Here is a 56,833-nt window from a genome sequence, read left to right on the forward strand (position 1 = left end):
GGCCCCCTTGAAGGCATCCGCGCCAGCGGGCACATTGCCCGCTCCAGCAAAAGCGTGGGTGGAGCATGAGCACGTTCGAACACATCATCATCGAAAGCAAAGGCGCAGTCGGCATCATCAAGCTGAACCGGCCGAAGATGCTCAACGCGCTCTCCTTCGGCGTCTTCCGCGAGATCGCCGCAGCCGTCGACGATCTCGAAGCCGATGACGCCATCGGCTGCATCGTCGTGACCGGCAGCGAGAAGGCCTTTGCCGCCGGCGCCGACATCAAGGAGATGCAGCCGAAGGGCTTCATCGACATGTTCTCCGAGGACTTCGCCACGATCGGCGGCGATCGCATCGCGCGCTGCCGCAAGCCGACCATTGCCGCTGTCGCAGGTTATGCGCTGGGCGGCGGCTGCGAGCTTGCGATGATGTGCGATTTCATTATCGCCGCCGACACCGCCAGGTTCGGCCAGCCCGAGATCACGCTCGGCACGATCCCCGGCATCGGCGGCACGCAGCGCCTCACCCGTGCGATCGGCAAGTCCAAGGCCATGGATCTCTGCCTCACCGGCCGCATGATGGATGCGGCTGAGGCCGAGCGCAGCGGCCTCGTCAGCCGCATTGTGCCCGCCGACAAGCTGATGGACGAGGCGATTGCGGCGGCGGAGAAGATCGCATCGATGTCGCGCCCTGCCGTTGCGATGGCCAAGGAAGCGGTCAACCGCGCCTTCGAGACCACGCTCGCGGAAGGCATGAGCGTCGAGCGCAATCTGTTCCACTCGACCTTCGCACTCGAAGACCGTTCCGAAGGCATGTCGGCTTTCATCGAGAAGCGCAAGCCGGTGAACAAGAACCGGTGAACCTGGCCGACGGTAAGGCTGGTGTAAGATTACATCCCGTTTTCCGCAATCCCTGTGACGCACCTGCAACAAGCACGGATTTCGTGGGGGTTTCCCCCGCGGCAGTTTGCCTGCGAGACCCGCGCTGGGTAAACAGTTAAGAGAGCCGCCGTCGGCGGGGGCGGACAGCCGGGGTTTTGCGGGATTACATGATTGGGCGTGCCGCCAGAGCTGGCCGCGTGATGACGCGGCAACGATCGGGCGTGGGTCCTGTCCTGGCGGCATGGGCCACGCTGGGGCTGTGTTATGCCCTGCCCGCCGCGGCCTCCGCAGAGGCGCTGCCGGAGGCGCTGGTCAAGGCCTACCAGACCAATCCGCAGCTCAACGCCGAGCGCGCAAGGCAGCGCGCCACCGACGAGAACGTGCCGCAGGCACTGGTCGGCTATCGGCCGCAGATCGTGGCCAGCCTCAGCGCCGGCCTGCAAGCGGTGCGCAACCTGCTTCCTGACAACACCATCCAGACCGCGACGCTGAAACCCTGGACCATCGGGGTCACGGTGTCGCAGACCCTGTTCAACGGCTTCCGCACCGCCAACAGCGTGCGGGTGGCGGAACTCCAGGTGCAATCGGGTCGCGAGGCGCTACGCAATGTCGGCCAGGGCGTGCTGCTTGACGCGGTCACCGCCTACACCAACGTGCTGGCGAACCAGTCGCTGGTGGAGGCGCAGCGCTCGAACGTCGCCTTCCTGCGCGAGACGCTCTCCATCACCCAGCGCCGCCTTAACGCCGGCGACGTCACCCCGACCGACACCGCCCAGGCCGAGGCGCGTCTCAATCGCGGCCTTGCCGATCTCAATGCCGCCGACGTTGCGCTCGCGGTGAGCCAGGCGACCTATGCGCAGGTGATCGGCAATGCGCCCTCCGCGCTTCGTCCCGCCGAGGTGGTCGATCGCTATTTGCCGAAGACCCGCGAGGATTCGATCGCGATGGCGATCCGCGAGCACCCGGCGGTCATGGCCGCAAGCTTCGACGTAGACGTCGCCTCGACCAATATCCGCGTCGCCGAAGGCGCGCTGCTGCCCAGCGCCACCCTCCAGGGCAGCGTCAGCCGCAGCCGCGACAGCGACCAGACGCTCGGCACCTTCGGCACCGATCAGGCCTCGATCGTCGCCAACGTCACCGCGCCGATCTATGACGGCGGCCAGGCAGCGTCGCAGACGAGGCAGGCCAAGGAAGTGACGGCGCAGAGCCGGCTGGTGCTCGACCAGGTCCGCAATCAGGCGCGCACGGCGGCGGTCAGCGCCTGGGTCGCCAATGAGGGCGCCAAGATCGCGGTCTCGGCCTCGGAGTCCGAAGTGAAGGCGGCAACCGTCGCGCTCCAGGGCGTGCAGCGCGAGGCCGCCGGCGGACAGCGCACGACGGTCGATGTGCTGAACTCGCAGGCCGATCTGATCCAGGCGAGAGCCCGGCTGATCGGCGCGCTGCGCGACCGCGTCATCGCCTCCTACACCCTGCTCAGCGCCGTCGGCCATCTCGACGTCAAGACGCTGAGCCTGAACACGCCGGACTATCTGCCCGAGGTGCATTACCACCAGGTCCGCGACGCCTGGCACGGACTGCGCACGCCGTCGGGACAGTAAGCTCAATCCTTCGGGTCGACACCCATGCAGAGCCGCCGCATCCATCTGATCGGAGCTTCGGGCTCCGGCGTGACGACGCTTGGCCGCGCGCTGGCGGGCCGGCTGGCGCTGCCGCATCACGACAGCGACGATTATTTCTGGCTGCCGACGGTGCCGCCCTACCGGACGACGCGCCCAGCCACAGACCGGCTGCGCCTGATGCGCGAGATGTTCGTGCCGCGTCTCGATTGGGTGCTGAGCGGATCCGTCACCGGATGGGGCGACGAGCTCGTGCCGTTGTTCGATCTTGTGGTCTATGTGACCACACCGCGTGAGCTTCGCTTGCAGCGCCTGCGTGCCCGGGAAGCTGCGCATTTCGGCACTGAAGCCGTCGCGCAGGGCGGCTGGCGTCATGAGGAGACGGAGTCGTTCGTCGATTGGGCCTCGCATTACGAAGCCGGTGATCGCGAGGGCCGCAGTCTCGCAAAACATGAGGCCTGGCTCGCGCGCCTGCCCTGCCCGATCGTCCGCGTCGACGGTTCGCGGGCCGTTGCGGAGCTGGTCGAGCAGCTATGCAGCCACGTGGCGGAACTGCCCGGTTGATGTGATATCGTGCGGCGCCTCTATCGCGACGCCGGAGCAGCCATGACCGACAAGATCTACGCGCGAGCCGCGCAACCCGCGACGCCGATCAATTTCGACGTGCCGGCGCATGCCTGCGATTGCCACACCCACATCCATGGCGACGTCGAAAAGTTTCCGTTCTTCGCGGGGCGCGTCTATACGCCGGGACCTGCTAGCCCGGAAGAGATGGCGGCGCTGCACCAGGCGCTGCACATCGAGCGCGTGGTGATCGTCACGCCGAGCGTCTACGGCCCCGACAATTCCTCCAGCCTGTTCGGGATGAAGGCGCGCGGCGACACCGCGCGCGGCGTGGCCGTGATCGACGACAACACCACTGAAGCTCAACTGGACGCGATGCATGCGGACGGTTTTCGCGGCATCCGCATTAACCTCGCAACCGACGGCGTCAACAATCCCGATGTCGGCCGTGCTCGCTTCACGGCTGCCGCCGAGCGCATGACGACACGCGGCTGGCATGTGCAGCTCTACACCACGCTGGCGATGATCTCCGCCATCAAGGATCTCGTGCTGGCCTCGCCGGTGCCTGCGGTTTTCGACCATTTCGGTGGGCTCGAGGCCTCGCTCGGGTTGGAGCAGCCCGGCTTTGCCGACCTCGTCGCACTGGTCAAGTCAGGCAAAGCCTACGTGAAAATCTCGGGCGCCTATCGCTCGTCGAACCTGGCGCCCGATTATCAGGACATCGCGCCGTATGCGCGTGCGCTGATCGCTGCGAACCCGGATCGCATCGTCTGGGGCACCGACTGGCCGCACCCGGATTCGGCGCAACTGGCGGGGCGCAAGGCCACCGACATCGCACCGTTCCACCAGATCGACGACGGCCGGCTGCTCAACCAGCTTCCAGTGTGGGCACCGGATGCGGAGGTTCGCAGGAAGATCCTGGTCGACAATCCCGCGCGGCTTTACGGCTTTTGAGATCAGCGCGCCCGGCGCGAGAAGAACGAGATCAGCACCGGCAGCGTCACCAGGATCACGACGGGCGCCAGCATCATGCCGGTGACGACCACGACCGCGAGCGGCTTCTGCACCTGCGAGCCGATGCCTTCGGACAACGCGGCCGGGAGCAGGCCGACGCCGGCAACGACGCATGTCATCAGCACCGGCCGAAGCTGCAATTCGCCGGTGCGGACCACCGCGCTCATGCGGTCCATGCCCTCTTCGATCAGCTGGTTGAACTGCGAGAGGATGATGATCCCGTCCATCACGGCGATGCCGAACAGCGCGATGAAGCCGATCGCCGCCGAGACGCTGAAGGCGGTGCCGGAGATGAACAGCCCCAGCACGCCACCGAAGATCGCCATCGGGATCACGCTCATGGCGAGCAAGGTGTCGGTCATCGAGCCGAAATTGAACCAGAGCAGGATGCCGATCAGCGCCAGCGAGATCGGCACCACGACCGACAGGCGCCGGATCGCGTCCTGGAGATTGCCGAACTCGCCAACCCATTCCATGTGCGAACCGGGCGGCAATTGCACCTGGTCGGTGATCTTCTGCTGCGCTTCGCGGATGGCGCTGCCGAGGTCGCGCTCACGCACCGAGAACTTGATCGGCAGATAGCGCTCCTGCTGCTCGCGATAGATGTAGGCTGCGCCCGAGACGAGGCTGATATTGGCGACCTCGCTCAGTGGAATCTGGGTGATGGAGCCGTTCGGTCCGGGCGCGCCGATCCTGATATTCTGGATCGCCTCGGCGCTGCGGCGGTACTCCGGCGCAAGGCGAACGATGATCGGGAAGTGGCGATCGCTGCCCGGCTCGTAGAGATCGCCCGCGGTGTCGCCGCCGATCGCGACCTTGATAGTGGCATTGATGTCGCCGGGCGCCAGGCCATAGCGCGCGGCCTTGGCGCGGTCGATGTCGATCAGCACGGTCGGCTGCCCCAGCGAGGTGAAGACGGCGAGGTCGGTGACACCTTGCACCGTCGACAGCACCTGTTTGATCTTGTTGGCGGTATCGGTCAGCGCCTGGAGATCGTTGCCGAACAGCTTTATCGAGTTCTCGCCCTTCACGCCGGAGACGGCTTCGGAGACGTTGTCCTGGAGATATTGCGAGAAGTTGAACTCGACGCCGGGGAAGCGATCGTCGAGTTGCTTGAGCAGCTCCGCGGTCAGCTCCTCCTTGTCATGCGTGCCGGGCCATTGGCTCGCGGGCTTCAGCGGCGCGAAGAACTCGGCGTTGAAGAAACCGGCGGCGTCGGTACCGTCGTCGGGACGGCCGTGCTGCGACACCACGGATTCGACCTCGGGCCGGGCGCGGATCAGCTTGCGCATCTCGTTGACGTAGGTGTTGCCTTCCTGCAGCGAGATGGTCGGCGGCAGCGTGGCGCGGATCCAGAGATTGCCCTCTTCGAGCTTGGGCAGGAATTCGAGGCCGAGCAGCCGGCCGAGGGTGACCGTCATCATCACGAGGCCGACCGCGCCGCCGAGGACGATGGCGCGGTTGGCGACGGCCCAGTTCAGCACCGGCATGTAGAGCCGGTGCAGGACCTGCATCACGCGGGTCTCGGTCTCCTCGACATGGGCGGGCAGAATGATCGCGGACAGCGCGGGCGTGACGGTGAAGGTCGCCAGCAGGCCGCCGGCGAGCGCGTAGGCATAGGTGCGCGCCATGGGTCCGAAGATGTTGCCCTCGACGCCCGACAGCGTGAACAGCGGCAGGAAGGCCGCGATGATGATGGCGGCGGCAAAGAAGATCGAGCGCGAGACGTCGGCGGCGGCGCTGAGGATGGCGTGGCTCTTCATGCCGAACAGCGTCTCTGGCGACATCTGCTCGGATTCCGACGGCGGCGTGGTCTGTGTCAGGCGGCGGAAGATCGCCTCCACCATGATGACGGTGGCATCCACGATCAGGCCGAAATCGATGGCACCGACCGAGAGCAGGTTGGCCGATTCTCCGCGCAGCACCAGGATGATCACGGCGAAGAACAGCGCGAACGGTATCGTGGCGCCGACGATCAGCGCGCTTCTGAGATCGCCGAGAAAGATCCACTGCAGCAGCACGATCAGCAGGATGCCCACCACCATATTGTGCAGCACGGTGTGCGTGGTGAGGTCGATCAGGTCCTTGCGGTCGTAGATGCGCTCGATGCGCACGCCCGGCGGCAGGATGGTCGAACCGTTGATCTGATTGACGAGCTGCTCGACGCGGTTGATGGTCGGCGTGCTCTGCTCGCCGCGCCGCATCAGCACGATGCCCTGCACGATGTCGTCGGAATCGTCGAGGCCGGCGATGCCGAGCCGCGGCTTCTGGCCGACGGTGACGGTGGCGACGTCCTTCACCAGCACCGGATTGCCGTTGGTCTGGGCCACCATGGTGTTGGCGAGATCGTCGATCGACTTGATCAGGCCGACACCGCGCACCACGGCCGATTGCTGGCCGATATTGACGGTGTTGCCGCCGACATTGACGTTGGAGTTGCTGACCGCCTGGAGCAGCTGCGGCAGCGTCAGGCCATTGGCGACCAGCTTGTTGTTGTCGACCTCGAGCTCATAGGTCTTGCTCTTGCCGCCCCAGCCGGTGACGTCGATCACGCCGGGCACGGCGCGGAAGCGGCGCTGCAGGATCCAGTCCTGGATGGTCTTGAGGTCGAGCACGCTGTAGTTCGGCGGGCCGACCAGCCGATAGCGGAAGATTTCGCCGATCGGACTCAGCGGCGAGATCTGCGGCTGCACGTTGCCCGGCAGCGGCGCCAGCTGCGCCAGGCGATTCAAGACCTGCTGCAGCGCCTCTTCATAAGTGTACGCGAAGGAGAACTGCAGTTTGATGTCGGAAAGGCCGTACAGCGAGATGGTGCGGATCGTCGTCAGGTTCTTCAGGCCCGCGACCTGGGTCTCGATCGGGATCGTGATATAGCGCTCGATCTCCTCCGCCGACAGGCCGGGGCTCTGGGTGACGATGTCGACCATCGGCGGGGTCGGATCGGGATAAGCCTCGATGTTGAGCTGGTTGAACGCAATCAGGCCGCCGATGAGCACGGCGACGAACATGCCGACCATCAGGAAGCGCCGGTTGACGGCAAGGGCGACGAGACGGTCCATTCAGGTTTTTCGCAGTTTCGTGGGGCTCGCCGATCAGCTACCGGACGCCGCGCGGTCGATGAACAAGCTGCCTTTGACGACGATCTGTTCGCCGGGCTTCAGGTTGCTGGTCACCTCGACGAGGTTGCCATTGATGAGCCCGACTCTGATCTGGCGGAGCTCGACCGACTTGTCTTCACGCGCGACCCAGATGCGGACCTGGTCGCCTTCGTAGATCAGCGCCTGCTTCGGCACCGCCGGCGCCGCGCGGTCGCCGGCCGAATAGATCGTGACGTTTGCGAACATTTCCGGCTTGAGCAGGCCGTCCTTGTTGTCGATGGTGGCGCGCACCAGCAGACGGCGCGTGTTGGGGTCGATCGCGGCGGCGACATAGTTGATCTTGGCGGTCAAGGGGCGGCCCGGCAGCGCCATCACGTTGACGGAGATGTCCTGTCCGACGCTGACTTGAGCTGCATCGCTCTCGCGCACGAAGGCGGTGAGCCAGACCGTGGAGAGATCGCCGATCACGAAGACCGGATCGCTGGCGCCGGCGCTGACATATTGCCCGGGGCCGATCTTGCGCTGCACGACCGTGCCCGAGAGCGGCGCATAGATCGTGATCTCAGGGTTGATGGTGCCCTTGTTCTGGAACGTCTTGATCGTCTCGTCGGTGAAGCCGAGGATGCGCAGCTTGTTGGTCGCAGCTTCCAGCGCCGTCACTGCGGAGCGCATGTCGTTCTGCGCCTGGACCTGGGTCGCTTCCGCCTGCTGATAATCCTTGAGCGGAATGGCGCGGCCCTCGTAGAGATCCTTGGCGCGCTTGTACTGGATGTCGGCAAGCTCCAGCGCAGACCTTGCCTTGTTCTGCGACGTCATCGCCGCGATGAAATCGTTCTGGGCCTGCACGGTATCGGCGGCCTCGATCGTGAACAGCGGTTGACCCTGGGTCACGCTCTCGCCCGGCTTGGCAAGCAGCTTGGTCACCCGGCCTGCATAGGGCGAGAACACCGGCGTCGAGCGGTCCTCGTCGACCGCGACCTTGCCCTCGGTGACGTACTCGGCACGGAAGGTTTTGGCGTTGACGGGCTCGATCGTCAGCGTCGCCCATTCGGACGGTGTCGGCGTGAAATTCTGCGCGTTCTTGCGCGACTGGCTGGAGACTTCGGAGTGCTTCTTGTCCTTGGCGCCGGCAAACAGGAGGCCGTAGGCGCCAGCCCCGGCAAGCGCCAGTAAAACTACGGATGTGATCACCCGTCGTTTTGTAAGCACCTGCAATCGCTTGGTCTTTTCAGCTACCATGGAGCCCGGTCATGTCTGCGACGATCTCGGCAGACGACTGCCTTATCGGTCGCGCTAATAGTGCCGATATGGGATTTCAAACAACCTAAAAAACGCTGGCCGTCCTTCGGTTTGCGTTAAAAAATTGCAACACGTCAGCTTCACGTCAGCTTCAGCACGGCCATTGCTGCGAATGGCTGCCGAGCGGCATCGCCGGGCGGCTCCAATGCGCCGGCGTCCGCGACAGCACGGCCGAGTGGCGCACCGCCTGCAATGTGCCGAAGCCAGATGACACCTTTTCCATGAACGCTGCATGTACGGCCTCGCCCGTAAGATCCGGGGTATTGAGACCGCTTTCGAGCCGGCCGAGATTCCACAGCCAGCGACCGGTCTGTGCCAGCGACACGCGCACATGCCAGCTGCCGCCCTCACGGGCCTGGCGCGCCTTCGCCATCATTGCGCCGAACGCCATCAGATAGCCGGTGGCGTGGTCGAGCATCTGGGCCGGCAATTCCTTCGGACCGTCGACGCCCGCGGCCTTGCCTTCCGCATGGTTGAAGCCGGTCGTGGTCTGCACCAGCGAATCGAAGCCGCGTCGTCCGTCCCAAGGGCCGGCATGGCCGTAAGCCGATAGCGTGACGTAGACGATACCAGGGTTGATCTCCGCGGCCGCTTCCGGCGAGAAGCCGAGGCTGGCGAGCGCGCGCGGGCGATAGCCTTGCGAGAAGATGTCGGCGTCTTTGAGCAATTGGCGCAGCTGCGCCCGGCCCGCCTCGCTCTTCAGCTCGATGAAGGTGGTGAGCTTGCCGCGGCCGGTGTCGATGGTGAGCCAGGGAATCGCCGGCAGCTCCGGCCCCGACACCAAGAGCACATCCGCTCCGTGTCCCGCGAGCGTGCGGCCGGCGACGGGCCCTGCGATGACGCGGGAGAGATCGAGCACGCGCAGACCCGCGAGCGGGCGATCACCTTTCGGCCATTGCTTCGGCCGGGCATCGCCGATCTTCTCGATCGAGATCAGCGGCAATTGCGCAAGTGCGCGCGCCTGCGGCAGCGCCGACCATTCGTCGTAAGAGCGCATCAGCGCGACGACGCCGCCAGCGGCATAGACTGCGGTCTCAAAGTCCTCGCCTTTCCATTGCAGCAGCGCGGCCTGCACCTTGTCACGCTCGGGGGTACAGCCAAGCACCTTGCAAACGGCGTCGCGGTGATGCGGAAAATTGGTGTGGCAGCGGACGAAGCTGTTGTCGCCGGTCCTGTAGACGCCGGCGATGGCGTCCCAGGCCGGCGGAGGCGGTTTGTCGTCGAGCCGCAGATAACGCTCGGAGCGGCATTCGACGACGGCATGGCGCATGTCGACGCTGACCTCCTGCACCTCGCCGCTGCGCAGCCGCCAGATCTCGGCGGCGGCAAGACCGGCGGCCGCGATTGTCGTTTGGCCGGCGACAGCGACACGGAACGAGGACGGAATCTGCGGCTCCTCGCCGGTCAGATGCATATGTTCGAGCGCGGCAGGCTCTCCGCCGGTGGAAGTCCAGATGTCTTTGAGAATGTCGGCGGGGCTTTGCATGGCCGCTTCTCTCCCGTAATTTTTATCACCACCCATTAGCACAAAGGGAATGCAATGGCCGCCATCGATCCCCTCACCGCAGGCGCCGTGTTCGTCGCAACGGCGGCCACCGACGCGGTCTATGTGATGTTTACCTCAGCCGTCGTCGCCCGCAAGCGCGTGCCGGCCGCGAGCTGGAGCGCGATCTGGTACCTACTCTCCTCCTATGCCGTGATCAGCTACACCGAAAACGCCGTCTATGTGGCCTTCGCTGCGATCGGTTCCTGGGTCGGCGCCTTTGCGTCGCTGACCTTCCTGCACCGTCCGCCCGGCGGCCCACCGGTGGGGGCCGCGCCGGAGTGAGGGGAGCGCTGTTCCGGCTCGCACGGTGTCATCATCCGCGAAAGCGGATGATCCAGTATTCCAGAGGCGGTTGTGATTGAACCGCGAGGCCGCGGCGTACTGGATACCCCGCTTTCGCGGGGTATGACACCGAGAACCAATTCGACATCCTAGCTCAAACAACTAAGCTCCCTACGATCAACAAAAAAGGAATCCCAAACCATGGATCTCGGTCTCAAGGGAAAAAACGCCATCGTGCTCGGCGGCACGCGTGGCATCGGGCGGGCGATTGCGGCAACGCTGGCCGGTGAAGGCAGCAATGTCGCGGTGTGCGCGCGCAATGCTGAGCAGGTCGCGGCCACCGTTACTGAATTAAAGGCGAGCGGCATCAACGCCACCGGCGGCACGGTTGACGTCACCGATGGCGCCGCGCTGAAGGCGTGGATCGAGGGCGCGGCAAAAGAGCTTGGCGGCATCGACCTGCTGTTCGCCAATGCGGGTGCGATGGCGCAAGGCCATGATCCCGCATCATGGGAGCAGAATTTCCGGCTCGACGTGCTCGGCGCCGTGCATGCATTCGACGCGGCACGGCCGTTCCTCGAGGCCAGCGGCGAGAGAAGCGGTGATGCTGCCTTCGTCATCATCTCCTCGATCTCGGCGGCGCAGGCCGATCTCGCCAGCTCCTACGGCCCGATCAAGGCGGCGCTGATCCACATGGCGAAAGGTCTGGCGCGGCAATACGCCAAGAAGAAGATCCGCGTGAATGTCGTCTCGCCCGGCACGGTCTATTTCAAGGGCGGCGTCTGGGAGATGATCGAGAAGAACATGCCCGAGCGTTACAACGACGCGATGAAGCGCAATCCGACCGGGCGCATGGCAACGCCGCAGGAGATCGCGAGCGCAGCGGTGTTTCTGGCAAGCCCGGTATCGGGATTCACGACGGGGTCGAACCTCGTCGTGGATGGCGCGATCTCGAACCGGGTGAATTTTTAGGGAAGCGCGGCATCAAACAAGTTGTAGGGTGGGCAAAGCGAAGCGTGCCCACCACTTTCCACGAAAACGAAGAACGGTGGGCACGGCGCTTTCGCGCCTTTGCCCACCCTACGGCAGCTGAGCGTGAGGCAGCACCGCGCCCCACCTCAATGGAAATCCCGCGACGGCGGCAGGATGCGGACGTTGCGGGGGTGGCGGATTTTTTGCGCCGCCATATCGGCGTGGTCGCGCCGGTCGTCGTTGAGCGGCTCGACCACAGTCGCGCCTGATGGCGCCGGATGCTTGCGGCTCAGCGCATCGTTGGCGAGGCCGACCAGATCGTGCGAGCGGTCGATCATGCGCTGCGCGATCAGATGCGTCACCTTTTCGGGGCTGCTCTGGATGTAGCCCTGAACCTCGATGAGGCGCGCGCCCATCACCTCCTTGCGATACTGCTCCATGACCTTGGGCCAGACCACGACATTGGCGATGCCGGTTTCGTCCTCCAGCGTCATGAACACGACGCCGCTGGCGCTGCCCGGCCGCTGCCGCACCAGCACCACGCCGGCACAGCGAACGCGCCGCCGTTCGTTCTCGTGGCTGATCTCCTTGCAGGCGACAATGCGCTCGCGCGAAAACATCTCGCGCAGGAATTCCATCGGGTGGCCTTTGAGTGACAGCCGGATGGTCTGATAGTCGGCAACGACCTGTTCGGGACGCGGCATCACGGGGAGCGGTTTTGCGTGCTCGTCCGGCTGCTCGCGCGCGGTGGCTGCTTCGAACAGCGGCAGCGCCACGTCGTCAGGCAGGCGTCGCACCTGCCACAGCGCCTCGCGGCGGTCGAGCCCGAGCGAGCGGAACGCGTCGGCATCGGCGAGCAGGATCAGCGCGCGCTTGGGCAGACCCGTGTCGCGGGCAAAGTCTTCGAGCGAGGTGAAGGGACGGCGGTTGCGCGCCTTGATGATGCGGTCGGCCCAGTCTTCTTTTTTGTCATTCCGGGGCGAAGCGCCAGCGTCGAACTCTGGTGCGCACATGCGCACCTGAGAATCTCGAGATTCCGGGTTCACGCTTCGCGTGCCCCGGAATGACAGCTGCAAGCGTTTCAGCCTCTCTTCATCCTCATCCAGCCAATGAAAGCCGTCGATCTGGCGAAAGCCGAGACGCACCGCGCAATATCTGCCGTCAGTATTCTCCAGCGTGTTCTGCGCAAAGCTGTAGGACACATCGATCTCACGGACCTCGACGCCGTTCTTGCGGGCATCGCCGACGATCTGCGCAGGCGCGTAAAAGCCCATCGGCTGCGAGTTCAACAGGCCGCAGCAGAATGCGTCGGGATGATGATATTTCAGCCACGAGGAGATGTAGACGAGCTGCGCAAAGCTCGCGGCATGGCTCTCCGGAAAACCGTAGGAGCCAAAACCCTTGATCTGGTCAAAGCAGCTTCTGGCGAAGTTGGCATCATAGCCGCGCGCGACCATGTTGCCGATCAGCTTCTCCTCGTATTGGCCGATGGTGCCGACATTGCGGAAAGTCGCCATCGAGCGGCGCAGGCCATTGGCTTCCTCGGGGGTGAATTTCGCCGCCTCGATCGCGATGCGCATCGCCTGTTCCTGGAACAGGGGCACGCCCTTGGTCTTGTGCAGTACCTTGTAGAGCTCGTCCGCGGGACCGTGCTCGGGTGATGGCGAGGGATACGTCACCTTCTCCAGATTGTTCCGACGCCGCAAATAGGGATGCACCATGTCGCCCTGGATCGGCCCCGGGCGCACGATCGCGACTTCGATGACGAGATCGTAGAAGGTCCGCGGCTTCAGGCGCGGCAGCATGTTCATCTGGGCGCGGCTCTCGACCTGGAACACGCCGAGCGACTCGCCGGCACACAGCATGTCGTAAACCTTGGGGTCATCCTGCGGAACGGTCGCAAGGACCCAACGTTTGCCCTTGTGCTGGTCGATCAGATCGAAACATTTCCTGATGCAGGTCAGCATGCCCAGCGCGAGCACGTCGACCTTCATCATATTGAGTGCATCGACGTCGTCCTTGTCCCATTCGATGAAGGTGCGATCGTCCATCGCCGCATTGCCGATCGGCACATAGGTGTCGAGCCGGTCCTGGGTCAGCACATAGCCGCCGACATGCTGGGACAGATGGCGCGGGAATTCGATCAGCTCGGTCGCAAGTTCGACCGCAAGGTTGATCATGGGATTTTGTGGATCGAGCCCGGCCTGCCGGACCTGCATGTCGTTGAGGCCCTTGCCCCAGCTGCCCCAGACGGTGTCGGCGAGCGCAGCGGTAACGTCCTCGGTCAAGCCGAGCGCCTTGCCGACGTCGCGGATGGCGCTGCGCGGGCGGTAGTGGATGACGGTGGCGATGATCGCGGCGCGGTGGCGGCCATAGCGGCGATAGACATATTGCATCACCTCCTCACGCCGCGAATGCTCGAAATCGACGTCGATATCGGGCGGCTCCAGCCGCTCCTTGGAGATGAAACGCTCGAACAACAGATCGACCTTGGTCGGATCGACCGAGGTAATGCCGAGCACGTAGCAGACGGCCGAATTCGCCGCCGATCCCCGCCCCTGGCACAGAATGTTCTGGCTGCGCGCGTAATGGACGATGTCGTGCACGGTGAGGAAGTAATGCGCGTATTTCAGCTCTGATATCAGCGCGAGCTCTTTCTTGAGCGTTGCACGCAGCTTGTCGTCGATCTTGCCGCCAAAATATTTGTCGACGCCTGCCCAGGTCAGATCCTCCAGATGTCCCTGCGCGGTCTTGCCCGGCGGCACCGGCTCATCAGGGTATTGGTATCTGAGCTGGTCGAGCGAGAACTCGATCCTGTCCGCAAAACGCATGGTCTCCGAGATCGCCTCTGGGACATCACGGAACAGCCGCGCCATTTCGCGGGGCGTCTTCAGAAAGCGCTCGGCATTGGCTTCCAGCTTGCGTCCGACCGCCTCGATCGTGGTCTTTTCCCGGATACAGGTGAGCACGTCCTGGAGGGGACGCCGGCCGGGATCGTGATAAAGCACCTCGTTGGTCGCGAGCAGCGGCACTTTTGCTTTGGCGGCGAGATCGTCGAGCCGCGCCAGGCGGCGGCGATCGTCGCCGCGATAGATCAGGCTCGCCGCCAGCCACACGCCCTCGGCGCGGCTTGCTTTCAGCTTTGCAAGCACATCCAGCGCTTGCGCATCATCGAACCGGTGCGACAGCGTCAGGATCAGGAGCTGGCCTTCCGCAAACTCCAAGAGATCAGCGAAGCCGAGATGGCACTCGCCCTTCTCGATCCGGGTGATGTCGTCGCCGCGCTTGCCGCGGGTCAGGAGCTGGCAGAGCCGGCCATAGGCGGCGCGATCGCGCGGATAGACGAAAATGTCGGGTGTGCCGTCGATGAAGACGATGCGCGCACCGATCAGCAGCTTTGGCTTGTGCAGCACCTTGTCATTGCCGAGCTCGTTCCAGGCCCGCACCACGCCGGCGAGCGTGTTGTGGTCGGCAATGCCGATCGCGGGAATGCCGAGCTTGCTGGCCTGATGCACATAGGCGCGCGGATCCGATCCGCCGCGCAGGAAGGAGAAATTGGTGGTGATGCCGATCTCGGCATAGGCAGGAATGTTCATGCGAAGAGACCGTGCACATACCAGCGAGGCGGAGCGGGCTCGCCGTCGGCGTCGACCACCTCCCCTTCATAAAGACCGTCGCGGAAAATCCAGAAGCGCAGGCCTTCGGCGTCCTCGATGCGGAAATAATCCCGCGTCAGCTGCTTGCCGTCCTGCCGCCACCATTCCATCGCGATGCGTTCGGGTCCTTCCACCCGCACCACCGCATGTTTCGCGCGCCGCCAGGTGAATTGATGCGGCGGGCCATCGGGCACGGTCGCGAACGGCACGCTGACCGGCTCCGGCTGGTCGAACAGCCTGAGGGGGCGCAGCGGCGGCTCGCCCTCGGCACGATCTGGCCATTCGGCCTGCATGGCGGCAGCGAGATGATGCTGGGCTGGCGCGGCCAGCACCGCCTGCTCGGGGATATGGGTATCCTGCGGCAGATGCACGACGACGCGCTTTCCGCCGATCCGCGCGGCAATGCGGTCGATCAGCGCGGCGAGCTCGTCATTGTCATGGACATGGGCATCGAGATCGCGCTGCTCCTGCACCACGATCTCGGTGCGGCTCGCCGACAGCCGCACCATGTCGAAGCCGAAGCCGGGATCGAGCGGATCGGCGAGCGCATCGAGCCGTTCGCGGAACAGCCGGTCAATGACGGCGCTTCGCGTCACCGGACGCCCGGTCTCGACCATGATCGCGCGCACCACGCCGTCGGTGCGGAAGAACGCAGCTTCCAGCCGCCGCGCGCCCTTGCCCTGCTTCTCCATGGACGCGATCAACGTGTCAGCGAGCCGCGACAGCGTCATCGCGATCATGGTGTCGGTCGCGATCGGCTCGGCAAAGCGTTTTTCCACGATGTAATCGGGCAGCGGCTTGCGCGGGCTGATCGGCGCATCGCCCTGCCCCAGCGCATGCGCGAGCAGCGTGGAAAACCGCGCGCCGAACCGCGCCGTGATTTCGGAGGCGTTGCGCGATGCGACATCGCCGATGGTTTTCAGGCCGGCGCGGCGCAGGCCGGTGGTGATCGCTTCGTCCGCACCGAGCGCGGACACCGGAAACCGGTCGATCGCCGCCGCCTCTTCGCCATCGGCAACGATGCTGCCCGTGGCCTGCCGCGTCAGCGTGCGCGCGCAGACCGACGTGCCGGCGATGGCCGCACTGACGGCAAAGCCTTGTCGACCGAGCGCCCGGACCAGCGTCTGCAACAAGGCAGCCTCGCCGCCGAACAGATGCGCGCAGCCGGTGATATCAAGGAACAGCCCATGCGGCGGATCGAGCGCCACCAGCGGGGTGAAGCGGTCGCACCAATCGGCGATGTCGCTGAGCGTCTTCGCATCAGCCACGACATCGGCGTCGAACACTTTCAAATCTGGGCACATCGCCCTCGCATTGGCCAGCGGTTGGCCGATATACAGGCCGAGGCGCTCTGCGGCCTCGTCCAGCGCATGGATTACCAATGCATTGACGTCCTTGATGACGACAATGTTCGGCTCATTGTTATTCTTACCCAGCCCGGCGCTGCTGAAGAAGCGCTGGATCCGGTCGATGGGCAGGCGCGGCAGCCACAGGCTGAGGATACGCCGACGGTTCACTGAACTGGCGCTCATCACATTTCCATTCCATGATCCACCGGCCACACGGGCCATGACGATTGCGCAACAGCTCGACATCGAAGCGCGGCGCGCCCCAGACATCCCAAACCGATCCTGGCGGTGAATGCGCCGCGCGCAGCATCCAGCGCGTCTCCGCGGTTGACGGCAGCGGCTGCGCCGCCATCCGCAGCAACAGGCCAGTGACGCCTGAGCCTTGCGCAGCCAGCGTCAGCTTGCGGCTCGCCACCAGGTCGAACTGTCTGATCTCGCCCCAGAGCTCGAGCACGACGGCGCCGAGCGCATCGCAGGCGAGCGCATCGGCCGAGGTGCGCAGCGCGCTCTCCACGTCAGCCGCACGCACCATCACCACGCGGCGCGGATCGAGGCCGAGCTCGGCGAGCCCGCTCATCGACAGCGCGCCGGTCTCGATCTCCGAGAAATCCTGCCGCACCCATAGCAGCGGCCGCTGCGTCGTGACGCGGCCCGCAAGCCCGGTGACAAAGCCCGTTGCGGCCGCGCCCTGGCGCCCTTCGCAAAACACCTCGTGGATCGCCGCGCGCGCGAGCCCGCCTTTCAGCGCGCGGTCTACTTCGCCGTGACCGAGCGCGACGCGGTCGTGGTGATGCGTCTCGATCCGTTCGATCTGGCTGCGCAAGGTCGCAAGCGCGCTCATGCGTGCGCCGCTCATGCTCGCCGCTCCTCAAAGATTGATGCCGTGGCTTTCAAAAGAAGAACCAACGGCTGGCTCATTTGTTCATGATATGTTCTAATATAAAGCTAACGGCAGCCGAAGAGTCAATCGAATTGGCGCGCCAAAGATTCATGAGCGGAATCAAAGAGATTCAAACATGGACATACAACGCAAGCTGGAAATTCTCGCGGATGCCGCCAAGTACGATGCCTCCTGCGCCTCCAGCGGCACCGAGAAGCGGGATTCCAGCGACGGCAAGGGCATGGGCTCGACTGCGCCGGCCATGGGCATCTGCCATTCCTACGCGCCGGACGGACGCTGCATCTCGCTGCTCAAGGTGCTGCTCACCAACGCCTGCAATTACGATTGCCTCTATTGCGTCAACCGCGCCTCCTCCAACGTGCCGCGCGCCCGCTTCACCATCGACGAGGTGGTCAAGCTGACGCTGGACTTCTACCGGCGCAATTACATCGAGGGACTGTTTCTCTCCTCCGGCATCATCCGCAGCCCCGACTACACGATGGAGCAAGTGGTGAGCGTCGCGCGAAAGCTGCGCGAGGAGCATCACTTCCGCGGCTACATCCATCTCAAGACAATTCCGGAAGCTGACGATGCGCTGATCGCGGAGGCCGGCAAATATGCCGACCGTCTCTCCATCAACATCGAGATGCCTGAAGCCGCGAGCCTGCAGCAATTCGCGCCCGAGAAAGACGTGCGCGCGATCCGCCGCACCATGGGCCGGCTGCGGCTGAAGCTCGACGAGGCCGAGGAAGGCCGTAACGAAAAAACAAAGGCAAGACCGCAGCGTTTCGCGCCGGCCGGCCAAAGCACGCAGATGATCGTCGGCGCCGACAGTGCGAACGATCACACCATCCTCCACACCAGCGCCAATCTCTACGGCTCCTACCGGCTGCGGCGCGTCTACTACTCCGCCTTCAGCCCGATCCCCGATGCCAGCCGCGCCTTGCCGCTGGTGCAGCCGCCTTTGCTGCGCGAGCACCGGCTCTACCAGGCCGACTGGCTGATGCGTTTCTACGGCTTTGACGTCGGCGAGATCGTCGACGACAGCGCCATGCTGTCGCTCGATATCGATCCGAAGCTTGCCTGGGCGCTGCGCCATCGCGACCGCTTCCCGCTCGACGTCAACCGCGCCAGCCGCGAGGAGCTGCTGCGGGTGCCGGGCTTCGGCACCAAGGCGGTCGAGCGCATCATCGCGACGCGGCGCACCACCACGATCCGCCTCTCCGACCTGGCGCGGCTGCACGTGCCCAGGCACAAGGCGCTGCCGTTCATCATTCTCAGCGATCACCGCCCTTCGCCGCATCGTCTCGATGCTGCCGGACTGATCGAACGATTCAAGCCGAAAGCAACGCAATTGGGGTTTGGATTCTGATGCAGTACATGACCCTCGACAGCGAAACCGATTTCGACGGCTGGCGCAAAGCCGCCCGCAGCCTCGTGCTTCATCATGTGCGGCCCACTGACGTCACCTGGGCCGTGCAAGGCGGCGAAGCGGAGTTGTTTGCGCCGCCCGCACCGTCGCCGATCCTCGAAGTGAATGACGGCACGTTCAATGTATCAGGCAAATTCGTCGATCTCGCAAAATCGGCAATCCTGCATCGCGATCGCGAGCGCTTTGCGATCCTCTATCGGCTGCTCTGGCGGCTGAAGGACAATCACGATCTGCTCGAGGTCGCGACCGATCCTGATGTTGCGCTGGTCACGGCGATGGCACGCGCGGTCCATCGCGACGAGCACAAGATGCACGCCTTCGTACGCTTTCGCGAGATCGGCCGCGAGCGCGACGCCCATTACGTCGCCTGGTTCGAGCCGGAACATCACATCGTCGAGCTCGCGGCGCCCTTCTTCGCAAGACGCTTTGCCGACATGCCCTGGTCGATCCTGACGCCCGATCTCTGCGCGCATTGGGACGGCCATGCGCTCTCGTTCACGCCGGGCGTGAGCAAGAGCGAAGCACCGGGCGAAGACCGGCTGGAGGAAACCTGGCGGCGCTATTACGCCAGCATCTTCAATCCGGCACGCCTGAAGGTGAAAGCGATGCAGACGGAGATGCCGAAAAAATACTGGAGGAACCTGCCCGAGGCTTCGATCATTAAGCCCTTGATCGAGGACGCCGAGCGCATGACCGGCGCCATGATCGCCAACGCCGCAACCGATCCGCACAAGCCTCAGAAACGGCCGGAGGCTCCGATGAAACGTAAACCTGCCGCCGACGATCTCGAAACGCTTCGCGAAGAGGCTGCGCATTGTCGCGCCTGCCCACTCTACAAGAATGCGACGCAGACAGTGTTCGGCGAAGGCCCTGAGAACGCCACCATCATGCTGGTCGGCGAGCAGCCCGGCGACAAGGAGGACCTCGCCGGCCATCCCTTCGTCGGCCCGGCCGGCCAGATGCTCGACCGCGCGCTTGCGGAGGCCGGCGTCGACCGCAAGAAGGTCTATGTCACCAACGCCGTGAAGCACTTCAAATTCGTGCCGCGCGGAAAGATCCGCCTGCACCAGAAGCCGGCAACACCAGAGATCAAAGCCTGCAGGCAATGGTATGAGCGGGAAGTTTCGGCAATCCAGCCCAACCTCATCGTTGCGATGGGCGCGACCGCCGCGCAAAGCGTGTTCGGCAAGATCACGCCCATCGGCAAGACCCGCGGCCGGCTCATAGACCTCACCGACGGACGCAAGGCTCTTGTGACGGTGCATCCGTCCTATTTGCTGCGGTTACCCGATCCCGAGGCGAAGGCGATGGAATATCAGCGCTTTGTCGAAGACCTGAAGATTGCCGCCGCGTTGCAGAAGAAAGCCCCGCGCGCCGCCTGACGCGGCTCCGATGCGCAGCAACAGGCCGTAGAGAACTCCCGCCTTTTCAACCGCCTGTCACATGCCGCGCGCAAAATCGGGGCCTTGGGACAGGAGAATTTCCAATGAGTGACGTTGCTTTGCCGGGCTCGATCGAGCCTGCCTTGAGTAAGGGGCCAGACCTCAATCGTGGATTTCATCCGCTCACCGGCGTGATCTACATGGGCGTGATCGCCGCCGCGTTGCTCTTCGTCGCCTACAGCATCTGGGTCGACGTCGATGCCTCCGGCGCCCAGGTCAAGACCTTCGCTCCGTTCCTCCTGCTCTTCGTCGCGCTCCTGATCGCACTCGGCTTCGAGTTCGTGAACGGCTTCCACGATACGGCCAACGCCGTGGCGACCGTGATCTACACCCGCTCGCTGCCCGCCCACCTCGCCGTGGTGTGGTCCGGCATGTTCAACCTGTTCGGTGTGCTGCTGTCCTCGGGCGCGGTCGCGTTCGGCATCGTCTCGCTGCTGCCGGTCGAACTGATCCTCCAGGTCGGCTCCAGCGCGGGCTTCGCGATGGTGTTCGCGCTGCTGATCGCCGCCATCATCTGGAACGTCGGCACCTGGTATTTCGGCCTGCCGGCCTCGAGCTCGCACACCCTGATCGGCTCGATCATGGGCGTCGGCATCATGAACGCGGTCCTGCATGGCCGCAGCGGCACCTCCGGCGTCGACTGGACCCAGGCCACCAATATCGGCAAGGCGCTGCTGCTGTCGCCGCTGTTCGGCTTCGCGCTCGCCGCCGGCCTGCTGCTGATCCTGCGCACCGTGTTGCTGCGCGCCACGCCCGCTCTGTTCGGCGAGCCGAAGGGCGACCAGCCGCCGCCTTGGTGGATTCGCGGCATCCTGATCCTCACCTGCACGCTGGTGAGCTTCTTCCACGGCTCCAATGACGGTCAGAAGGGCATGGGCCTGATCATGCTGATCCTGATCGGCACGGTGCCGACCGCCTACGCGCTCAACCGCGCGCTGCCAGAAAGCCAGATCGCCACGTTCATCCAGAACTCGGAAGCCGCCAGCAGGATCATCGAGGGCAAGGCCGCCGGCTACAGCGTGATCGGCAATCCGCGACCGGCCGTGACCAACTTTGTCGCGCAGCGCGAGGTCACTGGCGGTACGTTCCCATCGCTCGCCGTGCTGGTGCGCGACATCGCCAAGCAGGTGAGCACCTACGGTTCGCTCGCCAAGGTGCCCGCCGACCTCGTCGGCAACACCCGCAACGACATGTACCTCGCATCGGAAGCGCTGCGCTTCCTGATGAAGGACAAGGAAGCCGAGCTCAGCGCCGCCGACGTCGCCGTGCTCAACGCCTACAAGGGCTCGCTCGACAGCGCGACGAAGTTCATCCCCGGCTGGGTGAAGATCGTCGTCGCCATCGCGCTTGGTCTCGGCACCATGGTCGGCTGGAAGCGCATCGTTGTCACCGTCGGCGAGAAGATCGGCAAGACGCACCTGACCTATGCGCAAGGCGCCTGCGCCGAGATCACCGCGGCCGCCACCATTGCCGCCGCCGACGTCTACGGCCTGCCGGTCTCGACCACCCACGTGCTGTCATCAGGCATCGCCGGCACCATGGCCGCCAACGGCTCAGGCCTGCAATGGGCGACGATCCGCAACATCGCCATGGCCTGGGTGCTGACCCTGCCGGCCGCGATGATCATCTCGGGCGTGCTGTACTACCTGTTCTCGCACGTGTTCTGAGCCGCGAGAGACATGCCAACAAAAAGGGCCCGTGCGATGCACCGGCCCTCTTCAGTTGTGCCTCAGCTCAGCGCGTCATGACGCTGCGAGCTGTTCCTCGACCAGCTTGACCCAGTAGGACGTGCCGAACACGATCGCCTCGTCGTTGAAATTGTAGGCGGGGTGATGCAGGCCGGCGCTGTCGCCGTTGCCGCAGAAGATGAAGGCACCGGGGCGCGCTTCCAGCATGTAGGCAAAATCCTCGCCGCCCATCATCGGCGACATCTCCACCACATTGGTATCGCCCGCGACTTGCCTCGCGATACGCATCGCTACCTCGGTCTGCGCGGCGTGATTGTTCACGACGGGATAACCGCGCTTGTAGTGCAGGTCGATCTTTGCGCCGGTGATCTGGGCGACGCCCGCCACGACTTCGCGCACCCGCTTCTCGACCAGCTTGCGCACATCAGGCGTCAGCGTGCGGATCGTGCCCCGCAACGTCGCCGTTTGCGGAATGACGTTGCGGGCATTGCCGGCGTGGAATTCGCAGATCGAGATCACGGCCGATTCAAGGGGATCGACGCTGCGCGAGACGATCGACTGCAAGGCGGTGATCAGCTGCGCGCCCACGAGAACGGAATCGACGCATTTGTGCGGACGCGCGGCATGGCCTCCGAGGCCCTCGATAATGAAATCGACCTCGTCGGTCGACGCCATGATCGGGCCGGGCCGGATCGCGAAGGAGCCGATCGGAATGCCGGGGCCGTTGTGCATGCCGTAGACCTGCTCGATGCCGAAGCGCTCCATCATGCCGTCCTTGACCATCGCCGCTCCGCCGGCGCCGCCCTCCTCGGCCGGCTGGAAGATCACGACGGCGTCGCCGGCGAAATTGCGGGTCTCGGCGAGATAGCGCGCGGCCCCTAACAGCATCGCAGTGTGGCCGTCGTGGCCGCAGGCGTGCATCTTGCCCGGCGTCTTCGAGGCGTAAGGCAGGTTGGTCTGCTCGTCGACAGGCAACGCGTCCATGTCGGCGCGCATGCCGATCGCCTTGAGCCCCTCGCCGGCGGGCTTCTTGCCCTTGATCACGCCGACCACGCCGGTCTGGCCAATGCCGGTCACAACCTCGTCGCAGCCAAACTCGCGCAGGCGATCCGCCACGAATGCTGCGGTGCGGTGGACGTCATACAGCAGCTCGGGATGCTGGTGGATGTCCCGCCGCCAGGCCTGGATATCGGGTTGAAGGTCGGCGACGCGGTTCACGATGGGCATGGAGGATCTCGAGCTCTGTTGAAAATACAAGCCCGTCTACCATGCAAGCGCCAGTCCACCTAACTGCCGCAGATCGAGGGTAGCCCTGTCCTCTCGTCATGGCCGGGCTTGTCCCGGCCACCCACGTCTGCCTATTAGGACAGAAAGCGCGTGGATGCCCGGGACAAGCCCGGGCCTGATGCCTGGTGGGATGGAAAGCAGAAATGCCAAGGCGGCTCGAAGGTGAGTTTGACTACATCGTCGTCGGCGCCGGCACGGCCGGCTGCATCCTCGCCAACAGGCTGTCGGCCGTATCAGCAAACCGCGTCCTCATTCTCGAGGCCGGGGGTGACGACAACTGGATCTGGTTCCACATTCCGGTCGGCTACCTCTTTGCCATCGGCAATCCGCGCGCCGACTGGATGTTCAAGACCGAGGCCGAGCCAGGCCTGAATGGCCGCTCGCTCGCCTATCCCCGCGGCAAGGTGATCGGCGGCTGCTCGGCGATCAACGCCATGATCTCGATGCGCGGCCAGGCTGCCGATTACGATCATTGGCGCCAGCTCGGCATGACCGGCTGGGGCTACGATGACGTGCTGCCGCTGTTCAAGCGGCTGGAAGACCACTTCCTCGGCGCCAGCGAGCATCACGGCGCCGGCGGCGGCTGGCGCATCGAGGCGCCGCGGCTGTCCTGGGATGTTCTCGACGCCGTCGGCGATGCAGCCGAGGAGATGGGCATCAAGCGCATTCCTGACTTCAACACCGGTGACAACGAGGGCACCAGCTATTTCCACGTCAACCAGAAGCGCGGCCGGCGTTGGTCGTCGGCGCGCGGCTTCCTCAAGCCGGCCTTGAGGCGTCGCAATCTTCGGCTCGAAATGCATGTGCTGGTCGACCGCCTGATCATCGAACAGGGCCGCGCCGTCGGCGTGCGCTTCTTCCAGAACGGCGAGATCGTCGAGGCACGTGCAAAACGCGAGGTGATCCTCTCCGCGGGCTCGATCGGCTCGGTGCAGGTGCTGCATCGCTCCGGCATCGGGCCGGCCGACTGGCTGTCGCCGCTCGGCATCGACATCGTGATGGACAAGCCCGGCGTGGGGCGCAATCTGCAGGACCACCTCCAGCAGCGCGCGATCTACAAGGTCGAGGGCGTGCGAACCCTGAACGAGACCTACTACAACCTGTTCCGCCGCGGCCTGATGGGTCTCGACTATGCCTTCCGCCGCCGTGGCCCGCTGACCATGGCGCCGTCGCAGCTCGGCATCTTCACGCGGTCTGACGCAACGCGCGCGCGCGCGAACATCCAGTTCCACGTGCAACCGCTGTCGCTCGACAAGTTCGGCGATCCCTTGCACCGCTTCCCGGCGATCACGGTCAGCGCCTGCAATCTCCAGCCGACCTCGCGCGGCACCGTGCGGCTGCGCTCGGCGAGCCCGGACGACAAGCCGATCATCGCGCCGAACTATCTGTCGACCGACGACGACCGCCAGGTCGGCGCCGACGCGATCCGCACCACGCGCCGCCTGATGCAGCAGAAGGCGCTGGCGAAATATCGACCGACAGAATATCTGCCTGGACCCACCGTCGGAGACGACGACGCCTCGCTGGCAAAAGCCGCCGGCGACATCGGCACCACCATCTTCCATCCCGTCGGCACGGCCAAGATGGGAGCGGCGAACGATCCCATGGCCGTCGTCGACGAACGCCTGCGCTTCTATGGCCTCGGCGGCCTACGCGTCGTCGATGCCTCGATCATGCCGACGATCACCTCGGGCAACACCAATACCCCGACGGCGATGATCGCCGAGAAGGGGGCTGCGATGATTTTGGAGGATGCGAAGTAGTAGCCCTGCCATTGCTCTCGTGCCCCCGGACGCAGCGCAGCACGCAGTGATGCGCTGCTGAGCCGGGGGCCATCTCACGGCGCGCCGCTCGGCTTTCTGTTGGGTCCCGGCTCTGCGAAGCAACGCTTCGCGTTGCAGCGCGTCCGGGCCACGAAACTACCTCACGAAATCGTCATCGCATTCGGGAATAAGTCCTCCCCTCCCCCGATCACCTCCCCGAAGCCCAATTCAGGGCCAAGGGAGACGTTGCGATGAGCGGACACAATCATGGGGACGACGGCGTCAGCCGCCGCAAGGTGCTCGAATGCATGACATGGGCCGGCACCGGGGTGCTCTGGACCATCACTGGCGGCGTGCCGCGCTCGCTTGGCATCATCGATTCCGCTGAGGCCGCAACGGCCGCCGCGCCCGGCATGACCTTCCTCCAGATCAGCGACAGCCATGTCGGCTTCGACAAGCCGGCGAATCCCAATGCGCTCGGCACGCTTGAGGAAGCCGTAGGCAAGATCAATGCGATGCCGGCCAAGCCGTCGTTCATGATCCACACCGGCGACATCACCCATCTGTCCAAGGCAGCCGAGTTCGACAATGCCGACCGCATCATCTCGCAGTCCAAGCTGGATGTGCACTACGTGCCCGGCGAGCATGACTTCCTCGACGAGGAGGTGAAGTTCTATCGCGATCGTTACGGCCGCGGCACCAAGGGACAGGGATGGTACTCCTTCGATGCCGGCGGCGTGCACTTCATCGGGCTCGTCAACGTCGTCGATCTCAAGGCCGGCGGTCTCGGCAATCTCGGCACCGAGCAGCTCGCCTGGCTCGAGGACGACCTCCGCGGCAAGTCGAAGTCGACGCCGATCGTGCTGTTCGCCCATATCCCGCTCTGGACCGTCTATCCGGAATGGGGCTGGGGCACCGAGGACGGCGGCCGCGCGCTCGAATACGTCAAGGGCTTCGGCTCGGTCACCGTGCTCAACGGCCACATCCATCAGGTGATGCAGAAGGTCGAGGGCAACGTCACCTTCCACACCGCGCGCTCCACCGCCTTCCCGCAGCCGGCGCCCGGCACCGCCGCCTCGCCCGGGCCGATGAAGGTCGAGGACGCCAAGCTCCGATCGATGCTCGGGGTCGCCAGCGTCAACTTCAAGCAGAACGAGCAGCGGCTCGCCATCATCGACACGCCGCTCCAAGGTTGATCCAAGGTTGAAGAGAAGCTGACCATGAAGACACTCAATCGCCGCGACTTTTCCGTCGCTGTGGCCGCGGCCATCCTGCTCCCCGTCACGATCGCCCGTGCCGACGACAACGCCATGGAGGTGCATATCGACAATTTCGTCTTCCAACCGCCGGAGCTCAACATCAAGCTCGGCACGACCGTGACCTGGACCAACCGGGACGACATCCCGCACACAGTGGTGTCGGCCGGCAAGTTCCGGTCAAAAACCCTGGATACCGACGACAAGTTCACGTTCACCTTCACCGACGCGGGCGACTACAAGTATTTTTGTTCGTTGCACCCGCACATGACCGGGATGATCAAGGTTGAGTAACGTCTCCAACCAAGGCATCTCTGTCTTGCCCGGCCGGTGGTCGCACACCGGCCGGGCTCGCGCGCCTTCGGTCAGGCCCCAAAACGACGCGAAACACGAAACGACGGACCAAACGCAGCAAGAGGCAAAGCGAGAGGCGATGCCCGTCAGCGACGATTTCCAGAAGGCGCAGCGCTTCCGCGAGGCGGCACTGCCCTATCTTGACGACGTCTACACGCTCGCACGCTATCTCCTGCGCGACGCCTCCGACGCGGAGGACGCGGTGCAGGAATGCTATCTGCGCGCGCTGAAGCATTTTGACAGCTATCGCGGCCCGGCGATGAAGCCGTGGCTGTTCGCGATCCTGCGCAATGTCTGCAACGCCGAATATGCCAGGCGCGCGCATTCGCACGCCGCGATCGAGGATACGCCGGGCGCGGCCGACCAGACGCCGATGTGGCAGGAGAGCGAGGCAAGCCCGGAGACCGAGGTGCTACGCAATCGCGACGCCGGCGCCATCCGCAAGATGATCGACGCGCTCGCCGAGCCGTTCAAGGAAACCTTCGTGCTGCGGGAGATCAACAACCTGTCCTATCGTGAAATTGCCGAAGCCGTTGGCGCCCCCGTCGGCACCGTGATGTCCCGCCTTGCCCGCGCCCGCGCCATGCTGCGCGCGGCCTGGACGGCGGAAGAGGAGCACCCGAAATGACCTGCGACGAAGCAAAAATCCTGCTTCACGCGCTGCTCGACAACGAGCTTGATGCCGGCCACGCGCGCGAGGTCGAAGCTCATATCGCCGCCTGCCCGGCCTGCGCGGCCGAGTTCGCGGCCCAGCGAGAGATGAAGCGCGTACTGGCCGACACCAACCTGCGCTACAGCGCGCCTGCCAGCCTCCGGACTCGTATCGAGGCGTCGATCCCGCAAGCGCGGCCGCAGCCCAGCCGACGCTCGGTGCTGCGCGGCTTTGCGATGGGTTCAGCGGTCTCCGCACTCGCCGCTTCAGGCGTCGTTGCTGTCGTGCTGCGCCAGGACGACCAGCAGCGCATCCTCTCGGAGGTCGTCTCCGCGCATCTGCGCTCGCTCCAGGCGGGCCATCTCATCGACGTGGTCTCGACCGACCAGCACACGGTGAAGCCGTGGTTCAACGGCAAGCTCGACGTCGCCCCGCCGGTGATCGACCTCACCGCGCAAGGCTTTACGCTGGTCGGCGGCCGGCTCGATTATATCGATGCGCGCGCCATCGGCGCGGTCGTCTACAAGCGCCGGCAGCACATCATCAACCTGTTCGTGTCGCAGACCGCGAGCACCGAGCATCGGCCACCGAAGACGCAGACCATGCAGGGCTTCAACTGCCGCCGCTGGGGCGAGCGCGGCCTGAACTTCTGGGCCATCAGCGACATCGGCGGCGACGAACTCAGCGAGTTCGTCGACAAGTTCGAGGCGGCGATGAAGGCGAATGTGGAGGGGTAGCAGCGCTCGATAACGAGGCGCAATCACAACTTTCGATTGCGGGGTCAGAGGCGCGCTGCTAATTCAACGCCATGATCCGCGCTCTTTTTCTCGCTGCAGCCCTTGCCTGGACGATCGCCGCATCCGGGCCGGCAGCAGCCCGGGACGGACTCGCCACCACGATGCGCGCCGTCCTCTACGAGGAAGACCTGAGCGATCCGAAAGGTCACCGCGTAGAGGGACAGATCACCTGGCAGGTCGAACCGACGACCGATGCCTCGGCGCCATCAGACGACGTCACGATACGCGGCACCGTCGAGATACCCTCGCGAAAACTGCAAATGACGCTCACCATCCGACGCAATTTCGATTCCGCGTTGCCTGCCACTCATACGGTGCAGATCGAGGTTGGCCCAGGCTTCACCGCCGGTCGGATCAAACAGGTCCCGGGCCTTCTGATGAAGGCCAACGAGCAGGCCAAGGGCGCGCCCCTTGCCGCGCTCTCGGTGAGGGTCGCCGACGCGCATTTCCTGATCGGCCTGTCCGCGGTGCCGCAGGATGCGTCCAAAAATTCGCTGCTGATCCGAAGCAAAGACTGGATGGACATCCCGATCCTCTTTGCAACGCAACGCCGCGCCATTCTCGCGATCGAGAAGAACGACGATGTCTCGCCGATGTTCAATACGGTGTTTGCGCATTGAGCTGGACACGGCCTGACGCGGCCGAGCGAACGGCCTAAAGCGCGATGAGATCAGGATGAATCGTGATCGCGCTTTAGGTTATTGTTTGAGCATGATCTTTTCGGAAAACCGCTTCGCACTTTTCCGGATCATGCTTTACGCCGACCGTCGCACCGCGTTGTCCACCAGCGTCTTGCCGAGCGACCAGATCGCACCGGGGACCTTGTGGCTGCCGGCGATCACGTCGTCGAAGGCGCGCTCGATCCAGCTGCAGTCTTCTTCGGTGATGGTGAGCGGCGGCAAGAGCTTGATGGTGTGGCTGCCGTGACCGGCGACCTGGGTCAGGATCTTGTGATCCTTGAACAGCGGCACCGTGATGAGCTGGCAGAACAGGCCCTTGTTGGCGGCCTCCAGCACGTTCCAGGAGGCGCGCAGGCGCAGCGATTTCGGCGGACCGAACTCGATGCCGATCATCAGGCCCTTGCCGCGCACTTCCTTCATCAGCTCGTAGCCGGGGACCATGCGGGTAAGCGCGAGGCGAAGCTCTGCGCCGCGCTTGGCGGCAGCCTCGATCAGCTTCTCGGACTCCATCACATCGAGAGTGGCAATACCTGCGGCCATCGCCAGGTCGTTCTTGGAGAACGTGGAACCGTGCACCACGGCACGGTCCATCTGATTAAAAATCTTGTCGAAGATGCTCTTGCGCGTCAGCACGGCGCCGACGGGGACGTGGCCGCCCGACAGTGACTTCGACAACAGCACCATGTCGGGCTCGACATTCCAGTGCTCGACCGCGAGGAAGCGGCCGGTGCGGCCCATGCCGGTCTGGATCTCGTCTGCGACGAACAGCGTGCCGTATTTCTTGCAGAGTGCGGCCGCGCCCGGCAGGAACTCGTCGGAGGGCATGTTGACGCCCTTGCCCTGGATCGGCTCGACGACGAAGGCAGCGACCTCGCGCGAGGCCAGGGCCTTCTCGAGCGCGGCGAGATCGTTGAACGGAACCGAGGTGCAACCCGGCAGTAGCGGCTCGAAGCCGGTGCGGAAGTTCGAATCGCCGGTCAGCGACAGCGCGCCATAGGTCAGGCCGTGATAGCCGTGCGCGCAATAGACGATGCCGGGGCGCCCGGTCGCGCCGCGCGCGAACTTGATCGCGGCCTCGACGCATTCCGCGCCGGAATTTGCGAAGAAGGCCTTGTCGAGATAGGGAACATATTTGAGGAGCCGCTCGGCGAGCACGCCGGCCAGGGTCGAGACGTCGAATTGAACGAGATTGGGCAGATCGGCGTCAAGCACGCTCTTGAGCGCCTCGCGCATGACAGGATGATTGCGCCCGATCGCAAACACGCCAAAGCCGGACAAGAGGTCGAGATAGCGTGCCCCCTCGCGATCGTAGAGGTACTGCCCCTGCCCCTTCTGGAAGCCGACGTCGTAGCCGATGGTCTTGAGAACCCGGACGAACTGCTCGTTCAGGTACCGATTATGCAGGGTGCTGCGCTGGGCCTGACGGTCCGCGAACAACTGGGACATGTCTGGATTTGGACTGTTCATCCGCTACATACTTCGGTTGAGGGCCGCTTCGTCAACTGAAAACGGTCAGCAAACGGAAAAGGGTCTGTGCGGCCTTTTGCCCTTTTTCGGACCATCTTCGCAAGCACAGCTTTAGACCATGTTGCACTGCCGAGGAACACATATGCGTTTGGCAATTTACACCGGAATTATACTGGCAGGTGGTTACGCCGGCCTGACACCTGCGCTTGCCGCCGATCCGACCGGCGACTGGCGGGTCGCCGACGGCGTCGCCAATATCCGTGTCGCGCAATGCAATGACAGCATGTGGGGCGCGGTTTCCTGGGAAAAACAGCCTGGCGGCCGCGACGAGAACAACCCGGATGCCTCAAAAAAGAACAGGCCGACACTGGGCATGGCGACCCTGATCAACATGAAGAAGACGCCCGGCGCCGAGCAATGGGAAGGTCAGGTCTACAACGCCAAGGATGGTCAGATGTATAGTGCGACCATCACGCCAAATGGCACCGACCAGCTCGAGATCAAGGGTTGCGTGCTGGGCTTCCTGTGCGGCGGCGAGACCTGGACCCGCGTTGGTCCGCCGATCCCCCCGAGCACCGCCAACGCCATGGCCAAGGGCCCGCCAAAAACCACCGGTGCAGCGCCCAAGTCTGCGCCAGCGCCGGCTGCCGCGGCACCTGCGCCGACGGCGGCCGCTCCGAAGAGTGCGGCCGCGGCGAAGCCGGGTCAGAAAGGCGCCACTGACCCGGTCGGCGACATCTGCCTACTCCCTGAGATTGCGGGGTTTGCCCATTAGGGCCGGCTGGAACAGCAGCACTGCGGCAAGCGTCGTCACCAGAGAAAGTGCGAGCAGCTTGCCCATGCTGGACGTGCCCGGATGGCTCGACAGCCACAGACTGCCGAACGCCGTCGCCGTCGTCAGCGCGCTGAAAAAGATCGCGCGCGTCAGGCTGGTCTGAAGCAGGTTTGTCCTGCCGGACCGCCACGCGACGACATAGTAGATCTTGAACGCGACACCGACGCCGAGCAACAGCGGAAACGCGACGATATTGGCAAAGTTCAGCGGCAGGCCGATCAACACGCAGATCTCGAGCGTCACTGCACCTGCAACCAACAGCGGCACCAGCGTCATCAGCACATCCACAATGCGACGGAGCGTGATCCACAGCAACAGGCCGATCACCAGCAGCGCATAGATGCCGGCATGGATGAAGGCGTTCACCACGGTGTCGCCGGATTTCAGGATCGAGACGGGTCCACCAATTGCGGTCGGCTCGGCAGCGAGCACAGCTGCCGCAAACTTGCGCAGCGTATCGTTGTCGTTCGGATCGCCCTTGGGCTGGGCCTCGACGCGAATGATGCCGTCCTTGCTCTTCCAGGCGCTGACGAGATCCGGTGGCAATGAGTTCAGGGTCACCGGCCCGGCCTGCATCGCGTTTCTGAGCTGGTCGAACACGATCTTCATCGGCGTAACGAACACATCCTGCGCCTTGTTGCGGGTCGCTTCATCCGAGTTGGCGAGCTTCTCCAGGGCGTCCGCGAGCCTACGCGAGGCAACCGCACCGGGCCCCTTGGCGTCGCCCGCGGTCCGGCGGAGATTCCCGACCGAGGATTTCAGCGACTCGACGTTCTCCTGGTCCGACGGCGCTGCATCGACCTGGTCCGGATTGAGCGCGGGGTTCAGCACCTTGGCGCCTTGCGCGATCAGCTTCAGCTTGGGCTCCTGGTCCTCAGGCACGAAACTGTTGAGCGACATCACCCGCAATACTTCCGGGACCTTTTCGAGCCTCGCCTCAACTTGCTGGGCCTGCTCTTCCGACGTGACCATCACGTTGATGGCGTTGGCGCCGGTGTTTGGATCCTTGCGCAGGTCGAGGAATGTTGCGATCGATTCCGCGTGCGGATTGCGCAGGTTCATCGGGTTGAAGTCGAACTTCATGAAATAGAGCAGCGGCAGGCCGGCGACCGCGAGCAGCAGCGTGCCACCGACGACCAACACGCGGTGCTTCTCCAGGAAATGATCGAGCGGCGCCAGGAAGGCGTAGCCCACCGGCTCCTTCTCGCCGGGCGGGTTGAGCAGTTTGAGCAGCGCCGGCAGGACGGTGATCGAGGAGATGAACGCCACCAGCATGCCGACGCCGGCGATCTGGCCGAGTTCGGCGATGCCCTTGTAATCGGTCGGGATGAAGCAGAGGAAGCCGGCTGCGGTCGCCATCGCAGCGAGCGACAGCGGGATCGCGGAGCGTCTGGCGGCAAGCACCAGCGCCTTGCGGAGATCATCGACCTTGTAACGCTCCGAGCGGTAGCGGACGCTGTACTGGATGCCGAAATCGACGCCGAGGCCGACGAACAGCACGGCAAACGCGATCGACAGCAGATTGAGCGAGCCGACCATCATGAGGCCGGCGGCGGTGGTGATCGCGAGGCCGACGAAGAGATTGACGAACACGGCGAAGATGATCTTGGCCGAATGCAGCGCCAGCCACAGGATGAACAGCACGACGAGCACCGTGCCGACGCCGTTGACGACAGCACCCTCCTGGACGGTGGCGTATTCCTCGTTGGCGATCGGCACTGGGCCGGTCAGCCGCACGCGCGCCTGGTATTTGGTTGGGAAATTGAGGTTCGCCGCCGCCTTGCGGATCGCATCGGTGGCATCCTTGCCGGGCTCCAGCGCGTTGTAGTCGAGGATCGGCTTGAACTCGATGAAGGCGCGCTTGTCGGAATCCTTCAGCGGCTCGTCGCTGACGAGCTCGCGCCAGGAGAAGACCGCATTGCCTTTGTTGAGCACGGTCTCGACCGTCTGTGCGATCTGGTTGAACGGCCGCTCGGTGCTGTCGAGCTTGACCTCGCCGCGCTTGACGCCGGCAAGCCCGGTCTCCAACGCGCCGGTCAGGCCGCGGATCGAGGGATCGCCGGCCATGATCTCGATCAGGGGCGCTGCGGATTCGAACTGGCTGGTGATCTTGGCGACCTCCTCGGTCGGCAGGAACAACAGGCCGTTCTTCTCGAAGAACTCGCCGGTGCCAAGCTGCTGCATCGACTGGAAGTGGGTCTTGTCGTCCTTGAGCTTGGCAAACAGCGCCTTCGCCGCCGCGTTTACCATCTCCGGCGTCCTGGCCTCAACAACCGCGAGGATCGTGGCGTCGCGATCGAAGGCTCGGTCAAACTGCTGATCGCGCTGGCGCCAGTCCAGATTCTGGGCAATCAGCGAGTTGATGTCGGTGTTGATGGCAAAGTGCTTGGACGTGTAATAGCCCGCCCCCACCGCCAGCAGGAGCCCGAGAACGACGACGAGGGAGGCAAACCGGGTGCAGGCCCTGACGATGGCAACGACTACGCTTTGCAGCACGTATTTTCTTTCTGGTGTTAACAGCTTGCCGGAAACGCCCGCTGTTTATCGGAGTTCCGGAGCGAAACCTATTGCTGTTTTGAGTGGTTCTCAGCGGAACAAGGTTCGATGTGAACGCCGGGAGACCGTGGCAAAATCATGCGGGACGGCCGGTATAGCCGGAGACTTGAGGCGGCAAAGTGACGGAGGAGTGGGCACAAACGTCGCCGTCCGGCTCTTGTAGGCCGACTACTATAATACCTTGACCGGCACTGCCGGGAACCAGCAGCTCTATTCCCACCTTTCCTTATTGCCGATTTTTTGACACAAAGTGCTGTGCCTGCATGCGACCAGGCCCCGATGGGGGTGGGCAGTTACCGCGGTTGCGACACCGATGGTGCGGATATTGCAGCATGGGTCCATATCGGGGTGCCGCCGGGGACAATGAAGCGGATTGGTGCAACTTGCGTGATGGGCGTCCAATGGAAGTTTATCTAGCGCAGCCGCGCGGCTTTTGCGCCGGTGTGGTGCGCGCGATCGAGATCGTAGAGCGGGCGCTGGAGAAATACGGCCCGCCGGTCTACGTGCGCCACGAGATCGTGCATAACAAATACGTGGTCGAGAGCCTGAAGGCCAAGGGCGCCATCTTCGTCGAGGAGCTGTCTGAAGTTCCGCCGAAGGCCGTGACCGTTTTCAGTGCCCATGGCGTCGCCCGCAGCGTCGAGGAGGAGGCTGCCGCCCGCGACCTGCCGGTGCTGAATGCCACCTGCCCCCTGGTCACGAAAGTTCACAATCAGGGGAAGCGGTACATCACCAAGGGCCGTACCCTGATCCTGATCGGCCATGCCGGCCATCCCGAGGTCGAGGGCACGATGGGCCAGGTCCCCGGCCCGGTTCTGCTGGTCCAGAGCGTCGAGGAAGCCAAGGCCCTCACGCTGCCTGCCGATATGCCAGTGGCCTACATCACCCAGACCACCCTGTCGGTCGACGACACCAAGGGCATCATCGAGGCCCTTCAGGCCAAATTTACAGATATTCAAGGCCCAGACATCCGGGATATCTGCTATGCGACACAGAACCGCCAATCTGCGGTAAGGGACTTGAGCAAGCTGGTCGACGTGATCTTGGTGGTGGGCGCTGCCAATAGCTCGAATTCGAACCGGCTTCGCGAGATCGGCACCGAGGCCGGCGTCGCGAGTTATCTGATCGCCGATGGAAGCGAGCTCAACCCGCAGTGGTTGAAAGGTGCGAGGTCCGTCGGCCTCACGGCCGGCGCCTCGGCGCCCGAGGTGCTGGTGGATGACGTGATCGAAGCGCTGCGGCGGATCGGACCGGTGACGGTCTCGGTACTTCCCGGCCGCGAGGAAAACATCGAATTCAGGCTTCCGGCCGAGCTGGCTGCAAGCTGACCTACCCGAATTTCAAGCCCAGAAAGAAACGTGTAATGGCAATCCCCTTCTTCAAGGAAATGCGTATCGGCGGCTATTTGCTCAAGCAGAAACTGCTTGGCCGCAAACGCTATCCGCTCGTGCTGATGCTCGAGCCGCTGTTCCGCTGCAACCTCGCCTGCGTCGGCTGCGGCAAGATCGATTATCCCGACGCGATCCTCAACCGCCGCATGACCGCCCAGGAGTGCTGGGACGCGGCCGACGAGTGCGGCGCGCCGATGGTCGCCATTCCCGGCGGCGAGCCGCTGATCCACAAGGAGATCGGCGAGATCGTGCGCGGCCTCGTCGCGCGCAAGAAGTTCGTCTCGCTCTGCACCAACGCGCTGCTGCTGGAGAAGAAGCTCGACCTGTTCGAGCCCTCGCCCTACCTGTTCTTCTCGGTGCATCTCGACGGCCTGCGTGACCACCATGACAAGGCGGTGTCGCAAGTTGGCGTGTTCGACCGCGCCGTCTCCGCGATCAAGGCGGCCAAGGCGCGCGGCTTCACCGTCAACGTCAACGCCACCATCTTCGACGGCCATCCGGCCGAGGAGATCGCAAAATTCCTCGACCTCACCGTCGAGCTCGGCGTCGGCGTCTCGATGTCGCCCGGCTACGCCTATGAGCGCGCGCCGGACCAGGAGCACTTCCTCAACCGCACCAAGACCAAGAAGCTGTTCCGCGACGTCTTCGCGATGGGCAAGGGCAAGAAGTGGAACTTCATGCATTCCGGCCTGTTCCTCGACTTCCTCGCCGGCAACCAGGAATACGAATGCACGCCGTGGGGCATGCCCGCGCGCAACATCTTCGGCTGGCAGAAGCCCTGCTACCTGCTCGGCGAAGGCTACGCCAAGACCTTCAAGGAGCTGATGGACACCACCGACTGGGAGACCTACGGCACCGGCAAGTACGAGAAGTGCGCCGACTGTATGGCCCATTGCGGCTACGAGCCGACGGCGGCGACCGCAGCCCTCAACAACCCGCTGAAGGCGATGTGGGTGTCGCTGCGCGGCATCAAGACCACCGGCCCGATGGCGCCGGAGATCGACCTGTCGAAGCAGCGCCCGGCGCAGTACATCTTCTCCGAGCAGGTCCAGAAGAAGCTCTCCGAGATCCGCAAGGACGAGGCTGAAGCCGCAGCCGCGAAGGCGGCGCGGAAGGCTTCGACGGCGGCGTAAGCGCAACAGCCGATACGAACGAACAAGGCCCGGTCGCCGATGGCGACCGGGCCTTTTGTTTTGCTCCCTCTCCCACAAAAATGGAAAACAACCCCATGCACAGTAGAGGAGGGCGATCCGAGACCAACCCAAATTTCGTATTTGGCGAAATTAACTTGACCCGTCGGGCAAAACACCGGCACGATGGCATGCTGCCCTGTCCCTATCCAGAGCAGCAGCTCGTCTACCCCCGCTTATGGACCGTTTGCTTTTTCATGCCTGCTTGATGCAGTTTGATCAGGTCGGGATAGAGCGAACACAACGTCACGGCCACGATCGCAATGCTGGCGGCCGCGCCGCCCTGCTTGTCGATCAGATATCCGAACAGAGGGGCTACGAGCGAGAACGATCCGTCTCCCGCCATGGACGCAACCGACATGGCCGTCGCGCGGCTATCCGAGTCGGCATACCGATTGATCAGGATGCGCATGATCGGGTCGGAAATGCCCTGCGCGATCGCGTGAAGCGCAAGCCCTAGGGAAACGATGAGGATGCCGGCCTTGCCTTCGGAGGCAAAGGACAGGCTCATGATGGCGAAGGCTGCCACGATCAGCGCCGTCTGCGTGTGCAGCAAGCCAAAGACGCGGCAGATCCGCTTGACGAAAAACGAGGCGACCAGCGATATGAACAGCAGCGCGGTGAAGCACGTGCCGATCCATTCCAGCGGCAGATGATGCAGATCCGAGAAGGGCTGAAACGCCCAGAAGCCGGCTTTGACCCCGATCGTGATGATCGCAAATTGGAGAAGGACGCGGCGATACTCGGCGTTGCGCCGGACCAGCGAAGCTGCCGATGCGACCACGGCTCCGAGCGACGTCTTTCGACGGCCTCCCTCTTTCAGGAAGATGGCCGCAACCGGCGCGGACATGAAGATCGCGATGGATGTGAGAATGAAGGTGCTGCCCATCGTGTACCAGGTCGCAAAGAGCGATCCGAAGGCCGAGGCAACACCCCGCGCGATGTTGCGCATACCCCATCCGATGGATTCGACATGCTCATATTCCGCGGTCTTTGCGAGCGCCTTGTACTCGTCATACACCAGAGCGGAGTCCGTGCCTGATGCCATCGACATCGACAGGCCAAGTCCGGCCTCGAACAGCATCATCTGCCAATATTGGTCGCACAGCCCGAGACCGAGATAGCAGGACGCAGCCGCCAGCGAGCCGAGCACGAGCGTGAGCTTACGGCCGACACTATCCGCAAACACGCCGCACGGGACTTCGCAACCCGCCTTGGCGATGTAGTAGAAGCTTTCCAACGAGAGAGCCGTTGCGAGTGAGAAGCCAAGGCTCTGGAAATACAAGACGCTGAACGCCACGTGAAAGTAGCTGTTGCGCGAGAACCGGAAGGCGATGAAGGCTAACCCGAACGGCTGTATCCTCATCGAGCGGCGATGCCCCATCACGCTGGTCTTCAAATCGTCCCGGGCGCCACTGACGGGTCCGCATCGATCCTGCGTGACACCTTTGTGAATTAGTTGCGTCGTGGCAATTGACAATTTCTAATACGCATTAGAAAAACCAAGGCATGACCTTCGCGAACCTGCCTCCCCTCAATGCATTGCGCTATTTCGAAGCCGCAGCACGCAGGAGAAGCTTCACCCTGGCGGCCGACGAACTCCACATCACCCAGAGTGCAGTCAGCCAGCAGATACGAAACCTCGAAAGTTTCATCGGCACCGCCCTGTTCAAGCGCGGCATCGCGACGGTCGTGTTGACCGACATCGGCAGGACATATTTCGAAGCCATCAGCAAGGCGCTCGAGCGCATCGATACGGCAACGTCCCAAGCCAGGACGACGCAGCGGAGCAAGAGGATCGAGCAGATCTGTCTCAGCGTGTCGCCGTCATTCACGCATCTATGGCTGGTCAAACGCCTCTCCAAGTTTCACCAGGAGGTCAAGGACATCCAGTTGGCGCTGAATGTCACGCGGCACTATGTGGATTTCGAAGTCGAGAACGTCGACATGGCGATCCGCCACGGCGACGGCGAATGGCCCGGCCTTCATGCCGATCTGCTGATGAAGGACCATATGATTGCGGTCTGTAGTCCACGGCTCTTTCAAGCGCGGGCAATGCCGAAGAGCTTGCCGGAGATCGCGAGCTATCCCATCATCGAGGACCCGGTCTACCGGTACTGGGCCCGCTACGCCCGCCAGACCGGCCATCAACTCGACCTGACCGACGCCATTCAGTACGACGATAGTGGCGTCGTCGTCGAAGCCGCCATCAACGCGCAAGGCATCGCGATGGCGCGCGAATCGCTCGCCTCCGCGGCTCTCGCGCGCGGCCAGCTCGTCAAGCTGCTCGACGCCGATTTTTCCGACGCCCTCGGATATTACATCGTATTCCCATCCGCACATAAGGTTCGCCGGAGCGTGACACGCGTGAGCAAATGGTTGCGGCTGGAGGCCTCGCGCGAGCGAACCGAGTTGCGATGACGGTGGCACCGCCCTCGACCGCAGGGAGCCTCGAGCGTTTCGGTCGGTCCAGGTTACGGACCGTCAAAGCAAACGGCCCGGCCGCCAATGGCGACGGGGCCTTTTCTCTTTGCCAGCGAGAAATCCCCCTCAGATCGTCTCCGCCAAGGCCGAAAGCTTCACGAAAACGCTCAAGGCCGAACCGATCAACGGCAAAGCCTTTGCCGACCTGGGCGACGCCCGCCGCCACATCACTTGCTTCATCGCGGAGGTCTACAACAAAGTGCGCCTGCACTCGGCGCTCCGACGACGCCGAGAGATACGTCATCTAGTCAAGCGCCAGATCATAAGATCGTCGGCGCCGCTCCCGGCTTGAGCTCCAATATTCTGAGGCGCCACAGGATTATCTGTTTCCGAGTCGACCGATATTAATTTAACGCTACGGCCGGTTTGACTATCAACAAACTTCAAGGGCGGCCGTTTCACGCCTGTGGGACTCCACCGGTCGCCAATCTGCACCATAGCCTGCATGACAAGACCAATATCGCGCCCTTTGACGGTCGGTCTGTACTCGAAACGATCGGGACGGGACTGATACAGCCTTCGCTCGATCAGCCCGTTTTCTTCCAGCATCTTCAAGCGATCCGACAACGTGGTGTTGGTGATGCCGGTTGAGTGGCGCAAATCTTCGTAACGGCTTAGTCCCAGCAGCAAGTCTCGCATGATGAGCATGCCCCAGCGATCGCCAATCGCTCCCATGACTTTGGCGACGGAACACACCATCCCCTCGAAACCCTTTGAGCGCATTGTTTGGTCCCTGTGCTGCCCGTTTGACGCTGGCACACGGTACCACATTGTCACTCCGATGATAAGAGCTTGACTAACTCTTATTATTGTAGTTGCATAAGGAGAGTGAGCATACAGAGGGGCTCTCGATGAATTCAGCGCAACGGGCGATCAAGGGGACGACCCTCGTCACAGGCGCATCTTCAGGTATCGGTGCTGTCCGTGCGGACCGATTGGCAGCACGTGGATGTGATCTCGTGCTGGTTGCACGGCAATTTGATCGGCTGGAGGCGCTTGCCAAGCGACTCTCTGGCGAGCACGGCCGAAACCTTCCCGAATCTTCAAGACGAAACGGCATGGGCGTTTCGAAGGTGCCCACTCCGGTCTTGTGGCGGCGCCTTGCGGAGCCGGCTAGCGCGCGCCGCGGTACGCCAGCCAGTTAGCCGATCAAGCAGAGCAGCAATTTAAAAAGGAGACCGAAAATGCCGATGTGGCAGATCTATCACCCCGAAAATGTATTCACCGATTCTGATAAGCAGCAGCTGTCACAGAAGATCACCGCCATCTACGAAAGCTTTCTGCCTCGCTTCTATGTTAATGTGTTCTTTCACAAAATTCCGAAGGGAGGACTCTATATTGGCGGCGAGCCTGCGAATGACTTCGTGAGAGTCACAGTGGACCATATCGCCCGATCGATCGATGATCCCAAAATGCAGCAGCAGTTCTTGCAGGGATGTGCTCGCGTGCTCGAGCCTTATGTCGCTGGACGCGGCTATCGCTGGGAGCTGCACGTAGATGATACGCCTTTCGAATTGTGGATGATAAACGGCTTTAAGCCTCCGTTGCCTGGCACGTCGGCGGAATTGAAATGGCGTACGGAAAACAGGCCCTCGGCGTATGCCGAAACCTGACCGATACTGCGGACACTCGCTATCTCCCGTCCGATCGAAACCGCCAGATCGGAAACGGAATTGAGGGCATTTTTTGCCGCATGATTGTGGCGCCGGTGTTGACGACGCCAGCCTTCGCTAAGCCTGCCGCCGCAATCACTTGGCCCCAAAGGGCATTGTTGGAGTTACCAATACTCACGCCAAACGCGAGGGAAGTATTTGATGAATCGAGTGGGTCGGCGCTCCGCGCGTGTCCACCCCTCTCGAAACCTTGCACTAGGGACCGCGCTCCGACCAGGCGGACCTCGGATTGATCTATAACGCTTGTCTTCTGACGCAGGTTTGGCTGAGAAAGTCAGCGATGAGCCGTGCAACTGTTTCTGGGGAATCCTCGAAGCAATAGTGCCCGGTGGCAGGCAGGCGCGTAATTTGCCCAGTCGGAAAAATTTCTGCGAACAGAGGCAGGAAATGTTCTGCATTCAGCGTGCGATCAGCCTCGCCCCAGATTGCCAATGCTGGCTTTTCTCGAATGGCGCGAACGGCCGCGGCGTCGGGTTCCTCGAATTTGTGGGAGCCGATGGCGAACCCCTTCGCCCAGCCGATCGCGCCGAGACAATCCTGAGGACGCGCGAAGGGAGCGGCATAGGCGCCGATGAAGCTATCCGAAATGATGGCGTTGTTTTCAAAGCCGTTGAGCTTCAGCGTGCTCAAGATGTTGAATCCTAGTTGGCCGAGCACGGATTCGAGCCGCCCCTCGGACTCCGCTTTCGCAATCCACTGAAACCAAGGCGAGACGGCAGCATTCGCCATTACGCGTTCGAAGAGATCGGCCTGACCGAACGGCGTTGGCCCATTGGCGGAGATGATCCTGCTGATGCGAAGAGGATGCCTGGCGGCGAACCCCATTCCGACAGGACCGCCAAAATCATGCATGACCAGGGTTATACCGGTGAGATCGAGTGCAAGGACCAACGCCTCCAAATTATCGATGTGGTCCTGAAGCCAGTAGCTGCGCTCCGGCGGGGTCTCACTCTTACCAAAACCCATATGATCGGGCACGACCACCCGATGCGTTGGGCTCAATGCCGAAATGAGATGGCGAAACAGATAGCCCCAAGTCGGCTCGCCATGCAGGCACAGCACAACTTCACCTTCGCGCGGCCCTTCGTCAACGTAATGCATCTGAAACCCCGGAGCGTTCGTGAAATGCGGTGCGAACGGAAAGGTGCTGGCGAATGTGGCGTCGGCTTCAATCATCATCGTGACCTGGAGTGGTTTTATATTGAAACCACATATCCCTATATCTTGCGGTTTCAACTTGCAACCAATATCATCTGAGGCAGCAACCGCACGATCCGCGCTGGGGCAATTCGAAGGGCAGGTGCTTCAGAATGGCCAGGAGAGTCCGTCACAAGACATCCATGTGCGGCGTCGCACGACCGCCGGATGCAATTGGCGATTGGTGGTCGCTGCTGATCGTTCGCGATGTGCCGATGTGCAGCCCGTAGGACGAGTTCAGCTCTTGCGAAACCCATCGCACGTGCTTCGTGGTAACGTCGCGTCATGACCGCGTACCGTCGCAACTTCGTTCAGGGTGGATGCTTCTTCTTCACCGTCAATCTGGCGGAGCCGAAGCCATCGTTGCTGACGTATCATGTCGAGCTGCTGCGCATGGCGTTTCGCGAGACACGCCGACGTCACCCATTCACGATCGACGCCATCGTGGGGTTGCCTGATCACCTCCACACCGTTTGGAAGCTGACGCCGATTTTGCAATGCGCTGGCAGCTGATCAAGTCCGCCTTTTCGCGCCGGCTGCCACGAAACGAAAGGATATCCCAAAGCCGCTCGGCCAAGAGCGAACGGGGCATCTGGCAACGCAGATATTGGGAGCATTCGCGACGAAGCCGATTTCGCCCGGCATGTTGATTACGTTCATATCAAGCCGGTCAAGCACAGGCTCGTCGACCGGGTACGGGCGATCAGTCCGACGGACTGTCCACCAGCTCCGCGCCGATCAGAAAACCCCGGCAGTCGCGCGGGGCAGCCGGCCTCGGCGGTGCCCGGTGACCGCTTCCCCGGTGCCGAAGTTGCAGTGCACTTGAGCGATACTGCACTCAAGATGTGCAGAGACACAGCAATCGAGGCGCGCCGTGCACAAAATCCGACATGCACGTCACGGGAATGTCATCTAACAATACCGGGTTCCCTGCCCTGACGGCGCCGGCCCCTGGCCAACATCGATGGAGCCCGACATGAACCTGTGCACGACAACCGGTCTGCGATGCGCTGTTGCGTCGATCGCCGCCATGTTCTGCCTCGCCACGACAGCTCGCGCGGCAGACCTCACCGTTTACACGGCCTTGGAGGCCGACCAGATCAAGCCCTACAAGGCCGCCTTCGAGAAGGCCAATCCCGGCATCAACATCCTCTGGGTTCGCGACTCCACCGGCATCATCACCGCAAAACTCCTTGCAGAGAAAGCAAACCCCAAGGCCGACGTGGTCATGGGTCTTGCTGCAACCTCGCTGATGCTGCTGCAGAAGGAAGGCATGCTGATGCCTTACGCGCCTGTCGGTCTCGACAAGGTCGACGCCAAGATGCGCGATCCAGCCGCCACGCCGGAATGGGTGGGCATGGATGTCTGGGCATCCGCCTTCTGCGTCAACACCGTGGAGTCGGGCAAGAAGAACCTGCCGGAGCCTGCGTCCTGGGCCGATCTGACCAAGCCGGTCTACCAGGGACAGATCGCCATGCCGAACCCGGCCTCGTCGGGGACCGGGTTTCTGATGGTCTCCGCCTGGCTTCAGATGTTCGGCTGGGACGGCGGCTGGAAGTACATGGACGAGCTGCACAAGAACATCGCGGCCTACACCCATTCCGGCTCCAAGCCGTGCCGACAGGCCGCCGCCGGCGAGTACACGATCGGCCTCTCATTCGAATATCGCGCCAACAAGACCAAGAAGGGCGGCGCGCCGATCAGCATCGTCCTGCCCAAGGAAGGCCTCGGCTGGGACATGGAGGCGATCGGCATCATGAAGACGACCAAGGAGGTGGAGGCGGCGAAGAAGCTGGTCGACTGGGCGGCGACGCCGGAGGCCAACAGGCTCTACGCCGAGAACTTCGCCATCGTCGCGTTGCCGGGCATCGCAAGCTCCATGGAGTTCATCCAGGGTGACATCGACAAGATGCTGATCAAGAACGACTTCGCCTGGGCCGCGGAGAACCGCGACAAGATCCTGGCGGAGTGGAGCAAGCGCTACGACGGCAAGTCCGAGCCCAAGAATTGAAGAAGAACAAGAACTGAAGACCCCGAACTGAGCGAACTGAACCGAGCATCCCGCCCGGGATGCTCGGAGCAACGAACCCGGCGGTGCACGCGCGCCGCCGGTCAATGCGGGACAGTAGAATGGACAGCACGCCAACGACGGTGCCCTATCTCCGCATCCGCAACCTCTCGAAGAAGTTCGGCGCGTTCACCGCGCTCGACACTGTCGATCTCGACATCATGCCGGGCGAGTTCGTCTCATTCCTCGGGCCGTCCGGCTGCGGCAAGACCACGCTGCTCCGCGCCATCTCCGGCCTCGACGTGCAGACCACCGGGTCGATCTATCAGGGCGGGCTCGACATCTCGACGCTGCCGGTGGCCAAGCGCGATTTCGGCATCGTGTTCCAGTCCTACGCGCTGTTCCCGAACCTCACGATCAAGGACAACGTCGCCTACGGCCTTGTCTCGGCAGGCACGCCGCGCATCGCGATCGACAAACGGGTCAAGGAGCTTCTCGAACTCGTCGGCCTGCCCGAGCAGGCCGGCAAATATCCGGCGCAGCTCTCGGGCGGACAGCAGCAGCGCGTCGCACTCGCCCGCGCGCTGGCGCTATCGCCCGGCCTGCTGCTGCTGGACGAACCGCTGTCCGCCCTCGACGCCCGCGTCCGGGCGCGCCTGCGCGGCGAGATCCGCGACCTGCAGCAGCGCCTCAAGCTGACGACGATCATGGTGACCCACGATCAGGAGGAGGCGCTCACCATGTCCGACCGGATCGTGGTGATGAGCCATGGCAGGATCGAGCAGGTCGGCACGCCCGACGAGATCTACGGCCGCCCCGCGACGGCTTTCGTCGCCGACTTCGTCGGCAAGATGAACTTTCTGGAAGGACGCCTCGTCACCAGCAAGCGCGCCAATGTCAGCGGAGCCGTGCTCGATTTCGGCGAGGATGTGCCGCTCGCCGAGGGCGCGGCCGTCACGGTCTGCCTTCGGCCGGAGGACGTGGTGGTGCGCGACATCGGGGAGCATGCGGACAATCGCCTGTCGGTCCAGGTCGGCGTGATGGAATTCATCGGCAATCATTTCGCGACGACCCTGCATGCGAGCGGCACCAACCTGAATTTCTCGGCCGACTTTTCCATCAACGCCGTGCGCGACCTCGGCATTTCCTCGGGCGCGACCATCGAGGTCGCGCTGCCGCCGCAGCGGTTGCGCGTCTTTGCCCAGCCGCGCTCCGCGCCGGCCTGACACGGGACAGCAGCGATGACGAGCGAGACGCTGAGTCTGCCGGACCGTGCCGCCGCCGTCGCACCGCTGCGGCAGAAGCTCGGGCGCGACGACTGGATCATGCGCGGCGCGGTCGTGGCGCTCGGTCTCTGGTTGATCGTCACCGTGCTATTGCCGCTCTGGGCGCTGCTGTCCAAGAGCTTCCAGGCGGCAGATGGCAGCTTCGTCGGCCTCGCCAATTTCCAGGCCTATTTCGCAAGTCCAGCGCTGGCCAATTCGATCTGGCACTCGATCTGGGTCTCGCTGCTGAGCACGTTCATCTGCGTTCTGCTCGCCTTCGTCTACGCCTATGGGCTGACCCGCACCTGCATGCCAGGGCGCGGACTGTTCCGCATCATCGCGCAGATCCCGATACTCGCGCCCTCGCTGTTGCCCGCGATCAGTCTCGTCTACCTGTTCGGCAACCAGGGCCTCGTCAAATGGATGCTTTTCGGCGCATCGATCTACGGTCCGATCGGCATCGTCATGGGCGAGGTGTTCTGGACCTTCCCGCACGCGCTCATCATCATCACCACGGCGCTGGCGATTTCGGACGCGCGTCTGTACGAGGCCGCGGAAGCGTTGCGGGCAAGTTCGCACCGCACCTTCTGGACGGTGACCATTCCCGGCGCGCGCTACGGGCTGATCAGCGCGGTCTTCGTCGTCTTTACCCTTGTCATCACCGATTTCGGCGTGCCCAAGGTCATCGGCGGCAAGTTCAACGTGCTCGCGACCGACATCTACAAGCAGGTGGTCGGGCAGCAGAATTTCCAGATGGGCGCGGTGGTCGGCCTGATCCTGCTGTTGCCGGCGGCGCTGGCCTTCGTCGTCGACCAGCTGATGCAGCGGCGCCAGCTGGCATTGCTCTCCGCGCGCGCCGTGCCGTATGCGCCCAAGCCCGACGCCACGATCGACCGCGCCATGCTGGCGATCTGTTCGCTGATCGCGTTCGCGATCCTGGTCATTCTTGGCGTGTCCTTCTTCGCCTCGATCGCGACGCTCTGGCCCTACAATCTGACGCCCAGCTTCAGGAACTTCGACTTCGACATGATGGATGGCGGCGGCTGGCGCAGCTATTTCAACTCGCTGGTCATGGCCGGCCTCACCGCGCTGTTCGGGACCGCGGTGATCTTTACCGGCGCCTATCTGGTGGAGAAGACCCCGCGCTTTCGCGCCATTCGCGGCTTCGTGCAGTTTCTCGCGCTGCTCCCCTTGGCCGTTCCCGGTCTGGTGCTCGGCCTCGGCTACATCTTCTTCTTCAACAACCCGGCCAATCCGCTGAACTTCATCTACGGCACGATGGCCATCCTCGTCATCTGCACCATCTCGCATTTCTACTCGGTCTCGCACCTGACCGCGGTGACGGCGCTCAAGCAGATCGACCAGGAGTTCGAGACCGTTTCGGCATCGCTTAAGGTGCCGTTCTGGCGTACCTTCATGCGCGTGACCTTGCCGGTCTGCCTGCCGGCCGTGCTTGATATCGCCATGTACCTGTTCGTGAACGCGATGACGACCGTATCAGCGGTGGTCTTCATCTACGCGCCGCACACGACGCTTGCGGCCATCGCCGTGCTCAACATGGATGACGCGGGCGACGTGGCCCCGGCGGCAGCCATGGCCATGGTGGTGTTCGCCACAGCGGCCGTCACACGCGCTATCTATATGTTACTCACGCAGGGCTATCTTGCGCGCGCGCAGATGTGGAGAAAACGGTGAGCGTGTCCGGCGACGAATTCGATCTGGCCGTGATCGGCGGCGGCATCTGTGGTCTGGCCCACGCGCTTGCGGGCGTGCGCCGCGGCTTGCGGGTCGTGGTCATCGAGCGCGACGCAAGGGCGAACGGTGCCTCGATCCGCAATTTCGGCTTCGTCACCGTCACCGGGCAGCAACGCGGCCGGTGCTGGCAACGGGCGATGCGGTCGCGGCAGGTCTGGGCCGAAGTGGCCGCGGCCGCGGGCATCAGGATCGAGCATGCCGGACTTGCGGTCGCGGTGCGACGACCGGAAGCCGCGGCGGTGCTCGAGGCGTTCCGCACCACCGAGATGGGCGAGGGTTGCGAGCTTCTGAGCCCGCTTGAGGCGGGCCGCCGTTTCCCGATGCTGCGCACCGACCATCTGCAAGCCGTGCTGGCGAGCCCGCACGATTTGCGGGTGGAGTCGCGCATCGCCGTGCCGGCGCTGGCGAAGTGGCTCGCCGAGGTGCACGGCGTCACCTTCCTGTATCAGACGTTGGCCAGGGAGGTCGCCCCGCCTGACATCGACACCACGCGCGGGCCGGTCCGGGCCCGGCTCTGCGTGGTCTGCCCCGGCGACGATTTCGTGAGCCTCTATCCGGAACGCATCAGCGCTTACGGCCTCGTCCGCTGCAAGCTGCACATGCTGCGGGTCGCTTCAGCAAGCGCGGCGCCGCGCTTCAACGCGGCCGTGATGTCGGACCTCGGCCTCGTGCGCTATCTCGGCTACGCCGAACTGCCGGAGGCGGCCGCGCTGAAACAGCGACTTGAATCCGAGCAAGGACAGCATCTCGCCAACGGTGTGCATCTGATCGCCGTGCAGAGCGAGGATGGCTCGCTCGTCGTCGGGGATTCCCATCACTATGACGCGACGCCGGACCCGTTCGGTCCTGAAGCGGTGGACGAGTTGATCATGGACGAATTCCGCCAGGTCCTGGCCTGGCCAACACCCGTCATCCGCGAGCGCTGGATCGGCACTTACGCTTCGGCGTCCGACCGGCTGATGCTGATCGATCGCCCATCTCAAACCGTGCGCCTCGTCATGATCACCAGCGGCACCGGCGCCAGCACCTCGTTTGCGATCGCCGAGGAAGTCATTGACGAATTGACATCCGGGAGCCGAGCGGCATGAGCGAACCATTCGAGCACGTCAGGGCCGTGGTGTTCGACTGGGCCGGCACGACGGTGGACCACGGCTCGCTGGCCCCGATGGGCGTGTTCGTCGAGGCATTCGCGCGCTTCGGCGTGACCATCACCGTCGACGAGGCACGCGGGCCCATGGGCATGGCCAAGCGCCCGCACATCGCCGCCCTCATGCGCCTGCCGCGGATCATCGCCGCCTGGCGCGACAAGCATGGACACGAGCCGACCGAAGCCGACATCGATGCGCTCTATCAGGTGTTCGTCCCGATGAATGTCGAGGTCGCCGCCCGCTACGCCGACGTGATCCCGGGCGTGGCTGAGGCTGTCGCTCACCTGCGGCGCCGTGGCCTGAAGATCGGCTCCAGTACCGGCTACACGCGCGAGATCATGGCCAAGGTGATTCCGGTCGCGGCCGCGCAAGGCTATGCGCCCGACAGCATCGTTTGCACCGGCGACACGCCCGATGGCCGGCCGACGCCGTTCATGCTCTACAAGGCCTTCCTGGAGCTCGCGGTCTGGCCGGCCTGGAGCTGCGTCAAGGTCGACGACACCGAGGTCGGGATCAAGGAAGGCCTCAACGGCGGCTGCTGGACCGTCGGCGTTGCCGTCACCGGCAATGAGTTCGGCTTGTCGCTGGCCGACACGGCGGCGTTGCCGCCGCAAGCCTTCGCCGAGCGGCGCGCGGCCGCGATCGAGCGGCTGACGGACGCCGGCGCTCATTACGTAATCGACGGCGTCGCCGACATCATCCCTGTCATCGCAGCGATCGAGGGCCGGCTGGCCCGCGGAGAGCGGCCATGAGCACGTCCGACATGAGCGCCGCCGAGGGCGACGTCAATCTATCGGCGGAGCGACTTGCATTCCAGCAGCGCCATCTCGACGCGCAGACAAAGCAATGGCTCGACGAGGATGAGCGCTGGTTCCTGCGCCAATCGCTGTCGACGCCGTGCCTGAACGTGGCGACTGGCGCCGAAGGCAGCCACATCGTCGATCTCCAGGGCCGGCGCATCCTCGATTTCCACGGCAACAGCGTGCATCAGGTCGGCTACGGTCATCCTCGCGTCGTGGCGGCCATCAAGTCGCAACTCGATACCCTGCCCTTCTGCCCGCGCCGCTATACCAACAGGTCCGCCATCGACCTCGCCCGGCGCCTCGCCGAGCTGGCGCCCGGTTCACTCGAGAAGGTGCTGCTGGCCCCCAGCGGCTCAGCCGCAATCGGCATGGCCCTGAAGCTTGCCCGCTATGCCACGGGGCGACACAAGACCCTGTCGATGTGGGATGCTTTCCACGGCGCCAATCTCGACGCGGTCTCGGTCGGCGGCGAAGCGCTGTTCCGGCGCGGCGCCGGCCCGCTGCTGCCGGGCACGGAGCATGTGCCGCCGCCGGGCCTCGCCGCGCGCTTCTTCGGACAGGACGGCCGCGCGCATGAACGCCTCGCCGACTACATCGATTATATCCTCGAGGTGCAGGGCGACGTCGCGGCCGTGATCGCCGAGCCGATGCGCTGGACCACGGTCGAGCTGCCTCCATCAGGCTTCTGGCCACGCGTGCGCGCGAGCTGCGACCGGCACGGGGCGCTCCTGATCTTCGACGAGGTGCCGAGCTGCCTCGGCCGCACCGGGACCATGTTCGTCTGCGAGCAGACTGATACCACACCCGACATTCTGGTGCTCGGCAAGGGTCTCGGCGGCGGCATCATGCCGATGGCGGCGATCGTGGCGCGGGCCGATCTCGACGTGGTGCCCGAGGGCGCGCTCGGCCACTACACCCACGAGAAGAGCCCGGTCGGCTGCGCTGCGGCGCTCGCCACGCTCGATGTGATCGAGGACGAGCAACTGCTCACCACGGCGCGCGTGCTCGGCGCACACGCGCTCGAACGGCTGCGGTCGATGGCAGAGCGGTATCCGCTGATCTCAGAGGTGCGCGGCGCAGGCCTCTATCTCGGCGTCGAGATCGGCCGCCGCGACGAGCCTGATGCCAACGCGCGCGCGGAGCGCCTGTTGTATCGCTGCCTGGAAGCAGGTCTCAGCTTCAAGCTCGGCGGCGGCAACGTCGTCACGCTATGCCCGCCGCTGACGATCTCGCGGGACGAGCTCGACCAGGCTCTCGATATTCTCGAGGCAGCGATGTCGGCCTTGTGAGCCGATCGCGAAGCGCGCGCTTCGCGACAGCGCGCGACCGAGCCTTGTCTCTCGGTTCGAACAAACCGCTCAGATCGTCTCCGCCACCAGCGCCTCGCTGTCGACCAGCTCCGTGCCGATCAGGAAATCGCGGCAGCCGCGAAGCGAGCGCAGCGCGCGGTTGAAGTCGAGGCCTGTGGAGACCAGGGCATGGAGCGTGGCCGGATTGCGGACGATGCCGCGGAAGACCGCAGCAAGGTCGATCTGGCCGTTGGGCTTGATGGCGGCGCGGGCAAGCGCTGGCAGCGCGCGGTGGGCGGGGTCGCTGATGACGCGGACCGCGGCGAAGGGCAGGCCGGCCTCGGCGGCATAGGCGGCGGCGATGTGGCTCTCCATGTCGACGGCGGAGGCGCCGGTCTCGGAATGCAGCGCCGCCTTGCAGGATGAGCCGGTGACCACTTCCTCGGCACCGGCGAGGCTGCCACGCACCACCCGGCGGCGGCCGGAGGTCAGCTTGTCGATGAGGTCCTCGCTGAGCGACAGGCCGGCGGCCCAGCGGGCATCGCCCGAGAGCACCTCGGAAGCCACCACGACGTCGCCGGAGCGCAAGCTCGGGTCGAGCCCGCCGGCCACGCCGAACGAGATCACGCCGCGAATCGTCTGGGGATCAACCACCGTCAGCAGCGCGCGCAACTGCGTCGGGCTGCTGGACGAGCAAATGACCGCCATCCCGGGACCGGCGGCAATGCGGGCCTCCTGAACGAGTCCAGTCACGATCAAGATCGGCCGCGGATCAATGGCATTGCCCGCGGTAACATAGTCCCCCGTCCCCAAAGTCACATTCCGACCCCTACCACCCTGCTGTTGGTGTTCCGCAAGTTCCGATATCGCGCCAGCGCCCACAGCGGAAAGAACTTCGGGTAACCATGATACCGTAGATAGAACACGCGGGGGAAGCCTGTGGCGGTGTAGCGCTGCTCGTCCCACAGTCCTTTTTCGTTTTGTGTTGCAATCAGGTACTCCACCCCGCGGGCGACGGCCGGGTGATCAACCTCGCCAGCAGCCATCAAGGCAAGCAAGGCCCATGCCGTTTGCGAGGCGGTCGAGGGGGCGGGTTCCCATCCCCGGTAGTCCAGCCGGTAGCTGACGGCGTCCTCGCCCCAGCCGCCGTCCTTGTTCTGGATCGATGCCAGCCAGGCGGCGGCCTTTCGCATCATGGGGTCGTCGTGACGGACGCCGGCCATGTTGAGAGCACACAGAACCGACCAGGTTCCATAGATGAAGTTCATGCCCCAGCGGCCATACCAGGACCCCTCGGGGTGCTGGGTCTTGCGCAAATAGGCAACGCCGGCGGCGACGTGCTTGCTGGTCCTCTCGGTCTCGCCGAGCTGGCCGAGCATCGAGATGCAGCGCGCCGTGACGTCCTCGGTCGGCGGATCGAGCAGCGCACCGTGATCCGAGAACGGGATGTTGTTCAGGTAATATTCGAGGTTGTTGACGTCGAAGGCGGCCCAGCCGCCATCGTCGCTCTGCATGCCCTCGATCCACTCCCGGCCGCGGTCGATCGCTACGTCATAGCCGGTGGCACCGTGCTCCCGGCGCATGCGGTCCATCGACATCACCACCACGGCGGTGTCGTCGAGATCGGGATAATGCGCATTGTTGTACTGGAAGGCCCAGCCGCCCGGGCGCACGTCGGGGCGCTTCGCCGCCCAGTCGCCCTTCACCTGAAGCTCTTGCCTCGGGATCAGCCAGTCGAGGCCCTGCTTGGCCGCAGGCACCGCCTTGTCGCCGCCGGCTTCCAGCAGCGCATGCGCCGACAGCGTCGTGTCCCACACCGGCGACACGCAAGGCTGGCAATAGGCCTCCTCGCCCTTGATCACCAGCAGCTTGTCGATGCCGCGGCGCGTAATCGCACGCGGCGGGAAATTCTCGTCCTTGCCGAGCGCGTCGTACATCATGACGATGTTGGCCATCGGCGGATAGATCGCGCCCATGCCGTCCTCGCCATTGAGCCGCTCCTCGGTGAAGGCGAGCGCGGCATCGATCGCGCGCTTGCGCAAGCTCTTCGGAAACATCGGCTCGAGGACACGCAGAATCGCATCCAGCGAACGGAACAGCAGGAACCAGGCCATGCTCTGATGCGGCGCCTTCGCGGTCATGCCGATCGAGCGCGGATCCTGCAGGAACAGTTCGTCGATGCCGACGCCTTTGGGATTCCTCGCCCGCGGCTTCAGCGCCGCGATCACCATCAGCGGCACCATGGTGGTGCGCGCCCAATAGGAGATCTTGTTGAGATGGAACGGCGACCAGAACGGCAGCAGCATGATCTCGATCGGCAACACCGGCACCGCGCGCCAGGTCACGACGCCGAAGGTCGCGAGCAGGAAGCGGGTGAAGACGTTGCTGTGAATCGCGCCGCCGCGGGCGTGGATCGCCTCGCGCGCGCGCACCATGTGCGGCGCGTCCACGGAGTCGCCGATCATCTTCAGCGCGAAATAGGCCTTCACGCTGGCACTCATGTCGAACTCGCCGTCATGCACCAGCGGCCAGCCGCCATGGGCGCCCTGGACCCGGCGCAGATAGTTGCCGATCTTGGCCTCGAGCGCTACGTCGACCGGCTCGGCGAGATAATGGCGCAGCAGGATGTATTCGGCCGGAATGGTGCAGTCGGCCTCGAGCTCGAACACCCAATGGCCGTCGGCTTGCTGGAAACCGAGCACGCCTTGCGTCGCTGACGCAATGCTCGATTCCAAAGCTTCGCGGCTGGTCGCGTTCACGGAATCCATGTCGCTCGATTGCTCCTGGCGTCGATTTGAAAGTGAGCTGGACATTGCATCAGGCCCGCTTTTCAGGATTTTTTGGCGGCCAGCACCAGATCGGCGGCGCGATCACCCGACCGGACCGATCCCTCGATCGTTGCAGGCAATCCCGTAGCAGTCCAGTCACCGGCGAGAAACAGGTTTTTCAGCGGTGTGACCGGCCCCGGACGCAAGGCATTCTGGGCCGGCGTTGCCGCAAATGTGGCACGGCGCTCGCGCACGATCTGCCAAGGGGGCAGCTCGCCGGAGACCCCGCCGGCCGCGCAGACGTCATTCCAGATCGTCTGTGCGAGCTCCTCGCGCGGCATGTCGACGAGACGGTCGCCATTGCTGATGGTGACGGAGAGCCGGTTCGGGAACGCAAACAGCCATTCCACGACGCCGCCGATCACGCCCAGGATCGGCGCTGATCCCGGCGGCGGCTCAAAGCGGAAATGCGCATTGACGATGGCGCGGAATTCGGTCGGCGCGGTCAGGCCCGGCAGCAGGCTCGTCGCGGCGCGCGGCGGCACCGCCATCACGACCACGTCGCCCGCAGCTAGCTGGACCACGTCCTCGCCGCCGAAATTCAGCGCGCTGACCTTGCCATCGGTGGTGACGAAGCCGCGCAGCTCATGGCCGAGCTGAACGGTGTGGCCCCGCTCTGTGAGGAATTTCACGGCGGGCTCGATCAGCACGGCGCTGAGGCCGTCGCGTGCGATCAGCGGACGGCAGGCCTGCCCGCCCGCCAGCAGCGTCTCGCGCACGATCGCGCCGGCAAGCCCGGCCGAGCCCTCGGGCGGATCGACATTGAGGGCTGCGAGCAGCAGCGGCTGCACCAGGCGATGGTAGAGCGTGCCTTCGCACGGAATCGACTTGCCGACCAGCGTCTGCTCCGACGCCCAGATCAGCGGGGCCAGCTTGAGATAATCGGTGAGACCCGTATCGGGCACGCGGCGGCCCTCATCAAACACCCAGGTCGGCAGCCGGCCGCCTCCGAGATCGAGCTGCCAACGCTGGCCGGTCTTGATGTCGACGAAGGGAAACTGCGCGGTCTCAGGCCCGACCAGGCCCGCCTCGGTGCCGATCGCGCGCGCATAGGCGCGGGCGTGGCTGTTGCCGGACAGCAGCAGATGATTGCCGTTGTCGATGGTGAGATTGGTGGCACCGTCGAAATAGGAGCGGCAGCGGCCGCCGGCCTGGTGCGTCGCCTCGTGCACGGCGACCTTGTAGCCGGCATTGGCGAGCCGCACGCCGGCGGAGAGGCCGGAAATTCCAGCGCCGATGATGTGAGCTGTGTTTTGCATCAGATGAAAGCGTAGCGGAGCAGGATCAAAATGCGTGTGACCTTCGACACACGCACGGGCTGGCGCGGCGCGTTGAAGCCGCGCGCGATCAGGAGGTCCAGGATGGAATGGTAGTATTTCGACATGATCCGCGGCGCGCGCACCGCGCGACGCTTGTTGCGGTTCATGATCTCGTCCGACTTCTCGAAATGCGCCTTCGCGCGCTGCGTCAGCGGCATGCAGACCTTCGGCAGCGCGCGCTCGGCGATGACGCGGTTCGGATCGTTGGAGGTGATGCCGGCATGCAGCAGCGCCTCGCGCGGCAGATAGAGCCGGCCGAGGCCCGCGTCCTCGTCGATGTCGCGCAGGATGTTGGTGAGCTGGAGCGCGCGGCCGAGATGATAGGCGAGCAGGATGCCGTCCTCTTCCGGCAGGCCGAACACGCGTACCGACAGCCGCCCTACGGCGCTGGCAACCCGGTCGCAGTACAGATCCAGCGTCGCCATGTCGGGCGCGCGGATGTCCTGCGGCACGTCCATCTCCATGCCGTCGACGATGGCAAGGAAATCCTCGCGCTTCAGGCCGAAGGTTTTGACCGAGGCGACGTAGTCCTTCAGCCGCGGCGGCGGATTGCCCTGGTAGAGCGCGTCGATGTCGTTGCGCCATTCCTGCAGCGCGGCGAGCCGCTGATCGCGCGGGCCGTCGGAATCGGCGATGTCGTCGACCTGGCGGCAGAAGCTGTAGATCTGAAACATCGCCTCGCGCTGGTCGCGGGGCAGGATGCGCATCGCAGCGTAGAAGGAGCTGTTCGATGCGGACGAGCCATAATTGGCGCCGGGCGCGGTCGCCTCAAGCGTCATGGGCAGTCCCCGGATTGGTGATGGTTTTGCGGCCGATCGCACGGCGGCCGAGCTCACCGGCGATACCGGCAAGGCTGAAGGTGAGCAGTTCGAACTTGTTCAGATGCACGCGCTCGCGCAGGGGATCGCGCACCTTCAACAGACGCACGATGCGGTCGGCATAGGCCTGGATCACCGCGACGTCGACGCCGAGGCGGACATCCCGGATCTCGGCAGCCAGCGACCTGCCCTCGCCCAGCAGCGCTTCGTTGCGCACGGCAAGCGACTGCAGGCAGGCCAACATCGCCGGCGGCGACTGCGCGAGGCCGAGCTGCTCGACCGAGGCACCGTGTGCTGCCAGCGCGTCGCGCGGCAGGTAGACGCGATTGAGCTCGCGATAATCCTTGCCGCAATCCTGCAGATGGTTGTTGATCTGCAGGCCCGCACACAGCGCATCCGACGCCGCCCAGGTCGAGGTGCTCTCGCCATGGACGTCGAGCATGAAGCGGCCGACCGGCATCGCCGAATAACGGCAATAGTGGATGACCTCGTCCCAGGTCTCGTAACGCAGCTTGGTCACGTCCATGCGGAACGCGATCAGCACGTCGAGCGCGTGGCGCGGCGCCATGCCGCGCTCGGCGAGCGCGCGCCGCAAGGTGACGGCCTCGGCCTGGGACTCGCCCTTGCCGAGCAGTTCCGCCTCGAGCAGGTCGAGATAGCGAAGCTTCTCGTCCGCCGGCAAGCTTCCGTGGTCGGCGATGTCGTCGGCGGTCCGGACGAAATTGTAATAGGCCAGGATCAGGGCGCGATGACTGGGATGAATGATCCAGGACGCGACGGGAAAATTCTCGTCGCGGTCACCCTTGCCGGATCGCAATTCGCTCGCAGAGGTCATCGAGGGCTGATCAACAATCGTTTGGACAGAAAGGGCTTTTGCGTTCGCGCGGGCTCATGCCGGCGACGCCGCCGCGGCCCCCATATAGGGGAATACGGCCGCAAAACCAATCCTGTCGCGCGATGGCAGCCCCTTGCGGATCCGGCCCGGAAAAGGCGGCCCCACGGCCGCCTTTGTGGGCCAGTGGCCGATCTTACTGGTTGTGATCCTTCAGGACCTGGTCGCAGGCCTGCGAGATCTTGGCCCGGTTCTCCTTGAGGCAGGCCAGGATGGTGAAATCGCCCTGATCGATAACCGGACGGCAGAACTTCTGCACGTCGCGCGTGCAGGCCTTCTGCTCGGCTTCGGTACCGCGGCCGCCCTGCTGGGCGAATGCAGCCGTGGACAGGGTGGCCGACAGCACGGTGAGAGCGACGAGAAGCTTACGCATTGTATTCCTTCATTCTGACGGCAGAATCGCACCAATCCCGGACAGCACAGGGCGGAGAGCCGGAACGGATTGTTCTGATGGCAAGTTGCCGCTGGAAGCGTGCGGCACCGGAGGAGGCACAAGCGCTGGTAAATGCGGCCAAATTGGCGCCGCGCCCACCAAATCAGGTCTTCCCTCGGCCTTCATTGGCAGATGTAAGAGGTTGATACTACGTCATAATTCCGGCACACGGTGTTTTACTGCATACCTGTTGCAGAGCTGCATCTGTCCGGCCGGCCAATTGGCCCGGAAACTTATGGAAATAGAGGGAATCCGGGGCCGAACTGGCAGGTGAGAACCGCTTTCGCGAGCCTGACGCCGCGGGCAACCGGGCCTATCCGGCACAGAACTTGAACCTGATATAGGCTGGCAACACTAAACTTTCGATGTGGCGAGACGGCTTGCGATGAAGCAGCCGTCGTTCCAAAACGGGATATTGATGATGAAATTCATTGGGCGATCTGAACTGGCAATCAAGGCAGCCGGCATTGGTGCAGCGCTGCTCTTCTCTGTTGCGACAAGCCACGCTCAGTCGTCCGGGCCGTTCGCCGGCTTCGACGGCGCCTGGACCGGCACCGGCACGGTGTCGCTGTCCGACGGCTCCACCGAGCGCATCCGCTGCAAGGCGGACTACAAGGTCGCCGGCACCGGCCTCAACCTCAAGCAGGCGCTGCACTGCGCCTCCGACAGCTACAAATTCGACCTCACCAGCGACGTGACCAGCCAGGGCGAGCGGATCTCCGGCAATTGGAGCGAGTCCAACCGCAACATCTTCGGCAATTTGCAGGGCACCGCCGGCGGCGGCCAGATCGAAGTGTTCGTCGAGGCCAACGGCTTTGCCGCCAATTTGTCGCTGCGCACCAACGGCTCCAAGCAGACGGTGCAGATCTCGTCCAAGGGCGAGATCCGCGGCGTGAACATCACGATGACAAAGGGCTGATTGCCCACTCTACCTCGAAAGCAACAAAGCCCCGGCTCTTCTCGAGCCGGGGCTTTTTGCTGACGAGAAT

General features: G+C 63.9%; 47 protein-coding genes and 2 pseudogenes. 31 read left to right on the plus strand and 18 right to left on the minus strand.

All coding sequences use genetic code 11. The features are described 5' to 3' along the window. Positions 1 to 65 precede the first annotated feature (65 nt). The 4 genes from XH80_RS33605 (at position 66) to XH80_RS33620 (ending at position 4,000) form a co-directional block, all read left to right on the plus strand. Positions 66 to 845 carry an enoyl-CoA hydratase gene (locus XH80_RS33605; RefSeq protein WP_271602298.1) on the plus strand — a complete coding sequence of 260 codons (780 nt, stop codon included), beginning with the start codon at positions 66 to 68 and terminating at the stop codon, positions 843 to 845. A gap of 188 nt (positions 846 to 1,033) precedes the next feature. Next, a complete protein-coding gene (locus XH80_RS33610) occupies positions 1,034 to 2,464 on the plus strand; it encodes a TolC family outer membrane protein (RefSeq protein ID WP_333932704.1) in 1,431 nt (476 codons plus the stop codon). 24 nt (positions 2,465 to 2,488) lie between these two features. After that, entirely contained in the window at positions 2,489 to 3,046 is a 558-nt protein-coding gene (locus XH80_RS33615) for a hypothetical protein (protein WP_271602300.1), read from the plus strand. Positions 3,047 to 3,088: 42 nt separating this feature from the next. Continuing rightward, a complete protein-coding gene (locus XH80_RS33620) occupies positions 3,089 to 4,000 on the plus strand; it encodes an amidohydrolase family protein (RefSeq protein WP_271602301.1) in 912 nt (303 codons plus the stop codon). A 2-nt stretch (positions 4,001 to 4,002) separates the two neighbouring features. Here XH80_RS33620 and XH80_RS33625 read toward each other — a convergent pair whose 3' ends face one another. From XH80_RS33625 to XH80_RS33635, 3 genes are all read right to left on the minus strand, one after another. Then, positions 4,003 to 7,119, minus strand: coding sequence for an efflux RND transporter permease subunit (locus XH80_RS33625; protein WP_271602302.1), 3,117 nt, complete (start codon positions 7,117 to 7,119; stop codon positions 4,003 to 4,005). Positions 7,120 to 7,152: 33 nt separating this feature from the next. Next, a complete protein-coding gene (locus XH80_RS33630) occupies positions 7,153 to 8,397 on the minus strand; it encodes an efflux RND transporter periplasmic adaptor subunit (RefSeq protein WP_271602303.1) in 1,245 nt (414 codons plus the stop codon). Between the two features lie 151 nt (positions 8,398 to 8,548). Then, the gene (locus XH80_RS33635; RefSeq protein WP_271602304.1) at positions 8,549 to 9,943 is read right to left on the minus strand and encodes a CoA transferase; all 1,395 of its coding nucleotides are present in this window, start codon (positions 9,941 to 9,943) and stop codon (positions 8,549 to 8,551) included. A 54-nt stretch (positions 9,944 to 9,997) separates the two neighbouring features. Here XH80_RS33635 and XH80_RS33640 point away from each other — a divergent pair, with 54 nt between their 5' ends. After that, positions 9,998 to 10,285, plus strand: coding sequence for a hypothetical protein (locus XH80_RS33640; protein WP_057753013.1), 288 nt, complete (start codon positions 9,998 to 10,000; stop codon positions 10,283 to 10,285). 201 nt (positions 10,286 to 10,486) lie between these two features. Then, a complete protein-coding gene (locus XH80_RS33645) occupies positions 10,487 to 11,257 on the plus strand; it encodes an SDR family NAD(P)-dependent oxidoreductase (RefSeq protein WP_271602305.1) in 771 nt (256 codons plus the stop codon). A gap of 146 nt (positions 11,258 to 11,403) precedes the next feature. Here XH80_RS33645 and XH80_RS33650 read toward each other — a convergent pair whose 3' ends face one another. The 3 genes from XH80_RS33650 to XH80_RS33660 are packed head-to-tail and all read right to left on the minus strand — an operon-like array spanning position 11,404 to position 17,118. Continuing rightward, positions 11,404 to 14,853, minus strand: coding sequence for an error-prone DNA polymerase (locus tag XH80_RS33650; RefSeq protein ID WP_271602306.1), 3,450 nt, complete (start codon positions 14,851 to 14,853; stop codon positions 11,404 to 11,406). Further along, positions 14,850 to 16,445: a Y-family DNA polymerase gene (locus tag XH80_RS33655; RefSeq protein WP_271602307.1), complete on the minus strand. Its 1,596-nt coding sequence runs from the start codon at positions 16,443 to 16,445 to the stop codon at positions 14,850 to 14,852. Before XH80_RS33655 ends, XH80_RS33650 begins: the two co-directional genes overlap by 4 nt. Then, on the minus strand, positions 16,342 to 17,118 hold the full coding sequence (locus tag XH80_RS33660; RefSeq protein ID WP_271602308.1) for an ImuA family protein: 777 nt from the start codon (positions 17,116 to 17,118) through the stop codon (positions 16,342 to 16,344). Before XH80_RS33660 ends, XH80_RS33655 begins: the two co-directional genes overlap by 104 nt. Positions 17,119 to 17,278: 160 nt before the next feature. Here XH80_RS33660 and XH80_RS33665 point away from each other — a divergent pair, with 160 nt between their 5' ends. From XH80_RS33665 to XH80_RS33675, 3 genes are all read left to right on the plus strand, one after another. Next, positions 17,279 to 18,514, plus strand: coding sequence for a putative DNA modification/repair radical SAM protein (locus XH80_RS33665; protein ID WP_271602309.1), 1,236 nt, complete (start codon positions 17,279 to 17,281; stop codon positions 18,512 to 18,514). After that, positions 18,514 to 19,956, plus strand: coding sequence for a UdgX family uracil-DNA binding protein (locus XH80_RS33670; protein ID WP_271602310.1), 1,443 nt, complete (start codon positions 18,514 to 18,516; stop codon positions 19,954 to 19,956). Before XH80_RS33665 ends, XH80_RS33670 begins: the two co-directional genes overlap by 1 nt. A gap of 104 nt (positions 19,957 to 20,060) precedes the next feature. After that, complete coding sequence (locus XH80_RS33675; protein WP_271602311.1) at positions 20,061 to 21,683, plus strand: inorganic phosphate transporter; 1,623 nt, start codon at positions 20,061 to 20,063, stop codon at positions 21,681 to 21,683. Between the two features lie 75 nt (positions 21,684 to 21,758). Here the strand turns inward: XH80_RS33675 and XH80_RS33680 are convergent, their stop codons facing one another. Next, positions 21,759 to 22,931: a M20 aminoacylase family protein gene (locus XH80_RS33680; RefSeq protein WP_271602312.1), complete on the minus strand. Its 1,173-nt coding sequence runs from the start codon at positions 22,929 to 22,931 to the stop codon at positions 21,759 to 21,761. A 203-nt stretch (positions 22,932 to 23,134) separates the two neighbouring features. On the opposite strand from XH80_RS33680, the gene XH80_RS33685 reads away from it, so the two are divergent. The 6 genes from XH80_RS33685 (at position 23,135) to XH80_RS33710 (ending at position 28,433) form a co-directional block, all read left to right on the plus strand. After that, positions 23,135 to 24,754 carry a GMC family oxidoreductase gene (locus tag XH80_RS33685; RefSeq protein ID WP_271602313.1) on the plus strand — a complete coding sequence of 540 codons (1,620 nt, stop codon included), beginning with the start codon at positions 23,135 to 23,137 and terminating at the stop codon, positions 24,752 to 24,754. A gap of 251 nt (positions 24,755 to 25,005) precedes the next feature. After that, positions 25,006 to 25,950, plus strand: a complete 945-nt coding sequence (locus XH80_RS33690) for a metallophosphoesterase family protein (RefSeq protein ID WP_271602314.1) — start codon at positions 25,006 to 25,008, stop codon at positions 25,948 to 25,950. A gap of 24 nt (positions 25,951 to 25,974) precedes the next feature. Further along, the gene (locus XH80_RS33695; protein WP_271602315.1) at positions 25,975 to 26,304 is read left to right on the plus strand and encodes a cupredoxin domain-containing protein; all 330 of its coding nucleotides are present in this window, start codon (positions 25,975 to 25,977) and stop codon (positions 26,302 to 26,304) included. A 139-nt stretch (positions 26,305 to 26,443) separates the two neighbouring features. Continuing rightward, the gene (locus XH80_RS33700; protein ID WP_271602316.1) at positions 26,444 to 26,992 is read left to right on the plus strand and encodes a sigma-70 family RNA polymerase sigma factor; all 549 of its coding nucleotides are present in this window, start codon (positions 26,444 to 26,446) and stop codon (positions 26,990 to 26,992) included. Continuing rightward, positions 26,989 to 27,753: an anti-sigma factor family protein gene (locus XH80_RS33705; protein WP_271602317.1), complete on the plus strand. Its 765-nt coding sequence runs from the start codon at positions 26,989 to 26,991 to the stop codon at positions 27,751 to 27,753. The genes XH80_RS33700 and XH80_RS33705 overlap by 4 nt, the downstream gene beginning before the upstream one ends. A 71-nt stretch (positions 27,754 to 27,824) precedes the next feature. Further along, positions 27,825 to 28,433, plus strand: a complete 609-nt coding sequence (locus tag XH80_RS33710) for a hypothetical protein (RefSeq protein ID WP_271602318.1) — start codon at positions 27,825 to 27,827, stop codon at positions 28,431 to 28,433. A 135-nt stretch (positions 28,434 to 28,568) separates the two neighbouring features. Here XH80_RS33710 and hpnO read toward each other — a convergent pair whose 3' ends face one another. Further along, on the minus strand, positions 28,569 to 29,960 hold the full coding sequence (gene hpnO / locus XH80_RS33715; RefSeq protein WP_220003766.1) for an aminobacteriohopanetriol synthase HpnO: 1,392 nt from the start codon (positions 29,958 to 29,960) through the stop codon (positions 28,569 to 28,571). A 142-nt stretch (positions 29,961 to 30,102) separates the two neighbouring features. Between hpnO and XH80_RS33720 the strand changes: the two genes are divergently transcribed. Next, positions 30,103 to 30,735 (plus strand): DUF2147 domain-containing protein, encoded by a 633-nt coding sequence (locus XH80_RS33720; protein ID WP_271602319.1) that lies wholly within the window; start codon positions 30,103 to 30,105, stop codon positions 30,733 to 30,735. Here XH80_RS33720 and XH80_RS33725 read toward each other — a convergent pair. Further along, the gene (locus XH80_RS33725; RefSeq protein WP_271602320.1) at positions 30,703 to 33,291 is read right to left on the minus strand and encodes an MMPL family transporter; all 2,589 of its coding nucleotides are present in this window, start codon (positions 33,289 to 33,291) and stop codon (positions 30,703 to 30,705) included. The genes XH80_RS33720 and XH80_RS33725 overlap by 33 nt on opposite strands. A 461-nt stretch (positions 33,292 to 33,752) precedes the next feature. Between XH80_RS33725 and ispH the strand changes: the two genes are divergently transcribed. Further along, positions 33,753 to 34,679: a 4-hydroxy-3-methylbut-2-enyl diphosphate reductase gene (gene ispH, locus XH80_RS33730; protein ID WP_271602321.1), complete on the plus strand. Its 927-nt coding sequence runs from the start codon at positions 33,753 to 33,755 to the stop codon at positions 34,677 to 34,679. 35 nt (positions 34,680 to 34,714) lie between these two features. Beyond that, on the plus strand, positions 34,715 to 35,875 hold the full coding sequence (hpnH, locus tag XH80_RS33735) for an adenosyl-hopene transferase HpnH (RefSeq protein WP_271602322.1): 1,161 nt from the start codon (positions 34,715 to 34,717) through the stop codon (positions 35,873 to 35,875). A 223-nt stretch (positions 35,876 to 36,098) separates the two neighbouring features. Here hpnH and XH80_RS33740 read toward each other — a convergent pair whose 3' ends face one another. Next, the gene (locus tag XH80_RS33740; protein WP_271602356.1) at positions 36,099 to 37,316 is read right to left on the minus strand and encodes an MFS transporter; all 1,218 of its coding nucleotides are present in this window, start codon (positions 37,314 to 37,316) and stop codon (positions 36,099 to 36,101) included. A 125-nt stretch (positions 37,317 to 37,441) separates the two neighbouring features. Here XH80_RS33740 and XH80_RS33745 point away from each other — a divergent pair, with 125 nt between their 5' ends. Both XH80_RS33745 and XH80_RS44145 read left to right on the plus strand, forming a co-directional pair. Next, positions 37,442 to 38,353: a LysR substrate-binding domain-containing protein gene (locus tag XH80_RS33745; protein WP_271602323.1), complete on the plus strand. Its 912-nt coding sequence runs from the start codon at positions 37,442 to 37,444 to the stop codon at positions 38,351 to 38,353. Between the two features lie 109 nt (positions 38,354 to 38,462). Next, a complete protein-coding gene (locus tag XH80_RS44145) occupies positions 38,463 to 38,708 on the plus strand; it encodes an integrase core domain-containing protein (RefSeq protein ID WP_442869190.1) in 246 nt (81 codons plus the stop codon). Here XH80_RS44145 and XH80_RS33750 read toward each other — a convergent pair. Beyond that, entirely contained in the window at positions 38,657 to 39,139 is a 483-nt protein-coding gene (locus XH80_RS33750) for a winged helix-turn-helix transcriptional regulator (RefSeq protein WP_271602324.1), read from the minus strand. The two genes, XH80_RS44145 and XH80_RS33750, sit on opposite strands and share 52 nt — an antisense overlap. A 128-nt stretch (positions 39,140 to 39,267) precedes the next feature. Here XH80_RS33750 and XH80_RS33755 point away from each other — a divergent pair. Further along, positions 39,268 to 39,441: pseudogene (locus tag XH80_RS33755) on the plus strand (SDR family NAD(P)-dependent oxidoreductase); the annotation flags it as partial. 159 nt (positions 39,442 to 39,600) lie between these two features. Further along, positions 39,601 to 40,029, plus strand: coding sequence for a tautomerase family protein (locus XH80_RS33760; RefSeq protein WP_271602325.1), 429 nt, complete (start codon positions 39,601 to 39,603; stop codon positions 40,027 to 40,029). Positions 40,030 to 40,323: 294 nt separating this feature from the next. Here the strand turns inward: XH80_RS33760 and XH80_RS33765 are convergent, their stop codons facing one another. Continuing rightward, entirely contained in the window at positions 40,324 to 41,265 is a 942-nt protein-coding gene (locus tag XH80_RS33765) for an alpha/beta fold hydrolase (RefSeq protein WP_271602326.1), read from the minus strand. A gap of 134 nt (positions 41,266 to 41,399) precedes the next feature. Between XH80_RS33765 and XH80_RS33770 the strand changes: the two are divergent. The 8 genes and pseudogenes from XH80_RS33770 to pbfA form a co-directional block, all read left to right on the plus strand. Then, positions 41,400 to 41,495 (plus strand): annotated as a pseudogene (locus XH80_RS33770) (winged helix-turn-helix transcriptional regulator); the annotation flags it as partial. Between the two features lie 76 nt (positions 41,496 to 41,571). Next, positions 41,572 to 41,799 (plus strand): hypothetical protein, encoded by a 228-nt coding sequence (locus tag XH80_RS33775; RefSeq protein WP_271602327.1) that lies wholly within the window; start codon positions 41,572 to 41,574, stop codon positions 41,797 to 41,799. 517 nt (positions 41,800 to 42,316) lie between these two features. After that, the gene (locus tag XH80_RS33780) at positions 42,317 to 43,297 is read left to right on the plus strand and encodes a putative 2-aminoethylphosphonate ABC transporter substrate-binding protein (RefSeq protein WP_442868634.1); all 981 of its coding nucleotides are present in this window, start codon (positions 42,317 to 42,319) and stop codon (positions 43,295 to 43,297) included. Positions 43,298 to 43,356: 59 nt separating this feature from the next. Further along, positions 43,357 to 44,520, plus strand: coding sequence for a putative 2-aminoethylphosphonate ABC transporter ATP-binding protein (locus XH80_RS33785; protein WP_442868633.1), 1,164 nt, complete (start codon positions 43,357 to 43,359; stop codon positions 44,518 to 44,520). Between the two features lie 15 nt (positions 44,521 to 44,535). After that, on the plus strand, positions 44,536 to 46,254 hold the full coding sequence (locus XH80_RS33790) for a putative 2-aminoethylphosphonate ABC transporter permease subunit (protein WP_271602330.1): 1,719 nt from the start codon (positions 44,536 to 44,538) through the stop codon (positions 46,252 to 46,254). Next, complete coding sequence (locus XH80_RS33795) at positions 46,251 to 47,402, plus strand: TIGR03364 family FAD-dependent oxidoreductase (protein WP_271602331.1); 1,152 nt, start codon at positions 46,251 to 46,253, stop codon at positions 47,400 to 47,402. Before XH80_RS33790 ends, XH80_RS33795 begins: the two co-directional genes overlap by 4 nt. Then, entirely contained in the window at positions 47,399 to 48,214 is an 816-nt protein-coding gene (gene phnX, locus XH80_RS33800) for a phosphonoacetaldehyde hydrolase (protein ID WP_271602332.1), read from the plus strand. The genes XH80_RS33795 and phnX overlap by 4 nt, the downstream gene beginning before the upstream one ends. After that, positions 48,211 to 49,554, plus strand: coding sequence for a (R)-1-hydroxy-2-aminoethylphosphonate ammonia-lyase (pbfA, locus tag XH80_RS33805; protein ID WP_271602333.1), 1,344 nt, complete (start codon positions 48,211 to 48,213; stop codon positions 49,552 to 49,554). The genes phnX and pbfA overlap by 4 nt, the downstream gene beginning before the upstream one ends. 69 nt (positions 49,555 to 49,623) lie before the next feature. Here pbfA and XH80_RS33810 read toward each other — a convergent pair whose 3' ends face one another. The 6 genes from XH80_RS33810 to XH80_RS33835 all read right to left on the minus strand — a co-directional run bounded on the left by XH80_RS33810 (position 49,624) and on the right by XH80_RS33835 (position 55,784). Then, a complete protein-coding gene (locus XH80_RS33810) occupies positions 49,624 to 50,373 on the minus strand; it encodes a phosphorylase (protein ID WP_271602334.1) in 750 nt (249 codons plus the stop codon). Continuing rightward, positions 50,370 to 52,322: a squalene--hopene cyclase gene (gene shc / locus XH80_RS33815; RefSeq protein ID WP_271602335.1), complete on the minus strand. Its 1,953-nt coding sequence runs from the start codon at positions 52,320 to 52,322 to the stop codon at positions 50,370 to 50,372. Before shc ends, XH80_RS33810 begins: the two co-directional genes overlap by 4 nt. A 62-nt stretch (positions 52,323 to 52,384) precedes the next feature. After that, on the minus strand, positions 52,385 to 53,641 hold the full coding sequence (hpnE, locus tag XH80_RS33820) for a hydroxysqualene dehydroxylase HpnE (RefSeq protein WP_271602336.1): 1,257 nt from the start codon (positions 53,639 to 53,641) through the stop codon (positions 52,385 to 52,387). Continuing rightward, entirely contained in the window at positions 53,641 to 54,480 is an 840-nt protein-coding gene (gene hpnD / locus XH80_RS33825; RefSeq protein WP_271602337.1) for a presqualene diphosphate synthase HpnD, read from the minus strand. Before hpnD ends, hpnE begins: the two co-directional genes overlap by 1 nt. Beyond that, a complete protein-coding gene (hpnC, locus tag XH80_RS33830) occupies positions 54,470 to 55,354 on the minus strand; it encodes a squalene synthase HpnC (RefSeq protein WP_271602338.1) in 885 nt (294 codons plus the stop codon). Before hpnC ends, hpnD begins: the two co-directional genes overlap by 11 nt. A gap of 193 nt (positions 55,355 to 55,547) precedes the next feature. Then, positions 55,548 to 55,784: a hypothetical protein gene (locus tag XH80_RS33835; RefSeq protein ID WP_057752985.1), complete on the minus strand. Its 237-nt coding sequence runs from the start codon at positions 55,782 to 55,784 to the stop codon at positions 55,548 to 55,550. A gap of 481 nt (positions 55,785 to 56,265) precedes the next feature. Here XH80_RS33835 and XH80_RS33840 point away from each other — a divergent pair, with 481 nt between their 5' ends. Continuing rightward, complete coding sequence (locus XH80_RS33840; RefSeq protein ID WP_271602357.1) at positions 56,266 to 56,763, plus strand: hypothetical protein; 498 nt, start codon at positions 56,266 to 56,268, stop codon at positions 56,761 to 56,763. Positions 56,764 to 56,833: the final 70 nt, after the last annotated feature.

The sequence above is a fragment of the Bradyrhizobium sp. CCBAU 45384 genome (genome assembly GCF_028128665.1).
In the GTDB taxonomy this organism is placed as follows: Bacteria; Pseudomonadota; Alphaproteobacteria; order Rhizobiales; family Xanthobacteraceae; genus Bradyrhizobium; species Bradyrhizobium manausense.

What these genes read in the sequence shown, in the direction of transcription:
- XH80_RS33605 (WP_271602298.1), top strand. Translation starts at nt 66, where the DNA reads ATGAGCACGTTCGAACACATCATCATCGAAAGCAAAGGCGCAGTCGGC.
- XH80_RS33610 (WP_333932704.1), top strand. Translation starts at nt 1,034, where the DNA reads ATGATTGGGCGTGCCGCCAGAGCTGGCCGCGTGATGACGCGGCAACGA.
- XH80_RS33615 (WP_271602300.1), top strand. Translation starts at nt 2,489, where the DNA reads ATGCAGAGCCGCCGCATCCATCTGATCGGAGCTTCGGGCTCCGGCGTG.
- XH80_RS33620 (WP_271602301.1), top strand. Translation starts at nt 3,089, where the DNA reads ATGACCGACAAGATCTACGCGCGAGCCGCGCAACCCGCGACGCCGATC.
- XH80_RS33625 (WP_271602302.1), bottom strand. Translation starts at nt 7,119, where the DNA reads ATGGACCGTCTCGTCGCCCTTGCCGTCAACCGGCGCTTCCTGATGGTC.
- XH80_RS33630 (WP_271602303.1), bottom strand. Translation starts at nt 8,397, where the DNA reads ATGGTAGCTGAAAAGACCAAGCGATTGCAGGTGCTTACAAAACGACGG.
- XH80_RS33635 (WP_271602304.1), bottom strand. Translation starts at nt 9,943, where the DNA reads ATGCAAAGCCCCGCCGACATTCTCAAAGACATCTGGACTTCCACCGGC.
- XH80_RS33640 (WP_057753013.1), top strand. Translation starts at nt 9,998, where the DNA reads ATGGCCGCCATCGATCCCCTCACCGCAGGCGCCGTGTTCGTCGCAACG.
- XH80_RS33645 (WP_271602305.1), top strand. Translation starts at nt 10,487, where the DNA reads ATGGATCTCGGTCTCAAGGGAAAAAACGCCATCGTGCTCGGCGGCACG.
- XH80_RS33650 (WP_271602306.1), bottom strand. Translation starts at nt 14,853, where the DNA reads ATGAACATTCCTGCCTATGCCGAGATCGGCATCACCACCAATTTCTCC.
- XH80_RS33655 (WP_271602307.1), bottom strand. Translation starts at nt 16,445, where the DNA reads ATGAGCGCCAGTTCAGTGAACCGTCGGCGTATCCTCAGCCTGTGGCTG.
- XH80_RS33660 (WP_271602308.1), bottom strand. Translation starts at nt 17,118, where the DNA reads ATGAGCGGCGCACGCATGAGCGCGCTTGCGACCTTGCGCAGCCAGATC.
- XH80_RS33665 (WP_271602309.1), top strand. Translation starts at nt 17,279, where the DNA reads ATGGACATACAACGCAAGCTGGAAATTCTCGCGGATGCCGCCAAGTAC.
- XH80_RS33670 (WP_271602310.1), top strand. Translation starts at nt 18,514, where the DNA reads ATGCAGTACATGACCCTCGACAGCGAAACCGATTTCGACGGCTGGCGC.
- XH80_RS33675 (WP_271602311.1), top strand. Translation starts at nt 20,061, where the DNA reads ATGAGTGACGTTGCTTTGCCGGGCTCGATCGAGCCTGCCTTGAGTAAG.
- XH80_RS33680 (WP_271602312.1), bottom strand. Translation starts at nt 22,931, where the DNA reads ATGCCCATCGTGAACCGCGTCGCCGACCTTCAACCCGATATCCAGGCC.
- XH80_RS33685 (WP_271602313.1), top strand. Translation starts at nt 23,135, where the DNA reads ATGCCAAGGCGGCTCGAAGGTGAGTTTGACTACATCGTCGTCGGCGCC.
- XH80_RS33690 (WP_271602314.1), top strand. Translation starts at nt 25,006, where the DNA reads ATGAGCGGACACAATCATGGGGACGACGGCGTCAGCCGCCGCAAGGTG.
- XH80_RS33695 (WP_271602315.1), top strand. Translation starts at nt 25,975, where the DNA reads ATGAAGACACTCAATCGCCGCGACTTTTCCGTCGCTGTGGCCGCGGCC.
- XH80_RS33700 (WP_271602316.1), top strand. Translation starts at nt 26,444, where the DNA reads ATGCCCGTCAGCGACGATTTCCAGAAGGCGCAGCGCTTCCGCGAGGCG.
- XH80_RS33705 (WP_271602317.1), top strand. Translation starts at nt 26,989, where the DNA reads ATGACCTGCGACGAAGCAAAAATCCTGCTTCACGCGCTGCTCGACAAC.
- XH80_RS33710 (WP_271602318.1), top strand. Translation starts at nt 27,825, where the DNA reads ATGATCCGCGCTCTTTTTCTCGCTGCAGCCCTTGCCTGGACGATCGCC.
- hpnO (WP_220003766.1), bottom strand. Translation starts at nt 29,960, where the DNA reads ATGAACAGTCCAAATCCAGACATGTCCCAGTTGTTCGCGGACCGTCAG.
- XH80_RS33720 (WP_271602319.1), top strand. Translation starts at nt 30,103, where the DNA reads ATGCGTTTGGCAATTTACACCGGAATTATACTGGCAGGTGGTTACGCC.
- ispH (WP_271602321.1), top strand. Translation starts at nt 33,753, where the DNA reads ATGGAAGTTTATCTAGCGCAGCCGCGCGGCTTTTGCGCCGGTGTGGTG.
- hpnH (WP_271602322.1), top strand. Translation starts at nt 34,715, where the DNA reads ATGGCAATCCCCTTCTTCAAGGAAATGCGTATCGGCGGCTATTTGCTC.
- XH80_RS33740 (WP_271602356.1), bottom strand. Translation starts at nt 37,316, where the DNA reads ATGGGGCATCGCCGCTCGATGAGGATACAGCCGTTCGGGTTAGCCTTC.
- XH80_RS33745 (WP_271602323.1), top strand. Translation starts at nt 37,442, where the DNA reads ATGACCTTCGCGAACCTGCCTCCCCTCAATGCATTGCGCTATTTCGAA.
- XH80_RS33750 (WP_271602324.1), bottom strand. Translation starts at nt 39,139, where the DNA reads ATGCGCTCAAAGGGTTTCGAGGGGATGGTGTGTTCCGTCGCCAAAGTC.
- XH80_RS33760 (WP_271602325.1), top strand. Translation starts at nt 39,601, where the DNA reads ATGCCGATGTGGCAGATCTATCACCCCGAAAATGTATTCACCGATTCT.
- XH80_RS33765 (WP_271602326.1), bottom strand. Translation starts at nt 41,265, where the DNA reads ATGATTGAAGCCGACGCCACATTCGCCAGCACCTTTCCGTTCGCACCG.
- XH80_RS33775 (WP_271602327.1), top strand. Translation starts at nt 41,572, where the DNA reads ATGACCGCGTACCGTCGCAACTTCGTTCAGGGTGGATGCTTCTTCTTC.
- XH80_RS33780 (WP_442868634.1), top strand. Translation starts at nt 42,317, where the DNA reads ATGTTCTGCCTCGCCACGACAGCTCGCGCGGCAGACCTCACCGTTTAC.
- XH80_RS33785 (WP_442868633.1), top strand. Translation starts at nt 43,357, where the DNA reads ATGCTCGGAGCAACGAACCCGGCGGTGCACGCGCGCCGCCGGTCAATG.
- XH80_RS33790 (WP_271602330.1), top strand. Translation starts at nt 44,536, where the DNA reads ATGACGAGCGAGACGCTGAGTCTGCCGGACCGTGCCGCCGCCGTCGCA.
- phnX (WP_271602332.1), top strand. Translation starts at nt 47,399, where the DNA reads ATGAGCGAACCATTCGAGCACGTCAGGGCCGTGGTGTTCGACTGGGCC.
- pbfA (WP_271602333.1), top strand. Translation starts at nt 48,211, where the DNA reads ATGAGCACGTCCGACATGAGCGCCGCCGAGGGCGACGTCAATCTATCG.
- shc (WP_271602335.1), bottom strand. Translation starts at nt 52,322, where the DNA reads ATGGATTCCGTGAACGCGACCAGCCGCGAAGCTTTGGAATCGAGCATT.
- hpnE (WP_271602336.1), bottom strand. Translation starts at nt 53,641, where the DNA reads ATGCAAAACACAGCTCACATCATCGGCGCTGGAATTTCCGGCCTCTCC.
- hpnD (WP_271602337.1), bottom strand. Translation starts at nt 54,480, where the DNA reads ATGACGCTTGAGGCGACCGCGCCCGGCGCCAATTATGGCTCGTCCGCA.
- hpnC (WP_271602338.1), bottom strand. Translation starts at nt 55,354, where the DNA reads ATGACCTCTGCGAGCGAATTGCGATCCGGCAAGGGTGACCGCGACGAG.
- XH80_RS33835 (WP_057752985.1), bottom strand. Translation starts at nt 55,784, where the DNA reads ATGCGTAAGCTTCTCGTCGCTCTCACCGTGCTGTCGGCCACCCTGTCC.
- XH80_RS33840 (WP_271602357.1), top strand. Translation starts at nt 56,266, where the DNA reads ATGAAATTCATTGGGCGATCTGAACTGGCAATCAAGGCAGCCGGCATT.